Origin of the sequence: Candidatus Nitrospira nitrosa (genome assembly GCF_001458735.1) — a bacterium.
In the GTDB taxonomy this organism is placed as follows: domain Bacteria; phylum Nitrospirota; class Nitrospiria; order Nitrospirales; family Nitrospiraceae; genus Nitrospira_D; species Nitrospira_D nitrosa.
This window is the reverse complement of sequence record NZ_CZQA01000010.1, coordinates 1-56,937: the sequence shown is the minus strand read 5'-3', so window position 1 is coordinate 56,937 and position 56,937 is coordinate 1. Positions and strand designations below refer to the sequence as shown.

Sequence of the window (56,937 nt, the reverse complement as noted above, 5' to 3'; positions counted from 1 at the left end):
AAAGAGTACATCAGCCGAAAATTGCGAGAACACCATTGGAATATCTCCCGCACGGCTGATGATCTCAAGATCGAACGGAGCCATCTTCACCGAAAGATCAAGCTATTGGATGTGGAGATGCGGCCGGAAGGGTAAGGAAGATCATTGTAGCTCCGTGGCGAATCGTGTGACCGATCGGTGGTTGTCCTCGTGAAAGAACCGTGGACGCTCATGTCCTGCGCATGCGTTGACCTCTGGTGTACCCTCCGATAAGATGCGGCTCCTAGTCGCTGCTGCCGTTCGAATTTCTGTAAACCTTGTGACGGTTTCATTATGACTACCTATCGCGATGCTGGTGTGGATATCGATGCGGGTGATGAATTCGTCGATCGTATCAAGCCGCTTGTTCGTTCGACGTTTCGCCCAGAAGTACTGACCGATTTAGGAGGTTTCGGTGGGCTTTTTGGCCTTCAAGCAAGCAAATACAAAGAGCCTGTCCTCGTCTCCGGAACGGATGGAGTTGGGACCAAACTCAAGATCGCTTTCATGATGGATAAGCACGATACCGTGGGCATCGATTTGGTTGCGATGTGTGTGAACGATATCGCTGTGAGTGGAGCGGAACCACTGTTCTTTTTGGACTACTTTGCGACCGGGAAGTTGTCTGTCTCGAAGGCTCAAGAAGTGGTCGCTGGTATCGCCGAAGGCTGCCGTCAGGCCGGTTGTGCATTGATCGGGGGAGAAACCGCCGAGATGCCGTCCTTTTACCCCGATGGGGAGTACGACCTGGCCGGATTCGCCGTAGGTGTCGTCGAAAAGTCAAAAATCGTCGATGGCAAAACGATCAGGCCTGGGGATATTGTTATTGGGTTGGCATCTTCGGGGTTACATAGCAACGGCTATTCGTTGGCGCGCCGGGTGTTGTTCGATCAGGGGAAATTGTCGATGGCCGATCGAGTGCCTGAACTTGATCGCCCTCTGGGCGACGTGCTGCTTGCACCGACGAGAATCTACGCGAAGCAGATTCTGTCTCTCATCCAGGACTTTCCGGTCAAAGGGATCGCACATATTACCGGAGGAGGGATTACCGAGAATCTTCCACGCGTATTTCCAAAGGGGGTACGGGCGAGGATTACGCGTACGACCTGGTCGGTGCCACCGATTTTTGACGTGATCAGCCGTTTGGGACAGATTGAACGTGAGGAGATGTACCGTGTGTTCAATATGGGCATCGGGTTGATTCTCGTCGTTCCACCTGAAGCCGTCTCCGGCGTGTTGGCTCGTGCCGCCGTACTGGGAGACCAAGGCTGGCAGATTGGCGAAATTCTGTCTTCCGCTGAGGAGGAAGCGGAGGTCGAGTATGTCGAATAGCCGAACGACCCCGTTGCGTGTGGCGGTTCTGGCATCCGGTCGGGGCTCCAATCTGCAAGCCATTATCGATGCAATCGAGGCGGGGCAAGTTCAGGCTCAAATCGTTGCCGTCCTTAGTAATAAAAGAGAGGCCGTTGCACTGGAGCGGGCTCGGAAACACGGACTCACTGATATTTTCGTCGACCCCAAACCATTTGCCGGACGGCCGGACAGTCGAGAAGCGTATGATCGTGCACTTCTAGAAATCCTTCAGCAACACGATGTTGAACTTGTCCTCCTCGCTGGTTATATGAAAATTGTGACAGCGGTTTTGGTCAATGCCTATGCCAACCGGATGATGAATATTCACCCCTCGCTGTTGCCGTCTTTCCCCGGATTGGATGTGCAGAAGAAGGCCATCGATTGGGGTTGCAAGTTGGCGGGTTGTACGGTGCATTTTGTCACAGAAGGGGTGGACGAAGGACCGATTATTATCCAAGCAGCGGTCCCGATCCTTGATGCTGATACCTCCGAAACTCTGGCCGCGAGAATCCTCCTACAGGAACACAAAATCTATCCTCGCGCCGTGCAACTCTTCGCCGAAGGTCGTCTCCAAGTCGACAGCCGTCGAGTGGTGATCGATGCAGCCAAGCCAGACGGCGAGGCGATCATCAGCGCGGTATAGTGCCCCCACAGAACGTCAGCACATATCATACTCACTTAGAGTCCAGTGATCGCCAAGTGTGCAGTCAGCACGGGCCTACCCTCTAACGGGGGGGGCTGGTTCCCAGGCCTTGCGCCTTGAACAAGCGCCTCTCTACAATAAGTCGCTCCTGTGTTGTTGAGGGTCTTTTCCCATGCCTTTTGCTCTCCGGTATCACTACCGCTTTCCGGTCTTCAGCCTCGTAAAGTATGAACGAGGGAATGGGATTGGCTACGGGTCCGTCACCAACCTGTCCTCACTTGGGTGGCGTATCTCAGGGTCCTTGCCGGTAGAGCAGGGGGATATGTGCACGCTTACGGTTAAACTGCCGACAAACCAGTGGGTGTCGGTTGCTCAGGGAATGGTGCGATGGGTGCGTGGGGAAGAATGTGGTATTGAAACCTTGGCGATGGACACCAGATCTCAAGCGAGACTCAATGACTATATCCAAGCCCGCCTCAAAGCTTTGTAGGATGTGAGGCTTCCAATCGAGGAATCATGGTTGTACAAGCTACAACCATCTCCAGGCCGTGGAAGGTTCTCAAGAGAGGAAGTCGTTGAGCGGGAATACCGGACGACTTTGGCCGGCTTAGACGTGGTCAATGAACCGACTGGCTGATTTGGTGGAGGGCAGGGGAGTTGAACATTATTTTGCCCCGACGATTCAGGTGCCCCTCCGGCCTACTAAGTCGAAGACTAAGGGGGCTACTCCATATAGACCTTCGTGTTTTTGACTCAAACCTTACTACAGTTTGCCAGATGGAATTTCCTATCAGTGGCTGTTCTAGAACCAAATAAAGAGGTGTGGGCCATAACTGAACCAATTTACTGTTTTCGCAACTCCAGCAAGATGAATTTTGAAGGACAAGCTTGACCGGGCCGTGCTGGCGAGCCTACTCTATCACGGACTGCAGCATAGCGAACTGTGTAAGCTCCGCGTGAAAAATGGCCTGACAGTTGGGGGCAGGTCATCAATTTTTGTACCCTGCTGATAATACTGAAAGCACCTTTCAGGTGATCTCTGATGAGTGTCAGATTGCGTGGTTGGAGAGGAGGTCTCATTGTTATGTATCATTGCTTTAGAAGCTTTTTTAAGTCAGTCTCTATAATTTTAGTTGATGCACTTTCAAATCCTTCCTTAAGAGACCCAGCCTCGGACAGTTTAATAGACACACCAAAGTTGCGGAAATCATAAGTGTGTATGGGGGTCGATCTGGCAAGCGATTTTCCAAGCGCTCGCTCATCTTTATTCACCCACTCAGATGGTTTGTTATCGCTACTTAATTTTCTATTCCATTGAACCTCGAAGTCCGCCTTTCCCTCATACTGATTGCCAATGAGACGCATGTCGGCCTTAGGGCCCTGGAGAGATACTGTCAAAACACTTTTCGTTTCTTCCCAATTAGTGAACGGAACTCGAATCCATGACAAATTCTTTGATTTGAGAGAGGAATACCGATAGTCTAGAAGCTCTATGCGATAGTTGGAATAACCATCTTTCTTACCTATCATAGGTGGAGCTGCTGTAATCTGAAGTACCGCAACAAAACCGACGAACGAGTTCTCAGGTATTTTATCTAGTCCAAAAGCGCTCTGGATTGTTTCCCATTTTCTTTGATACATCGCACCAGCATTGTAACCTCTTACTCGTCGAACGACGTCCTCAATAAAATCATGATTCAGAGATTCCAATTGCGTCGGTCGTTCAAACCATAAGAGTGTTCTCCACATGGATTCAAGAATTCCAGAATCTCTCTTAGGTGTTATGTACCGAAGAACGGTAATATAAGCAACTGGAATGATAGGGCCTCCCACCTCATTTAAGAGCACGTAGCCTTCTGGACCTTCACGGCGTATGCGCTTACCAAGACTAGCTTCTTCGAGTCTACCTGTACTGTCTTGAACATACTTACTTGCTTCCCATTTCAATGCGGCCCCGGCAGCTTTCACTGCCAATGAGGCGGCCGTGGAAAATGCAAAGTCGGGAAACTCCTCGTAAAGAGCATCTGAAAAGGGAGGCACTTCTAGAAGTCCAACATGGACCTTTTCATCAAGCCATGCAGTGTTGGAGCGATGTGTTGCAATGCAACCTGTCGCGAGCGCGCAGCAAACAATTAGAATCAATGCTTGTCGCATAATCTAATCCTAAAATTATAGGGTTAATGCATCGATGCTCGTTGGGATAGTGGATTGATTGAAGACCTTCAGGATGAAACCCAAGCTTCGATCTACATATCGAAATTTTCAGGTCTCACTGATTGCTCTCTGAGATGAAGCGACATCACACCTCTAATAATGATCCCGGTAGCTGTTTTCCTCGGTTCTGACGTGCGAGACGATCTATGCCCATTTGCCTTTCCGCTCCTGCTCAAACTGGTGCGTCTAAACAAATTGAGGAGTCAATTGTGATTCCCATCATTCACTACCTTTGAAGTGGGCGCATTTTAGGTGGTGTACCTGATCTGTGTCCAGCCCGTCATAAAGCCAGCCAATCATCGTTTTCGCCTTAAAAGGATCCGTGAAGCCGAAACAGACATCACGCGACCACGCAAATATAGTACTGGTTTCACACCGACCTGCCAACCAATACTAGGAGCAATCAGGTATGTCATACTTCTTAGAAAAAATACTATATTATGAATGCGGGCTAGGGGTTGGGTCGCATGTGAATGCCCACACCGGAAGACGCCCCAAATATCTACTCAGCGGACTCCTAACCTGCGGGATATGCGGGCGAAAATTTATCGTAATCACCCCTGATGGAGTATGGTTGTTCTGAGTGGAAGTACCGGGGATTGTCGGTCTGTCAAAACACAATCAAGGTTTCGCGTCTGCTGGTCGAGAAGGTACTGCTGGAAGCCATTCAACAAGACCTGTTCACCGAGGAAGGGTTCGCCGTCGTCAGACAATAAGTCGCCAGGCTCCTGGCCGAACGTCGCCGCCGCCAGGCACCAGAGCTCATCAACTCGAACGCACGCTTGCTACAAATCGAGCAGGAAATTGCTCACCTGATGGAAGCCATTAAGCAGGGGGTTATCACCACAAGCACCAAGGCGGAGCTCATGAAGCTTGAAGGAGAGCAGCAGCGACTTGAGACCGCTATGCGGCGTTCGCGATCAAAGGCTGACCGTGTGACGGACTTTCTGCCGGATACCATTGGGCGGTTTAAGACTGCCTTGAAGAATTTGATCACTGTGACTCAACACAGCGTGGATAAAGCGCGGGGCATTTTGTGGGACTTAATGGGTGCGCAGATAGTCTTGCACCCGACATCAGACGGAGCAAGCCGCTATCCGACCGCTCAGGTCTCTGGCGACTACGCAGGGTTATACCGGATGGTGACCGGTAAAATAATGTTGGTGGAGGGCAGGGGAGTTGAACCCCCGACCCCTACGTTGCGAACGTAGTGCTCTCCCAACTGAGCTAGCCCCCCACGCTTGGGATGTTGGGTTCACGACTCGTGGATCCCGCAGGGTTTGCCGCACACGATCGTACAGACTTGTTGCTGCGGTCGAAGAACGGGGAGGAATAGTGAGTCGCGCTTCCCGTGGGCGATATTATACACAACCTGTGGCCGAGACTCTAGCAGTACCTTTCAGAGTTGTTTTAAGAGATTTCTTGTTTCGAGGTACGCATCTCCATCATACCTGTGACTACACTCAAGATACCGATGCGCGGGATATGGTGATCTGCAGAGGTTGGGACTTGCAGTGACGGTCAGCAAGGATAGGATCGGTCTGTCATCGATAGAATACAGTGACTCGATTCAGAAAATCTTCTAGCTCAGCGATACAGTGTTCAATGGCGGAGAGGTCTTGCCGTTTTGCCGCGCTCTCCAACTTTGCTCCGGTTTGTGAAATTGCATCAAACCCATAGCCTCCGCCGTCGCCTTTCATGCGGTGGCCCAGTGTTTGAAGTGTGGCAAAATCTTGGGCTCCCACCGCGACGCGAAGCGTCTGCAGATCCTTTCTTCTATTTTCGAGGAAGATCGGCACAATATCTTCAAGGTCACGACTGATTCCCACATGTATGGGCGTGCGAGCGTTCTGGGATCCAGGAGGTGTCATGAGATGGCGTGCTCCTTATAGACATGAAGGATCTCTAGCAACGTCGATTTCTTGACGGGCTTGGTGACGTGGGTGTTGCACCCGGCCTCCAGAATGCGAATTCCTTCTTCTCGTAAGGCCAGTGCCGTCAGGGCAATAATTGGTGTTGAGGGGAGGTCGTGGTCTCGTTCCCATGTTCGGATCGCCATGGTTGCCGTATAGCCATCCATCACGGGCATCTGGATGTCCATCAAGATGAGATCGTAATGGGTGGTCTTGAATTTCTCGACGGCAATGCCACCATGGTCTGCGACATCCAGAAGATAGTCGGTCTTCTTCAGATAAGCCCGAATCAAGAGTTGGTTGTCAGGTGAATCCTCGACGAGAAGGACCTGAAAGGGTCTGGTTGAAGCACTCGACGATGTCTTCATCGTTTCAGGGGGTGTCGTTGGCGGAGAGATCCCCTTTTTCCGACTAAGCGCGATACTGATTGATTGAAGCAGGTCTGTACGTCGAATCGGTTTGACAAGGTAGCCGCCGAGGCCAAGGTCGTAGGTGCGGGCGATATCGTCAGCCCAATGGTTTGAGGTCATCATGACCACAGTGAGGTCTTTTCTATCGGAAGATTGATTGAGCTGTTCTACGACTTGAAACCCGTTCATCTCGGGCATTCGGCAATCAAGCAGCATAAGGTCATACTCCTGCCGATGCTCTCGTGTCCCGAGGAGTCTGGCTAAGGCAGCCTTCCCGCTTGAGGCATCCGTCACCTGAGCTCCCCAGGTGCGTAATGTTTCACGAAGGATCTGGCGATTTGTAGGATGGTCGTCCACGACGAAGATCTTCACTCCGGTAAGATCGATTCGCGGAGCGGTGTTCTGAATGAGGGGTTGTGGTTGAACCTGAAGCCGGAGGGAGCAGTGAAAGGTACTGCCTTCTCCTAGGGTGCTCTCCGCCCAGATCCGACCCTGCATTTGTTCTACGAGACGTTTGGTAATCGCAAGGCCAAGTCCTGTTCCGCCATACTGCCTGGTCGTTGATGCCTGGGCCTGTGTGAAACTTTCAAAAATGGCAGTGAGTTTATCGGCAGGGATTCCAATGCCTGTGTCAGTGACAGAAATTCGTATCGCACCGGCGGTAGTCCGATCTGGGTCGTTGATGATGCGAACTTCAACGTTCCCTGTCTCGGTAAATTTGATGGCATTGCCAATGAGATTCATCACGATTTGTGTCAGACGTGTTGGGTCGCCGAGTAAGTAACACGGAACCTGTCGGTCGATATGCGCCGTCAGCTCGAGGCCCTTTTCATTGGCTCGCAGGGCCAATATATCGATGGCTTTATCAAGTACCTCATTGAGGTCGAAGTCAATGGTCTCCAATTCGAGATGCCCCGCCTCAACTTTCGAGAGATCGAGGATATCGTTGATCAGGTTGAGCAGCGTCCCCCCCGCCCGTCTGAAAATACGCAGATACTTTCGTTGATCAGGGGTGAGAGGCGTCTCCCAGAGGAGGTCCGCCATCCCGATGATGGCATTCATTGGAGTTCGAATCTCATGACTCATGCTGGCGAGAAACTCGCTCTTGGCGCGATTGGCCACCTCGGCGACTTCTTTGGCGACACGAAGCACCTGCTCCGCGTGGTGTCGTTCGGTTGCTTCGAGGGCGAGCGTTGCCAGAGTCGCGAGCATGCAGCAGAGGTAGACGTCTTGTTGACTCCACTGTCGAGGTTTCCCTACAGATTCAGCGCAGAGTACTCCGACCAGCTTCCCCTTCCGCCTGATTGGTGCACTGAGTGTGGATTGAATCTTAAATCGAGCGAAGTAGACCTGAGCCAGGTCGCGGGTTCGTGGATCCTGCGAGGCCAGCTCTATCGCGATGGCGCGACGTTCACGGCGTAGTGAGCGAAGATAAGCAGGACAGTCGCTGTATTTGAGGATCAGTCCTGGATTAGAGTGTCCTTGTTTCGGGTCAGACAGGTCCAGAAATATGAGTTCACTCTGGTCTTCAGAAAGCAGCCAGGTACTCGTGCGCTTGACTCGAAGCAGCTTAGAACAGGTGTAAGAAATCGCCCGGAACGCTTGGACCAGGTCACCACTGCTCAAGGCCTCACTTTGTGCCAGTTTTTGGAACGTGTCCTGGTACTGTTTTAGAACAGCCGTTGTATTGCGTTTCGGTATCGGCTGCGACGAGCTGGGATTTGTAGATCTCCGTGAGGCGATGGCGTGTTTGGAAGTGGTCTGAGTAGGGCGAGGGGGCTTGGTCGATCTCAAAACCCGTTTAGAAGATGCTACCCGTGGATGTCGTGACATGAGCCCATAAATACTTCAGGGAATAGGGAGGCCCCGCTGGTCGCCGTATTCGTCTGTTCGAGAGACACGATCAATTCGACCGCCGCTGTCAGGTAATCCTGATCGCAGTGGGGCGACACATTACGAGCCAATCGTCGGCTACGTGCTCGGTGAATCTTGGACCAACGACAAAATGCTGGCCGACCTGGCTCTATTTCGTCCTTCCTGTTTGGCTTGATAGAGCGCCTGGTCTGCAGCCTTCACAAGATCGGTAGGCGAAGAGTGTCTGCTTGGGACCACACAGGCGTACCCGACGCTGATGGTCACGGGCTCCCCATCGGTTTGTTGAATGCCGAGGGCCTCAACGCGGCGGCGAAGGCTCTCCGCAACCTGTGCCGCACCGTCAATCCCGGTGCCGGGGAGTACCGTGACGAACTCATCTCCGCCGTAGCGAGCGACCAAATCGCCGGGACGATTCACGGCACTGGAAATAGCCGCGCAGACTTGCTTCAGACATTCGTCCCCAGCGGTATGTCCTTTGGAATCGTTGTAGGCTTTGAATCGATCGATATCGAACATGATCAGAGAAAGTGGGGTTGATTCACGCAACGCTCTTCGCCACTCCTGATCCAGGAAATCATCGAATTGGCGTCGGTTGGTGATGCCAGTCAACCCGTCCAAGCAGGAGAGCCGAAGCAACATTTGATTCGCTTCCTGAAGTTGGCGCATGACCTCAAGGAGCTCGTGCTCTCGTGCGCGGCGGCGGTCGATCTCGTGAACGAGTCGGAGTACCGAACGGACTCGCGTGAGGAGCTCGATTTTATTGATCGGTTTGGCGACATAGTCCATCGCCCCTGCGGCAAATGCTAGTTGAAGATCAACCGGATCCGTCTTCACGGTCACCATGATGACCGGAGTGTCGCGGAAACGGTCGACCGCCTTGATCTGGCGGCAGGCTTCAATGCCGTTCATTTGCGGCATCAGCATATCCATGAGAATAAGATCAACACGTGCGAGGCCTTGCTTCCCCCCATCCAGCCCGAGCTGTTTGAAGGCGGCAGCGGCGCAGTCAGTGGCAATGATATGCTCATAGCCTGCCGCAGATAAGATGGCCTGAAGCAGGAGACGATCATCCGGCGAATCATCAATGAGGAGGATGCTCATAGGTGCTCTGGTACTGAGAAAAATGCGAACTGAAAGAATCCTAACAGCTAGTCTTGGTAAACACCAGGATAAAGCTTTTTGAGGCAAGGTTGACAGATGCCATGGCTGAACTCGGCTTCTGAGTGTTCACCGATATACTCTTCAATTTGCTGCCAGAACCCTCCATCGTTACGAATTTTTTTGCATGAGGCACAGATGGGAATCAAGCCGCGTAGCACTTTGACTTCCCGTAAGGCCTGCTGCAGCTCTTCGTTCGTGCGGCGGAGCTCCGATTCACGCAACTTGCGGCAGTCCATTTCCTTCTTCAGTGTGATAGCGGAGGCCACTCGGGCGAGGAGCTCGACGCTTTTGACGGGCTTGTTGATATAGTCCATGGCTCCTGCAGCAAAGGCTTCATGCAGGTTCTCAAGGTCGTTCTTGGCCGTGACCATGATGATTGGAATGTCGTGAAGATGAGCCTGTTGTTTGATTCGTCGGCAAGCCTGCACCCCGTCGATTTCCGGCATGAGCACATCCATCAAGATCAAGTCGACGTCGGTTGCCGACTGTGTCCCATCCAGATTCAACATTGAAAAGGCTGTCTGGGCTGACTCTGCGCCGAGGATTTGATCGTGGCCTGCCTTGGTCAGGATGGATCGGAGGAGTGTATAGTGATCCGTTGAGTCATCGACGATGAGAATGGCCATAGCTCTTACTCTACGGCTGAAACCTGATGAAACTGAAGTTGAGATAGGATGTGATCAGTATATCAAACCACTTGCGTGATGGGTCAGGAGAGCTTGCGCTTCACGAGTTCGCTGACAAGTTTGCCGTCGACAGTCTGTCCCCCAAGGCGTGCCATGACGGCCTTCATCGCCGCTCCCAGGTCTTTTATCGAGCGAGATCCTGTATCGGCAATGACTGATGTGACGATGGTCTCAAGCTCTTCCGGTGAAAGCGGTTTTGGAAGGTAGGATTCAATGATCTCGATTTCTTGGCGCTCCTTGGCAGCCAATTCCTGACGCTGCGCCTTCTCAAACTGTTCAATCGACTCTCTACGTTGCTTGACGAGCGTGGTCATGACTCGACTCATCTCTGCGTCATCAAGATCGCGTTTCAGTTCGACCTCCTTATTCAACACCGCAGCTTTGATCATCCGGATCACATCCATGCGGAGCTGATCGCGCGATTTCATGGCGAACTTCAGGTCTTCGGTTAGGCGGTCATAGAGCGACATGAGGAGCCTCTTTGTGGTGAAATCGTATGTGGTGCGGAGCATACCTGCCTTGGTCGAGTGAGTCAACGAGCCGGATTCTCAACAGTATTCAGTGAAGAGAGGTGGTATGATGATGGGTAGATCGTAGATCATGGTCAAGGAGGATGAGGATGCTCCCAACAATCATGAAGAGGGTAAAAGGCAGGTATTGGGTAGTAGCGGTTGCAATTGGGATTGGAGTCGCAAGCGCGACCGGCTGCGCGACGGAGTCACTCAAGCCAGCACCGACAATGACACCGGAACAGGTCAAGAGTAACGCCGATAAATCGTTTGAACGCCTCAAACAAGAAGAGAAGAATCGCGCTGTTGGTTCCGAGGCTGTTTCTTACTGATTGAGACCGCTCGGACGACGCGAGAATTGTCGGAACGGTTTCAAGAACGGTAGTTCCCACAGCAGTCGGCTGTGGGCACGTTGTTCTACTTGGCGAGGCTCGTGAAACGTCCGGAGGAGCGTTGCTGAAACGATCAGGCGGAGCAGACCGGAGAGAAAGAAGATAAACGGAATATTGGAGACGGGTTCTAGCGTGAAGGTTCCAAGATAAAGCCTATTCGGTACTGTCTTGATCAAGAGGCTTCCCACTACGGTTCCCATGGCCCACCCGATGGCGTTGACGATACTTGAGATGGCGACTGCCTTGGCACGGTCCGCTTGATGTACCGCATCATAGACGTAGTTGTTCAATCCAAGTCCTAATCCTGCCCAGACCACCCCTCCGAAGAAATTGACGGTGACAAGAAAGAACCAGGCATTGCTGAATAGATAAAGCATTGGAAGGAAGGCAACGAGGAGTCCGGTAAAAGTGAGCAACGCTTTATTGCCGAAACGATCACCGAACTGTCCCCAACCTGGCAAAGTCAGAAATTGCCCCAGAATGCCTGCCGCGAGCCAGGTCCCATATTGCCAATGGGCTAGATGGAGATCCTGAATGAGGTAGAGGACGAAGAACGGACCGGCGATCAGCACTGCGGCGTGCATGCACCCTGAAAAGAGTAAAAAATGGAGAAAGTCATTGGAGACACCGGTGCGAAGAAAACTCAGAAAACCTGTTGGCGTACTACTGGGGGTATGTTGAGGGAACACGGTGATTGTTCGGAGCAGCAGGGCCGAGGCGCTCCGACAGAGTCCTGCCGTCAGAAAGATGATTGTGAAGCCTATCCATAGTAGGTCGTGTTTTTCAAAGAGGCTTAGCAAGGCCCCTGCTGAACAGAGCACCAGAAGGCTGGTGATGGCAACCACTCGAGATCGTTTGGCGAAGTACGCTCCCCGCTCATTGGGGTCCAGTAATTCGGTAATGAGACTGTTCCAGGCAGGGGAGGTGAAATGAGTGCAAGTGAAATACACGGCAACGCCTGTAATAAGAAGCCATGGCCCATGTTCCGGCCAGAGTAAGGGTAATACGAGGATGGGAATCCAGGCCACGGATTGGCCGATAATGCCCCAGTAGACTTGGGAGGCCTGGCTTGGGAACCAGTGCAAGACTTTGACGGAAATCAGCTGCGCCCAGGTGCCGAGAAGCTGAGGAATTGCCGAGAGGATACTTAATTGAAATGCTGTTGCGGAAAAGAGAAGGGCGAAGGCTGAAAGATAGTGTTCACCGCCTCCTTGGGCGACGGCTTGGAACATTCCGTCACGGATGCCGAAGCGTCGTCCGGATTCATGTGGGTCTAAGGCTGTAGGATGCGGTCGTTCGGAGGAATGCGAGGAGGGCACGGGCTGTTCAGTCATGCGATACTACTGTAGGCACTCTACCATACCTCGGACCTAGTACAAGGTTTCATCGCGGATTGCCGTATGGAATTGACCCCTAGGGTCGAGGTCAGTACGATAATCTCTATGATTTCTGATGCCGTTGTCAGGCGATTGCCGAAGGGCTCTATGATGGCACTTATGCTGTCCATCACGCTTTGCTGTACTCAGGCAGGCGAGGCGAAGGACCTCCTCCCACCGAAGGAACAGGAATTGACCGAGGTTGGATCAACTCAGAGTCCATCATTTGACTATCAGGAGATCGGGATCCCGCAGTCGCTTTTTACCTGGATTAAAATGGCCAGAGCATTTGATGTTGAATGGGATACATTTGGGAGAAAAGGATGGTATACGCAAGATCCACGAATCAAGCCTGTCGAACCTCGATCTGTCTTCACGCCGGAGATCCCTGCCATTTATATCGTGTTTGAAGTGGCCCCCCTGGAAGACCCGACCCAATTCGGAGTGCAATGGTATCGAGAGGAACCAAACAGTCAAATGGGTGAGAGGCTGTTGGGCAAGGATGTCTTGGAAGTACCTGGCCATGAACGGTATGGATATCTGGAGATCACACGATCAGGCGATCGGTGGATGGTGGGCAACTACCTTGCCAAGATTTATATCGCGCCGATTGGGCAACAACCGTTTCATGCTGTGAATCAGGTCGGTATGATGCGCTTTACGATCAAGGATAGTACGTCCACCCTGTCGCAGGATGAGAAGTCGGCGAGGTAACTTCAAGAAGAAAGGAGACTCATGGGGGATCGTGTCAGGATTACCGACCCTGAAAAGTTGAGCTTGCTGTATGAGCGGTTTCGAGAGGTGTGCTTGGTTGAAAAAGAAGTCTGGAAGGAAATCTTTATGCCTCGCGATATATCGCAGGGGCCGGTTCGTACGAATATCCAAGATCGTTATGAAGTCGAGATTGATGAACCCCAGATTGAAGCCGCGCTTGATGACAATATCGTACTGGGATCGATTGCCTTGGGGGCGGCGATCCAGGAGTACCGTGAACACATCCTGTTCTATCGGAATAGGTGACGCCCGCCAGGTTTGGCGGGCGTCAGGGGCGAACCGCGTCCGGGTTGCTTCCTTTACAACTCCTACAACTGCTCGAGTGCCGCAATACGCGCATCGATAGGTGGATGCGTTGCGAACAGATGCATGAAGCCTGAAGAGTTTCCTGCGATCTTCATGGTGGCCAAGGCGTCTTGATTCGAGTATTCAAATTGTGCACGGTTGACCCAGCGGTCGATGCCACGGAGGGCATTGATCATCGCATCTTTTCCGTAGACCTTCGCTGAGAAGGCATCCGCGGCAAACTCGCGACGGCGGGAGTGCCAACCAATGACAATTGATGCAAGAATCGTCAGCACCACCTGTAGGAAGAAATACACGATCATCGCCAAGAACGGATTACCTGCAGATCCCTCCTCACGATCTTGATTGGGTTGTGCAATCAGGTGGGAGATAAAGTTACTGATGTAATACACGAAGGTATTCATTAGGCCGGCGAGAACCGTTGTCGCAAACATATCACCGTTATAGACATGCCCCATTTCGTGGGCGAGCACGGCCTTGACTTCCTCTTCCTTCAAGTTTTGTAGAAGGCCGGTGGATACAGCGACCATTGAATTGTTCTTGCTTGGACCGGTCGCAAACGCATTGGGGTCAGGCGAGTCATACACCCAGACTTCCGGCATCGTAATATGAAGCCGCTGGGCAATCTCTTGCACCGATCCATAGATGACGTGCTCAGCGTGTGATCGGGGTTGGGTGATCTGCTGACAATCCAGCATGGCACGGGCCATTTGCTTGGAGAACGCCAAGCTGATGAATGCCCCGCCGAATCCAATGACCAAGGAGAATACCAACAGTTGCTGGTTGAATACTCCACGGACATCAATTCCAAATGCCGGTAGTACGGCGTTGATCAATAGATTGGCCGTGAATGACAGTGTGATGAAGATGAGAAAGTTTGTAATCAGGAACAGGCCAATACCTTTAAGCCACTTCATGGATATCCTCCTTCGCGATAAGCTTTCGCCTATGCAGTCATTTCAAAACCTGAACATGGAACAGCCAACATTATACACAAACCATTTTATAGAGTCGCAGTATTCAAAGGCCGTTACTTTTAACAAATAAGAATGTCGTGATGAAAGTCAAGGTGCTGGAAGTCAATGAAAGTACAATGGAAAGTTGACCCTTTCCGGTGGTTCCTGTTAGAAATCTCTCATGATGTTCACTCAAAGGTCTTTTGGGCTCACCGGCATGGAAGGCATACTAGGAATCACGTGATGGCTCACCCCTTGGCGATCGACTCGTCCAGCAAGGAAACGTTGCTCAGTGACCTTCTGAAACAGGTCTCACGCTTGTTTTACACGACGTTAGTAGTGGTGCCCGCGAATGTACGTGATCAGGTGGGGCTCGCGTATCTCTTTGCCCGGGCAGCCGATACGATTGCAGATACCGAACTCATCGATCGACCGCGTCGGCTCGGGTTTCTTCACCGCCTCAGGGAGCAGTTTGTCGGCGAACAGATTGACTGGGGACAGATCCGGTCTATCCAACAGGCCGTTGGCTCTGTGCAACAAGATTCAGCGGAACGAATTCTGTTGGAACGGCTGGATGAGTGTTTCGAAATATTTCAGGTCTGTTCATTGGACGATCAACATCGGATTCGGCGCGTGATGGTCACCCTGACGCAGGGCATGGAAATGGACCTGAATACCTTTCCAGGTGCCGGCCCTGGCGACCTGACTGCGCTCAAGACCGTTGATGACCTCGATCGCTACACCTACTCCGTGGCCGGTTGTGTCGGTGAATTTTGGACGGTGTTGATGTGCGCCCATCGCAAAGCCCTTGCCGACTGGGATGTGCAACAGATGTCTGAGCAAGGGGTGCGATTTGGGAAGGGGCTGCAGTTGACGAACATCGTCAAAGATATCGCCCATGATCTTCAGAAGGGTCGATGTTACATTCCCGAAACGATGCTGACCGAAGTTGGACTCAAGCCGCAGGACTTACTCGCTCAGAAGTGTTTGCCTCAATTGCGGTCCGTCCTGAACAAATTGATTCGCATGGCGGTAGAGCATCTCGATCAGGGCTGGGCCTATACGATGATGATACCACGCCATGAAACACGGTTACGGCTGGCCTGTATGTGGCCGATCCTATCCGCCGGAGAATCGCTTAAGCTCGTTATGAACTCTCCCGATCTCTTGAATCCCGGTGTGAAAGTCAAAATTCCCCGCAGTAAGGTTTATCAAATCATGGCTATGACAACCGGCACCATCGCCTGTGGGTATGCTGGAACAGCTTACTGGGGACATTTGCGGAAACAGCTTGTGTGATTCCGTCTACTTCTTTTGCGGCTCCAGCAGCTTGTCACCTTTTTTAAAAACGGCGTAGATGGCCTGGGATGGGCACGCATCAAGGCACAATCGGCAGCTTTCGAGGCAACGTGAGGGATCAAACTTGTAGGGCGGTGTCGAAAGCCAGGCGCTGGTCGGGCAAATCGGGACACAGACGGCCTGGTGAGTGCAGCGGTCCGGATGCCTGACGAGATGATCACGAATAACCAACATGGGCTTCACTCCTTCAAAGAGACCTTGCGAGAAGATCTCAAACATATTTTTGTTTGGCAGACTGCTCACTTCCATTCCTTGACAAGTTCTTTAAGTCGATCTTTCAGCTCAGGAATCTGTTCCGCATTATTGTGAATCGCGCCTAAAATCTTTTCCATTCTTGCGGACTTCAATGCATCTTTGTCTTTCTTCACCAGCCGATCATACTCCGCATAGGCGGCGGGATGCGACGGCTCCAGCTGCGCCCGCGCGTCAACAAGAGCTTGTCCGAGTGCCCAAGGTTCCGGCGCAAGTGGGGGAGCGATGGTGTAGGTTGCGTCGGTAAAGACGACGACCGCCGCGCCGGGTTTACCAGTCAGCGGAACCACTGACCGGACTGTCTTGCCTTCACAGGATTGCCAATCGAGCAGGAGTCCAGGAAACCGTTGCGTGAAGGCCACCTTCTCCATGTTGGCCTTCCATTTGTCTTCAGTGGACATGTGGTGGGTTATTTGATTACAGCGCTAACTCGTCTTGAGCGGCGGCAGCGAGTTCGGAGCTGGGTGATCTGGCATGAGCAATCGCGTGACGATCTCGCCCTTTAGGATATGCCGTTCCATGATCTCGGTGACGTCGGCTTCTGTTCCGACCCAATACCAGACCCCTTCGGGGTAGACCACCAGGCTGGGACCCAGTTCACAATGGTCAAGACAGCCGGCCTTGTTGGCCCGAACAAGACCTTTGAGATTGAGTCGCTTGGTTTCGCTTTTGAAATGGGCGTGAAGCTTTTCAGATCCTAAGTTGGCGCAGCAACCTCGGGGGTCATCCTTAGGACGCTGGTTGGTGCATACGAAAATATGTCTCTGAAATGGTGGCATAGACGTGATCGCTAGACGGGCATTGTCAAGGTATTGAGCCGCTCCATCAAGAACGTGACGTCGCGGTTGTTGAGCAATGTGGATGTCTGCTGGGGCGCGTTCAGAATCGTCATGATTTCATGTAATCGCAGCGAGGCGCGTCGAAATTCGTCAGCCTTAGAGAGCTCAGAGGCGAACCCAGAGCGCAATTTATCGAATTCAGCAAGGATGTCGCGAAAATCTCGCTGGAAGTGTTTGTGCAAGGAGCAGAATGTACAGTACCACCTTGGGTTTTGATCCGACGATGGCGATAAACGATCATAGGGGCGTCCAAAAAAATCTTTTCCCAGCGACAACTTTGTCAGTGCGTTGCTTGGGGATCCGCAGGCCTGACAGGCGTGATTCCAAGAGTCCATCGCTATCTCCTCATAATGCAAGGTGTGCATCTTACAACAGGACTTTCCGGACTGTCCATGGTCGGGAGGGACTCCAAACACAGCGCCTATTCCAGACTGCACTGGAGAAGTCCGAGGTATAATAGTGATGGATGTAGCATTGTGTACCCGAAGGGAGGGGAAGCACATATGGTGATCGGCGTTCCTAAAGAAATCAAAGATCATGAGTATCGCGTCAGCTTAACGCCGGATGGTGCTGCGACCTTATGCCAGAGAGGACACGATGTCTTGGTCGAAGCTTCGGCTGGCATGGGCAGTGGGTTTGGCGATGATGAATACCGCAAGGCCGGTGCCACGATTGCCGATTCAAAAGTTGAGTTATTCGAACAGGCAGAGTTGATTCTGAAGGTCAAGGAGCCGCTGGTTCAGGAATGTATGCTGTTTCGTCCCGGTCACCTCTTGTTTACCTATTTGCATCTTGCTGCTGTCCCGGATGTGACGAAAGAACTTCTTAGCCGCAAGATTACGGCAATTGCCTACGAGACGACAGAGGCCAAGGGTGGGAGTCTTCCCATGCTCAAGCCGATGAGTGAGATCGCAGGTCGGATGTCGATCCAGATTGGCGCCCGATACCTTGAGAAAATCCATGGGGGACGCGGCGTACTGTTGGGAGGGGTTCCAGGGGTAGAACCGGGTCGGGTGGTCGTGTTAGGAGCTGGAGTTGTCGGAGCAGCAGCTGTTCGTATGGCTGTGGGGTTAGGAGCACAGGTCACGGTCATCAATCTGGATGTTGAACAGTTACGTGGCCTTGATGATCAGTATCACGGGCGCATTGTCACTCGTGCAGCAAGTTCTGCGGTCATTGAAGAAGCGGTCTGTTCTGCGGATCTGGTGATTGGGGCGGTGCTTGTTCCAGGAGCCAAGGCACCCAAGTTGGTGTCGCGTGCAATGGTCTCCCGGATGAGGCCTGGTTCCGTAATCATTGATGTCTCCGTCGATCAGGGCGGCTGTATTGAGACAACCAGACCAACGAGCCATTCTGATCCCGTGTACCTGGTGGATGGAGTGACCCATTATTGTGTGGCCAATATGCCTGGAATTGTTCCTCGCACATCCACCTATGCGCTGACCAATGCGACCATGCCGTACTTGGTCCGTCTTGCTTCCGAGGGCGTAGAGCGAGCGATTCGGTCTGATCCTGGTTTGGCGAAGGGCGTCAACTTAAAAGACGGGAAGGTAACGCATTCAGGTGTGGCAGAATCACATGGGTTGCCTTTTACCCCTCTCTTGTAAGACAATCACGCCGTCGGTTGATCGCTTGGTCTTGTCGGGGCGTAGCGCAGCCCGGTAGCGCACTGCGTTCGGGACGCAGGGGTCGGAGGTTCAAATCCTCTCGCCCCGACCAAACCAAGTAGGCTTGATCAGGGGCATCTTCCTCAACCTTTCCAGATGCTCGGTGGTACGGTGGTTCTTCTTTCCTCGTTCACTCACAACCAGCGCTAGGGTCATATCGCGTCAGTGGTCTGTTAATGATCCTATTTGAGCCACAGTCGGCTGGGCATCTCTCTTTTTGATCGTTCGGCGATTGAGAGGAGACTCCATGCGACGTGCATCAGTGTCTCTGTCAGTGGGGTGCCGGATGGTCATCGTCTGTCATAGTGATCCTACATTCAAATCAAAGGGTTACTTCTCTACAAGCCATCTGGCACTGGTTTGTTTGGTGGAGTAATCGCGAGAACCTCTTTAGGCCGTTCGTTCCAGTCCTTGGTCCGTTCTGTTAGAAATTAAAACCTCAAGAAATCTTTGCATTATGACGACATAGTCAGGGAGTACATTTTGTAAAACGCGTGACGCGTCTGGAGAGGTGTGAGAATATCCGCAGAACGGAGCCGCAGGGCCTTGTGGGACGTAAGGGGTTAGCCGGAGGCAGATGACTCAACCCGCCAAGGAGTTGTCGGTGCGGGCTTGTATCCTTGTGTATGGTCGTGTGCAAGGGGTGGGGTTTCGTGCCTTTGCAGCCAGAGTAGCTGCGGATCTTCGGCTGGTCGGCGGTGTTCGTAATCTTCCCGATGGTCGAGTCGAGCTCGAAGTTGAGGGCCAAAAGGCTGTGATCGAAGCGCTTGAGCATCGACTGCGGATCGGTCCTTCTGCTGCTCATGTTACGAAAGTGGAGACGGTGTGGGGAGCAGCGACGGGGCAGTATTCTGTGTTTGAAATTTGGTATTAGGGCTTACTGAGGAAATATGAGCCTGCAACATCACGAGGAATCCGAGACGAGTGAGGCGCGAAGGCATCTTGAAGATGAGCCAAGTGCTTCCGAGTCAGGTGGATTTTCCGAGGAGAGTGAGCGTGAAACAGGTCGAGCCGAAGGCCTTGATACCCTCAAGAGCTATCTGCGCGAGGTCCGGCGATCCACATTGCTGACATTCAAAGAAGAGCAGCAACTTGGGAAACGTGTCATGGCCGGCGACGAACACGCTCGTCAACATATGATCGAATCAAATCTGCGCCTGGTGATCAGCATTGGGAAACGGTATATGCATCGGGGATTTCCCTTTTCCGATATCGTCGAAGAAGGAAATCTCGGGCTGATCAAGGCAGTGGAAAAATTCAACTATAAGCGGGGCTTTCGGTTTAGCACCTATGCGTCCTGGTGGATCAGGCAGTACATCGAACGTGCGATAATCAATCAAGGGAAACTGGTTCGACTCCCTGTCCATGTGGTGGAACGGCTGAATCGCTATTTGAACCGCACTGAGCAATTGGTCCAAGCACTCGGACGTGAACCGAGAGCGGCGGAAGTTGCGCTCAAGATGAAGACATCGGAAGAGGAAGTCTTGGATCTGAAACAGTTGGTCCGCACGACCTGTTCACTCGATAGCCCGCTCAATGATCGCACGGATACGTTTCTCCGTGATGTGATCGAGGATCCGACGGGATTGTCACCCGACGAAACCGCCGATGGGGTTCGGCGCCGAGCGGAATTGATGGCCTGGGTGAGGGAGTTGCCAGAAAAAGAGCAAACTGTTATTGTGTCGAGGTTCGGGCTTGATGGAGGGGAAGCGAAGACGTTGGAAGAGATTGGGCGGACCATGGGGTTGACTCGAGAACGTGTCCGTCAGATCGAAATGGCCGCGCTTGCCCGTCTTCGTCATACCATTGAGCGAAAAACCATGACACAGGCAGATCTGCTCTAGATCCCGTGACCACTGTCAACTATCAAGCGCTTATCCGCGAAGTGCCGGACTTTCCAAAGCCCGGCATTCTCTTTTATGACATCACGACCTTGTTGAAACATCCCGCAGCTATTCGAAGTCTGTCCGATCAATTGACGGCTCGGTATCAAGATCGAGGGATCCGGAAGGTCGTCGGAATTGAGTCTCGGGGGTTTATCTTTGGCGGGATTCTTGCGGCAAGGCTGGGAGCCGGATTCGTTCCGGCTCGTAAACCTGGCAAACTTCCTGCCGATTGTTATGAAGTCAAATATAACCTTGAGTATGGTAACAGCAGTCTTGCAGTACACCGTGATGCGATCGAGCTTGGAGAGCATGTGCTGATCGTCGACGATCTCCTGGCAACCGGAGGGACTGCGGAAGCGACGGTGAATCTCGTCCGACAGCTTGGAGGAACCATTGTCGGACTTGATTTCTTGATTGAACTAAAGAGCCTGAATGGACGTGAGAAACTCGGTGGGTATGACGTTCATTCGACCATCATCTATCCGTGAGCGGGATGATGGGGTATATCTTCCAATCCCCTCTTGTAACGGGAACGTGGGCCATGATTGAGAAGCAGGGATTAGCCTTCCAAACGACCTAATTGCGGAGCACATATTACTATGGTGACGAAGGGGCAGTTGAAGAAGAAGGGCGAGCTGAAAGCGAAGTCGGTTGAGCCGATCATCAAGAAACTGCAATCGGCGGCTAGCGTAGCGGCTACAGCGAAGCCATCGGTCGAAGTCGATGAAGTGCCCGTGCGACCGAAAGAGACCGCAAAAGAGCGAGAAGCACGGGAACAGCGACAGGAAGTGCTTCATAAAATGCTCCTTGGGAAGCGTCAGGAAATTATCAAGGAGATCGAAGGAAGTCTGGGGCAATCACTGACCGAAGATCAGCAGCGACGCCTGGAATCAGCACGCGATGTTGGAGACCAGGCATTGATGGATCTAGAGCGTGAACTGGGTATTTCCTTGATGGAAATGCGCAATCGGCGTCGGCAGTCAATTGATGAAGCCCTCACGCGTCTGCACGAGGGAACCTATGGAATTTGTGCGGAGTGTGGAATCGAGATCAGCGAGAGGCGGCTCCAAGCGGTCCCCTTCGCCAAACTGTGCGTCGAGTGCCAATCACGTGCCGAGCTGCTGGAGAAAATCGAACGAGAAGAAGATCGCGACTAGGTTTTTAATTCTGCCTCCTACAGCATCCTCCCGCAACGTGTTCTGCCTATGACTGGGCAGTTTCTAAAACGAGCTGTTGTACTCGCCAGCGGTGGCTTGGACTCTACCGTCACGGCCGCTGTTGCTCGACAGGCCGGCTATGAGCTGTATCTGTTGACTCTTGCCTACCAACAACGTCATGCCGTAGAGATTGAGCGGGCGAAGCAGGTGGCCGGTGCGCTGGAAGCAGAGCATCACCTCGTGGTGCCCGTTGATTTGCAGTCAATCGGCGGGTCGGCTCTCACTGGGGACATCCCAGTTCCCAAAGGCCGGCGTGACTCCGACCGTGGCCGTGACGTGCCGGTGACCTATGTGCCAGGCCGAAACTTGATTTTTCTCTCCATTGCAGCCGCACAGGCAGAGGTGGTGGGTGCCTCAGTGATTTATTTCGGGGCGAATGTGGTGGACTACTCTGGTTACCCTGACTGCCGTCCCGAGTTCATCAAGGCCGTGGAAACAACGTTACAGCTCGGAACCAAACTGGGGATGATGGGGGGGCGTATTGAAATTCGAGCACCTCTGATGCAAATGACCAAGGCAGAGATCATACGGCTGGGGCTGGATCTCGGTGCCCCAATCCACCTCACACACAGTTGCTATGATCCCACGGACACAGTGGCCTGCGGACGGTGTGACAGCTGTCTCATTCGACGGCGAGGGTTTGCAGAGGTGGGAGTTGTAGATCCAATTCCCTATGCGGTATCTTGAGGGAGTCATTTTCTGGGAACAGGTGGAGAATCTTTATGAGGTTGTCACAAGTTGCGCTACTCAGTTCGGTACTCTTGATGCTCGGCGTTGCTCCGGCGTGCAGTCAGAGCGGGGGGGAACCGAAGGCAAGTGGAACGGTAGCCTCTGCTCCGGCAGAGTTTCGTGACGGAGAGCAGAAGTTTAATACAAATTGTTCACGATGCCACGGCATCGGCGGCGTCGGAACCAACCAAGGCCCAACGTTTCTTCATAAAGTGTATGAACCGAACCATCACGGCGATGTAGCCTTCCAACGGGCGGCAGCGAACGGGGTTAAGGCCCATCATTGGCAATTTGGCGATATGCCGAAGATCGATGCCGTCAAGTCGGAAGACGTGGACGAGATCGTGAAATATGTCCGTTGGCTGCAAAAACAAGCTGGGATTTTCTAATCCCACGCATTCGTTTCTGTATGTCACCTCACCGAAGTTCAGACCCCCATGGCACAGCGCTTGAGTGCTTGTTCAATACTTTTGACCGTGCCATCGATGGTTCTATCTGGCCGTGACTCCCCACGGATGGATTGAACGCTGCTCCGCTGATAGGCGTCTTGACAGTTCCACGGATATCCTTAATGATGTCGGCTAACGGTAAGTGCCTTAGAGATGGCTCAACAAGGAGGAACTGATGACACTCACACGCTCGATATGCACATTTGCGATTCCGGCATTTCTGCTCGGGTTCGGTCTGGGAGGGGTATCGTTGCATATTGCATCGGCGGAGGGGCTCTTTGGAATCAAGGATTCGGTCACACAGATAGGAAGTTCGTTGGTTGAAATGCAGAAGAATGTTGATGAACTGCAAAAAAATATGAATGCGCTCAAACAGACCAAAGACAAGTTGTCTACTTTACCATCGGCTAGTGGTGCGATGGATTCTTTTATGAAGAAGTGAGGACGATAGGGCCAGTGGGTGCCTACTGTGCAGAGCCCCACGACCGTCAAGCCTCGCGGGGCTCTACCGGATCAGAAAGCTGAGTTTGTCGATCGCCGTGGGTCATTCCAGCCAGACGTGCGTTCAAAAGGAATGGGGCGCACTATTGAGAAGATGTCGACTCGGTAAGGATCGGGGGACGTCATGAGTGCAACGACTGGAAGGCCTCCACGCATCGCGTTACCGCCGATTTGGAGCCCACTTCTTGGCTCGTGTTTCGGCTTCAGTGACTTGCTCGGTCGTCATCTGTTTGGCCAAGGCATTGCGGGACTCAGCGGCTCGTTTCTCACCGTAGGCCGCAGAGAGGTTGTACCACATGTGAGCTTCCACAAGATTTTGTGAGACACCGCGTCCTCGTTCGTACATCATGCCAAGTTTAGCAAAGGCCAGCGCATTGCGCTGGTCCGCTGCTTTCTGAAACCAAAATAATGCCATGGGGTCGCTGAACGGAGCCCCTTGTCCTAATGAGTAAAGTGTGCCCAGATTGACCTGTGCCCCGGCATGACCCTGGTCTGCCGCTTTCTTAAACCAATACTTCGCTTCCAGATAGTTTTGCGGAAGTCCTTGGCCCTCACTGTAGTGGACGCCCAACTGGTTTTGGGCTTCTGCCTCGCCTCCTTGCGCCCGTGTGAGTAACTCACTCACTGCCGGGCCACTCGTGAGTGGCTGAGACGGGGGTTGGGGAGGGGAGAGACAACTTGATGAAAATGTACATAGCGTGAGTAGACCAATCAGCGGAAGTAATATGCTGATCGAGAATGAGCTTCTGTGATACTGAGACTGTGCTGACATCGTTGGTGCAGTGAATCCTACGAGCTGTATCCTACTCAGCTCACGCCTGGGAGTTCAAGGATGGAATGAGTGGGAGGCCAATTGTGAAAAGGATCGGGAACTGCACCATGAGAGGAAACCTGAGGCATGTTGACCGTGAGTCTGATCATCGGATGGATGGACGGAGTATTTGATCTATAGGTCAAGCAGGAGCTTGATGGAACGGGTTTCTGCATGATTATTCTTGAGGCGGTTCTTGCCCTTTCGGTTTCCAATTCCGTGTCAACAATTGTGCTTGAGCAATCTGAGCCGCCGTCATGTCGTGCCCTAGTCGATTCCGCCATTTTGCGCCGGCTTCATGACCATTGGCGGCTGCGAGGTTATACCAGAGATAGGCCTGGACGAGATCCTTCGGAACGCCTCGTGCTTGTTCATAGTGAGTGGCGATGAGAAACATCGCGGCGCCATGGCTCTGGTCTGCAGCCAGGCGGCACCACCGGAGAGCCTCCTGATAATCCTGGGGCATCCCGCGTCCGATATCCGACAGTACGCAAAGCCGATAAAACGCTCCAGGGTGGCGCTGAGTGGCCGCCATGCGATACCACCGTACGGCTTCTCGATGGTCCGCTGGACGAGCATTCTCATATCGTAGGCCAAGATTATATTGTTCTTCGGCGCTCCCTTGTTCTGCGACCGACCTGGACTCATCGATTCGCGATACGGTATCTCGCACATCAACATAAGGGGATTTGGGTGGATCGATGCATCCCTGTAGACTTCCCATGATGGTGACGGCGAGGAGATAGCGCAAGCCGGTGGTCATAAGTAAAGTTCCTTTTATGTAATCCAAATAGTGGCCCATCAACGTCCAAGCAATGTGATGACAGCTCGTTATCCCGACTCAACTCTAGCATACGCGAATGACACGTTGGTGATCTAGGGGCTATGCTCGATTGAGCCATTTTTTTACAGGATGACCGGTTCGATGTTGTCTGGCCGTAGCCCCTCGCACAGATCATTGGAGTCAGGTCGCCGTCTCTCGTTCAAGGTCGCTCGTAACCCAGCCCAATGGAATCGGTGGGCGATTGTTCGTGACGGACGTTTTCCAGGAAAAATCAGATAGGATATCAAGCCCCTGTTATTTGTCTGCTTCGGTGACTGTCCCGTGCATTCTCACTGCTCCTCACTCACGATTGACACAGGGAATCGTGAGTCGTAGCCTTTTCATGATGTGATAGCGCTGTCTCCTTTGCAATGATGTAATTCGACTTTGTGTAACGGTATGAGCGCTGGGATGAAACATGTTGTGTGGGCTATTCTGTTTCTGGGGACCATGATGGCGATGCCAGCATCCTCGGCCTCGGCTCAGCAGCAGTTTGTGCCCTCGCCAGTTCAAAAAGGCTCACTCTTGGTCGCAAGCCCCTCATTGAGCGATCCCAACTTTACCCGCACCGTTCTCTTCATTGTTGAACATGGGCAAGGTGGGACCATTGGTCTCGTGTTGAATCGTCCTACGGATGTACTATTAGCGGAAGTTTTACAGGATCTTCCGGTATTGAAACAGACCAACCACCGGTTATTTGCTGGAGGACCGGTTGGGCGTACGCAACTGGTGTTGCTGTTCCGACTCAAGCAACTCTTGCCCGATGCACGGCATATTGCGAATGGAATTTATGTGGGCACACCGATGGTTCTGGAGCGCGTCATTGCCGGTCTCAAGCCGAACGAAGCGTTCCGTGCCTTTGCCGGGTTTGCCGGATGGGCACCGGGGCAACTCGAATCTGAGATGCGTGAAGGCTCATGGGGCGTGTTGTCGTCCGGCACCTTCGATATCTTCAATATAGATCCTGAGACATTCTGGTCAGACAGCCTTGCTGTTCTCCAAGCTCCGAGAACGATTTCCTACGAATGATCGTTGGAGTAGCTGGTAGTTGTGTTACCTTCGGTAAGGAGGGCCCGTTGGATTCGCCAGTGTGAAACAAGGCGCTCTCCTGCCACGTGGTGATGACCGTATCTTTCCTTCACATACTTTCAGACTACGCTATGGTATAAGACCATCACGGCGCTGTTCCCTGTTGTGATGTCACGTGTCGGGTAACTGGCATGTGCTGGTGAGCGATTCGATCCTCAGCAAGGACGTGTTACGTGGCTGACTCTCAAACGGTTGTTCGACATTTCCGACAAATCCTGCTGTGGCCAATGCAGCTTACTCCCATCCGGGAGGACGCGCCGATCCAAAAGCATTGGGAACTTCTCCAGGCGACCAATCCGGACAACCCGTGGCGAGAGGTGCTGGACGAGTTTACGGGTGATCCTCGGCAGTTCCAGGAACGACATTACAGTGAGTTTGTGACATTTTTGCCCTACGTTCAGCGGTTTCTCTACGGCGAGGGGAAGCGAACGAGCGCTGAAGTTCGCGAGGGGGCCGCGATCCGCGTTTTTCGTCGCAATGATATTGCGAAAGTGCGGATGGTCTTCCCTGGCCCTCACGGGACTCCTGCGACCTTTACAGTGGCCCATGTGGATTTGTACTTTTTCTACGACATCGATGTGGCGATTTTGGTCGTCGAGATCTATGACAATGATGTACCGCTTGAGCAGGTGCAGAATTCACTCTTTCGCTTCGGCCGATGCTATCCCACCTACTGGGAGCGTGACGGGCACGGTGGCCATTGTCCCAAGCAGGTAGAGTGGTTGTCCTCAGATGGTACGGTGCTGGCGGTCTCAGATTATGATCACCGTGAGAAATATCTCTCGTTTGTCTGCCAGCATCGGTCGTTGAGTCTTGCCTCCCACTGGGAGTTTCTGCTGGAACCATTGGTGTTGCACCATTCAGAGAAAGCCGGTCTGATTCGGTATCGCCAGCTTGAATACCACTTGATGCCGGTCATGGCGTATCTGAGTCTGGACGATCCTGGCGCACTGACGCGGGGGGAGTTCGCACGAATAGGTTTGGCGGCGGCACCGGGTAGCTCTGATACGTTGCCGTTTTCGGAACGCTATCTCCGTAACTTTGAAGAACACCATTGCTATGACCGGTATTGGAACGGCCAAGGGCCAGGTTCACCAGGCGCCCGTTTTATGTGTACAGGCCGGGTGTTTACGATGGTGGGGGAAGCAGGAGAACCGGCGTTCGAAGATCGTAAAACAAATTTAGAACAATTCCGGCATGAATATTTTTTATTGTTTCTGGTCCCGCATTTTCATAAGGCGGCCCTGTTGATGCTGACGAATCGTCTTGTTGAGGCGATGCATCAGCTTGATCTCACCAAGTTGGACTCCGTCCGGCAGTTTCGTCGAGTGATTCGCCAAACACTCGGTATCTTTCTGCGGTTTACCCATCGCTACTGGTCCCATCAGGTGTCCGATCATGGGCAGGTGAAGGAACTCTATCGGATGGTCAGCGAACAATTAGGCACCGGTCGACTCTACGACGAGCTCCGTTCGGAGTTGGAAGATATGAGCCAATACCTCGATAGCGATGCGCTCCGTCGCCAAGGAGAAACGATGGTTCGCCTGACGGTGGTGGCGACTGTCGGCTTGATCGGTGTTGCAACAACCGGGGTATTGGGTATGAACCTCTTCGACTTGGGTGCGGAACCGTCGACCAAGCGCATCGGATATTTTCTCGTAGTGCTGATACCCGTCATCATTGTCACGCTCTATACGGTCTTGAAGGCAAGGCGACTTTCAGATTTTTTGGAAACCTTAGCTGAGGAGCATCGTTCGTCCAAAGACAAACTCGCGGCGTTGCTGACGGTATGGCGGAGCAAACAGGGACGGGATTCGTAGTCGACCGACAACCCTCATCTCTTCAGTGGACAGTCTTCCCGGCCAGACCTCAGCACGTTGCCTGTCGCATGGGGCAACGTACGTCCTGACCGTCTTTTCATAGAGCGCAGAGCGAGTTTGAGTGCCGTTGCGACGAATCTTGACAGGGCATCGTTGACTCAGTAGGATAGCGAAACCTTTAATGCTCATCCAGTGAGGTGAGCAAGGAGTTGATCATGTGTGATGTTCCGGCGCACGTTCGTTCCAGTCGACCTTCTCACTCTTGTGGTGGGGAGGTTTTTTTATGCCTGAAATGTGATCACGTGCAGGTGTCTCATTCTTGGTGCCTCAGATGAATCAGCCTTCTGATCGAAAAGAGGAAAAGCTCATCATGGACGCCGGGGATATCGCCCGCGCGTTGACGCGTATTGCGCACGAGATTCTGGAGCGGAATAAAGGTGTGAAGGATCTCGCCCTGGTTGGGATTCGGACCGGCGGGGTCTATCTTGCGCATCGGCTCGCCAAGCGCGTTCATGGGATCGAAGGCGTTCAGATTCCCATCGGGGAATTGGATATTACGTTGTATCGAGATGACTTAGCGTTGCGGAAAAACCAGCCGATTCTGAGGAAAACGTCGGTGCCGTTCGATATGGCGAACAAGATCGTCGTGCTCGTTGACGACGTCCTGTTTACGGGAAGAACGATACGAGCTGCGATGGATGGACTGATGGATTTAGGTCGTCCGGAGGAGATTCAGTTGGCGGTGTTGGTTGATCGTGGCCATCGGCAGTTACCGATCAAGGCCAATTATATCGGGAAAAATCTGCCGACGTCCCGTGATGAGCAGATTCAGGTGTTGTTGGAAGAAGATGGTGAGAATGACCGGGTGGTCATTCTGCGAGCAGGATAATGGTCATGGAATGGAGGGTTCCATGAGCGTGAAGCGCAAAGATCTGTTGAGTCTCGCCCCCTTGGCGGTCGATGAGATCACCCTCATCCTCGATACCGCCGATTCTTTTAAAGAAGTGACGGGGCGCGAAATCAAGAAAGTGCCGGCCCTGAGAGGGAAGACGGTCGTCAATCTCTTCTTCGAGCCAAGTACGAGGACGCGGACATCCTTCGAATTGGCAGCCAAGCGGCTGAGCGCCGACGTGATCAACTTTGCACCCTCTTCCAGTAGTGTCGTGAAGGGGGAAACGTTGCTCGATACGGCGAGAAATATCGAAGCGATGCAAGCCGACATTATCGTATTGCGGCATTCCTCGGCCGGAGCCGCCGAGGCGTTGGCGCAGGGAGTGAAGTCGTCTGTCATCAATGCAGGCGATGGATGGCACGAACATCCCACGCAAGCATTGCTTGATCTCTATACGATTCGGCAACGAGGAATGAACTTTCGAGGCTTGCGGGTGGCGATTGTCGGCGACGTGTCGCATAGTCGGGTTGCTCGTTCGAATATCTTTGCGCTCGTCAAACTCGGGGCTGAGGTCAGACTCGTGGGGCCTCCGACGATGATGCCTTGGGGCGTCGAAAAGCTGGGGGCGAAAGTATATTCCAATATGGATGAAGGTCTGCGCGACGTGAATGTCATCATGATGCTGCGGCTTCAATTGGAGCGGCAAGGGCGCGCACAGTTTCCTTCAATCAGAGAATACTCGCGGCTCTACGGACTCACCGCTGAGCGTGTACGGCTGGCTGACTCGGATGCCATCGTCATGCATCCTGGCCCCATCAATCGAGGTGTGGAGATCGCCCCGGATGTGGCTGATAGTTTGTCGTCGGTGATTTTGGACCAAGTTGCGAATGGGGTGGCGGTACGGATGGGAATTTTGTACCTCATGTCCGGGACCAATTCATGAATCCATTGATCTGACGGTCTGTCGAGTGCGTAACCAATGATCAGCGCTTGAAATGGAGTGGGTTCCGTGACAGATCATCGGATCAACAGAGACTGCCAACGTATAGAAAGGGCGTATCGTGTCGATTTTAATTAAAGGTGGTCGGGTCATCGATCCAGGTCGGTTTGTCGGAATAGCCGATGTGCTCATCGATGACGGAAAAATCACGGCGGTCGCTCCCCAGCTGACGGCTCCCGTCGGCAGCCGGACGATTCGGGCGGAAGGAAAGTTGGTTCTGCCTGGATTTGTCGACCTGCACGTGCATTTTCGAGAGCCAGGATTCGAATATAAAGAAACCATTCAAAGCGGCAGCGCAGCAGCAGTCGCAGGAGGATTTACGACTGTCTGCTGTATGCCCAATACAAGCCCGGTGAACGACAATCAAGCCGTGACCGAGTTTATTCTGGAACGGTCTCGGCTGGCCGGTCTCGCGAATGTGTTGCCGATCGGTGCGATCACCAAAGGATCCGAAGGGAAGGAACTGGCCGAAATCGGTGACTTGCGCCGTTCCGGTTGCGTGGCGATCTCGGATGATGGAAAGCCCGTGATGAACAGTTTGGTGATGCGGCGTGCGATGGAATATGCGTCGGCGTTTGACCTACCCGTGGTTGATCACTGCGAGGATCTCCATCTCGCCGAAGGCGGTTGCATGAACGAGGGGTTGATTTCCACCGAGCTTGGATTGCCCGGTATCCCTGCGGCAGCCGAAGATGTGATGGTGGCGCGCAATCTGTCGCTGTCTGAGTTGACGGGGGCTCGTTTGCATCTGGCCCATATCAGCACCGCCGGGTCGGCGCGAATGGTTCGGGAGGCAAAGGCCCGTGGGATTCGTGTGACAGCGGAGGCCTGTCCGCACCATTTCACGTTGACCGAGGACCTAGTGCGCGGTTACAACACCCATGCCAAAATGAATCCGCCCTTGCGGACCTGGACCGATGTCCAGGCGATCAAGGAAGGGTTGCGTGATGGGACAATTGATGTGATCGCCACGGATCATGCTCCCCATGCGACTCAGGAAAAACAGCAGGATTTTACCGAGGCTCCATTCGGAATTGTCGGACTTGAGACCGCGCTTTCGCTGACGTTGGGATTGGTGGAGGAAGGGGTCTTATCGCTCGAGCAAGCCGTTCAGAAGCTGACTTCTGCTCCGGCCGCCGCGTTCGGCCTCAAAAAAGGTACATTGGGGGTGGGCGCGGACGCTGATGTCGTGATCGTGGATCAGCATGAACAGTGGGAGGTCGATCCGACAAAATTCCGATCCAAGAGCCGAAACACGCCGTTTGTCGGATGGAAAGTGAAAGGGCTAGTACAGACCACGATCGTAGGCGGCCGTGTGGTATTCGAGGCCAGCCCTGTGGAGCGGTAGTGCCGTGCGGCGGATGCCCTGGTGGGGGATGGTCTGTTGCCTCACGCTCGAGGGAGTTGCCCTCGCAGTGTGGGTCGGGGGGATGATAGTACTGAGCGGTGCAGTGATCCCAGCGGTATTCAATACGTTCGGAGGACAAGACTCCGGGGGGATGTTTTTGACACGTGCGTTTGAGGGCTATCATCGGTTCGTCATCGGAGCCGGTGGCGTTCTCGCTGTGGCCTTGTTAGGCCGATGGTGGAGCGGTGAGCCTCGTGTGATGGTGAGTGCGAGCGAGATTCTGGTGGTGATCATGATGGTGGTGATCGCAGGGGTTATCATTCTGGTATTGCATCCTGAGGCAGCAGCACTTCAAACGCAGGCCTTTGCGACGAAGGATGAGGGAGCCAAGAAAGCAGCGTTTGAGGCATTTTTCCACGTGCTGTTGCCGATTCGATCGCTGTATATGATCAACCTGGTATTGGGTCTCCTGCTTATGGGGATCAGAGCAAAACGTGTAATGGACGACGGCGGAAGACAATCGTGAAAAAGGCAGTATTGGCATTGGCAGACGGGACGGTGTTTGAAGGTCGTGCGCTTGGTTACGAGGGTGAAACGGTCGGTGAAGTCGTGTTTAACACGGCCATGACCGGCTATCAGGAAATTTTGAGTGATCCGTCCTACAAGGGACAGATCATTACCATGACCTGTCCACAGATCGGGAACTATGGCGTGACGCCGGAAGATGTAGAGTCTCGTCGGGCTTGGGCTGAAGGGTTTATCGTACATGAAGCGAGCCGATTGCTCAGTAACTGGCGCGGCAAACAGACGCTTCACGAGTCCTTGGTAGAGACTCAGGTTGTTGCCATTGAGGGGATCGATACAAGGGCGTTGACAAGACATTTGCGCGAGCATGGGTCGCAACAAGGTTGTATCACGCACCTTGATCTCGACCATGAACGAGCGATTGGGCGAGCTAGACAAGCACCCGGTATCGTCGGACGAGATCTTGCTGCCGAAGTCACCTGTGCGCGTCCATTTGAATGGACGACAGGGACCGGTGACTGGGCACCATGGCCGAACAGTGACGCAATAGGAAGCGGTGCACGCTGGCGGGTTGTCGCCTATGATTTTGGCATCAAATACAACATTCTGAGACGACTGGTTGATGTCGGGTGTGATGTGACCGTGGTCCCTGCCGCCACGCCGGCCGAAGCCGTTGAGGCGCTTAAGCCTCACGGAATTTTTCTTTCAAACGGTCCGGGAGACCCGGAGGGTGTTCCGTATGCGGCGAAGGCGGTTGAACAGCTGATTGGTCGCTATCCCATCTTCGGGATCTGTTTGGGGCATCAGATTCTTGGCCTCGCATTCGGACTCAAGACCTATAAGTTGAAGTTCGGCCACCATGGAGCGAATCACCCTGTGATGGATCTTCGAACCAGAAAAGTTGAAATCACTTCGCAGAACCATAATTTTGCCGTGCAGGCGCAGCCGATGCTGGTTGACGTACCAACGGTCTCGCCTGTGATCCAGACGCGATATGGACGGCTTGCCATCACCCATGTCAGTTTGAATGATTGCTCGGTTGAAGGTATGGCTTCACTTGAACATCCGGTCTTTTCGGTCCAATACCATCCGGAGGCAGCACCGGGACCGCACGATGCTGCCTACTTGTTCGGTGAATTTGTGCGGCGTATGGAGAACCATTATGCGTAATCCTATTGTGGTGGGGGTGATCGGACTTCTGCTGTCCGGCTGTACCTTCAATTTCCCGTTGTTCCCCGGCCCTGGACCGTTACAGGAAATGCAGGTCGACGGAAGCGGAAAGGCCAAGGTGCTGTTGGTTGAGATATCGGGAATGATCAGCTCGCAGGAAAAAGATGGATTCAGATCGACGCCCAGTATGATTGCAAACGTGAAGGAGCAACTGACTAGGGCCGCGAAGGATGAACAGATCAAGGCCGTCGTGTTGCGCATCAACACGCCTGGAGGAACGGTCACGGCCTCGGATATCATTTATCACGAGTTGAAGACATTCAAAGCCAATCGTAAAGTGCCCGTTGTTGCCTCCATCATGGATCTTGGGACCTCGGGGGGCTACTACATTGCAGCCGCTGCCGACCGGGTATTGGCGCATCCGTCATCCGTCACCGGGAGTATCGGTGTCATCATGCTCACGGTGAATGCCAAAGGGTTGCTCGAGAAAATAGGAGTCGATGCGACGGCGGTCACGTCAGGCCCTCGGAAGGACATGGGATCGCCGTTTCGGACCATGACGACCGAAGAGCGTGCCATCTTCCAAGGGCTGATCGATTCGTTTTATCAACGGTTCTTGACCATCGTGCAGGAGGGCCGTTCGAATTTACAGATGGACCAGATCAAGCGGCTGGCTGATGGTCGCATCTATACAGGGGAGCAAGCGAAGGAGGCCGGTTTGGTCGATGAGATCGGCTACCTGGAAGACGCCGTTGAGGTTGCGAAGAAACGAGCCGGCCTGACGGAAGCCCGTGTCGTGACGTACCAACGTCCAGGCGAGTATTCGAACAACGTCTATTCTAAACTTGCCGTTCCGAGCGGACTTGCCGGCCTTGCAGATTTCGACCTTGCCACATTGGTGCGTGGGGGAACTCCTCAGTTTATGTACCTGTGGATGCCGTAGTAGAAAGAAGAATACCGATGGTGTGGCTGGTGTTAGAATGAAGCCGGAGGGTGGGGTAGAGGTGACAGATGGTGCAGCCGTCGGACCACGAGATCGACCGATTGCTCTCAACGCCCATTGCTCGTCGGACGTTGTTGCTTGGGGGTGTTCGCAGAGCGATGGGGCTCTCGTGTCTTCTGACCGCTGGGTCGATGGCAATCTTGGCTGCGGCGGTCAGCGGGTGTGTCAGAGCCCCAGGGACCGCGCGCGATCAGTTTATTTACATTTCCGAGGAAAAGGAAATGGCGATGGGGGTCGGTGCTTATCGGGAATTACTTCGAAAAGCACCGGTAAGCGACGATCCTGAGTTGAATGAGTTGGTCAACAGGGTGGGGAATCGAATCGCTGCCGTCGCGAATAAACCGGAATATCAATGGGAATTCGCGATCATTCGAGATGATCGCACGATCAACGCCTTCGCCCTTCCCGGCGGAAAAGTTGCGGTCTTCACGGGAATTTTGAAGATTACCAAGAATGAAAATGGCTTGGCCACCGTGATCGGCCATGAAGTGGCGCATGCCCTCCAACGACATGGCGCAGAACGGTATAGTCGGAGTATTCTGGAGACCATCGGTCAGGTCGGTGCTCTGGCTGCCGGAGCGGCAGCCGGTCGACCGGATGCAGCCATTGCGGCGATGAGTGCCTATGGTGTCGGGGTGTCGTTACCATTCGGCCGGAAACAAGAATCAGAAGCCGACTATATCGGGCTCAAGCTGATGGCACAGGCGGGGTATGATCCTCGAGAAGCGGTTCCGTTTTGGGAGCGAATGAGTGGTTGTCCCAGACAAATGATTGACAAAGTCTGTTTTCGATCTCAACACACGATTCCAGAATTTTTGTCGACGCATCCCTCCGATCTGGCGCGGATCAATCAGATCGAAGCGTGGCTCCCTGAGGCCATGAAGTACTATCATGATACTCAGGAGAATCAGGGCCCAATGCCGGCTCCCTATCACCCCCTCATTGGTCCAGAACTTCCTCTAGTCAATCACGGTTAGCAGACTATCATGCCAAAACGGACGGATATCCAATCAATTCTGATGATCGGATCAGGCCCAATCGTCATCGGGCAAGCCTGTGAGTTCGATTACTCCGGTACACAGGCCTGTAAAGCCCTCAAGGCCGAGGGCTATAAGGTCATTCTCATCAACAGTAATCCCGCTACGATCATGACCGACCCAGAGCTGGCCGATCGGACCTATGTGGAACCGATTACGTTGGACGTGGTCGAAAAAGTCATCGACCGGGAACGTCCCGATGCCTTGCTGCCGACCATGGGAGGGCAAACGGCTCTCAACACCACGATGGGCTTGGTCAAACGAGGCGTGCTCGAGAAGTATGGAGTGACCCTTGTGGGGGCGTCGGCGGATGCGATCCATAAGGCGGAGGATCGAGAAGCGTTTAAGCTGGCCATGCAGCGGATCGGGCTCCGGGTGCCGAAGAGCGGGACGGCCCATAATCGCCAGGAAGCCGTCGCGATCGTGGAGACCGTCGGGTTTCCGGCGATCATTCGCCCTTCCTTCACGATGGGAGGGACCGGTGGAAATATTGCCTACAATCGTGAAGAATTTGAGCGATTGATCGAGTGGGCACTGGCGATGAGTCCCGTGAGCCAGGTCTTGATCGAGGAATCGGTCATCGGTTGGAAAGAGTATGAATTGGAGGTCATGCGTGACCTGAAAGACAATGTCGTCATCGTGTGCTCCATTGAAAATTTCGATCCGATGGGGGTCCACACCGGAGACAGCATTACCGTGGCGCCGGCCATGACCTTGACCGATAAAGAATACCAACAGATGCGGGATGCGGCTCTGCGCATTATTCGTGAGATCGGGGTCGACACGGGCGGATCGAATATCCAGTTCGGGATCAACCCGGCCAATGGTGAGATGGTCGTCATTGAGATGAATCCGCGAGTATCCCGAAGTTCGGCGTTGGCCTCGAAAGCGACCGGATTCCCCATCGCGAAGATCGCCGCCAAACTTGCCGTTGGATACACGCTGGATGAGATTGCGAACGATATTACCGGAGTGACAAAGGCATCGTTTGAGCCGGCCATTGATTACGTCGTGGTGAAAATTCCTCGATTTGCCTTTCAGAAGTTCAAAGGTGCCGATCCGACCTTGACGACCCAAATGAAGTCGGTCGGTGAGGTGATGGCGATCGGACGTACCTTTAAAGAGTCATTGCAGAAAGCGATTCGCTCGTTGGAATTGGATCTAAACGGGCTGGTGTCTCGGTTCGGCCTGGACCGCGGAATGCCGACCGGCTTCAATCGTTCGGAGGCCGTCGAGAAGCTTGAGGGATTACTACGCACGCCATTGCCGGAGCGACTGTGGTATCTGGCCGACGCCATGCGCCTGGGATTGACCGATAAGGAATTGGGCGCGACGACGAAAGTCGATCCCTGGTTCTTAGACCAGGTGAGACAGCTGGTGGATTTTGAACGATCTCTTGCCAGCCATGCGACCAACCCGGCGGAGTGTCTGAGCGGAGGACTCCTTTGGGAAGCCAAGGAGCTCGGTTTTTCTGATGATCGTATCGCGTACTTGCTGGGCTGTGAGGCTGGGGTCGTCGCAAAAGCACGGATGGAGCATCGGGAACGGCGCGTGACGTATAAACGAGTCGATACCTGTGCCGCAGAATTTGAGGCCCAGACTCCGTATCTCTATTCCACCTATGGACACGAGTGCGAAGCAAGGCCGTCCGATCGAAAAAAGGTCGTTATTCTTGGTGGAGGCCCCAATCGTATCGGGCAGGGGATCGAGTTCGACTACTGTTGTGTCCATGCGGCCATGGCGCTTCGGGAAGAAGCGATCGATACGATCATGGTGAACTGCAATCCGGAAACCGTCAGCACGGATTACGATACCTCGGATCGCCTCTACTTTGAGCCGCTCACCCATGAGGATGTGCTGAATATCGTGCATCGGGAACAGCCGCTCGGTGTGGTATTGCAATTCGGGGGGCAGACTCCCTTGAAGCTCGCGCTCCCGCTTTCAAAGGCCGGTGTCAAGATTCTCGGCACCAGTCCTGATGCCATCGATCTGGCTGAGGATCGTGAACGGTTCCGTGAACTGTTGAATAAGCTCGGCCTGCGTCAGGCGGAGAGTGGCACCGCTCGATCCGTTGAGGAAGCGGTACACATTGCCGAGCAAATCAGTTACCCGGTTATGGTGCGTCCGTCGTACGTCTTAGGCGGACGGTCCATGCAGATCGTCTATGACGAAGCCGGTTTATTGGAATACACGCGGTCGGCGGTCAAGGCGTCGCCCAATCATCCGGTGTTGATCGACAAGTACCTCGCCGATGCGATCGAAGTCGATGCCGATGCGATATCAGATGGGGATACCGTGGTGGTCGCAGGCATTATGGAGCATATTGAAGAGGCCGGGGTCCATTCTGGCGATTCAGCCTGCTCGCTTCCTCCCTACACCCTCGAGAAGCCTCTTGTCACCGAGATCGAGCGTCAGATGAGCATGTTGGCCAGAGAGTTAGGGGTGATTGGGTTGATGAACGCCCAATTTGCCGTCAAAGGGGAGACGATTTATGTGTTAGAGGTCAATCCACGAGGATCCCGGACCGTTCCGTTCGTGAGCAAAGCGATCGGGGTCCCGCTTGCAAAGCTGGCGATGAAGGTGATGATGGGGCGATCGCTCAAGGAGCTTGGATTTACACAGGCTCCGGTCCCTGAGCATTTCTCGGTCAAAGAGGCGGTGTTTCCCTTCAATAAGTTTCCAGGGGTCGATGTGTTGCTCGGCCCGGAGATGAAATCGACCGGGGAGGTGATGGGCCTCGATGAAGATTTTGGATGGGCCTTTGCCAAATCCCAGGCCGGGGCCGGGGCTGTGTTGCCCACGTCCGGCACGGCGTTCATCAGCGTGAAGCCATCGGATCGTCCGGCCGCGCTCGAAGTGGGCAGGGCCTTGAGCCAACTGGGGATGCGGATTCAAGGAACGAGCGGGACTGCGGGCTATCTACGAGAGCATGGACTTCCCGTGGAGGTCGTGAATAAAGTGGCTGAAGGTAGGCCTCACATCGTTGATCATATTAAGAACGGCTCGGTGGCCATTGTCGTCAATACGGTACGGACGGCCTCGGCGCATGTTGATTCGCTTGCCATCAGACGAGAGGCACTCCATCGGGGGATCCCCTATTACACGACCATGCGAGGGGCCCATGCGGCGGCGATGGCGATCGAGGCAATCCTGAAAAAAGATCTATCGATCCGGACATTGCAAGAGTATCATCAGGCCTAACAGGCTGCGGAAGAACTCGTGTAATACCCATACGATGGCCGAAATGTGCTGGGCGGTGGGAATGCGACCATTATGTCAGGATGCTCAACAAGGCTGTCCAGCAAGGCCTCAGCAAGCGAAGAACCGAGGCATACGCCTCGGTTCGTTGAGTTTCTGAGCGATGTGAGCACATCGTTGAAGCCATTTTTCAGTATCCTGCTAACCAGTTGAGGAGCAACCGGAGCATGCCGACACCAATCACCAAGAAAGGCTACGAAGCGTTACAGGCTGAACTGGTTCGTTTGCGCAAGATCGAGCGCCCGAAGGTGATCGAGGCGATTGCGGAGGCGAGAGCACACGGCGATCTCAGTGAAAATGCCGAATACGATGCCGCCAAAGAGCGTCAGGGTTTCATTGAGTCTCGAATCTCCGAACTGGAGGGGAAGATCGCCGACGCGCGCATCGTGGAAATCAATGGACGAACCAGCGAGACCATTGTCTTTGGGGCGACGGTCTTGGTGGTTGAGCAGGAATCGCAATCCAAGAAACAGTATACGTTGGTCGGGCAAGATGAAGCGGATATGAAGTTCAATAAAATTTCCGTGCAGTCCCCCGTCGGGCGTGCCTTGATCGGCAAACGGGTCGGCGATTTTGTCGAGGTGAAGACGCCGGTCAAGATGGTTGAATACGAAGTCGTGGAGATCAAATTCGAGGAATGTTGACGTGCCGGAGGCACGACCCCTCATCGCCTTGCTGACGGATTTTGGAGAACGCGACAGTTTCGTCGCCAGCATGAAAGGGGTGATCCTCTCGATCAATCCGTCCGCGCTGCTGGTCGATCTCTCTCATCAGATCACGTCGCATCAGATTCAGGAAGCCGGGTATTTCCTGAAATCCTGTTACCGGTATTTCCCCGCAGGAACGATCTTCGTCGCTGTCGTCGATCCCGGAGTCGGGACCGAGCGTCGGGCGTTGCTCGTGTCAGCCGCAGGATGCCTGTTTGTTGGGCCAGATAACGGGCTCTTTACGGAAATCTTGGAGCAGGAAGTCGGCGCCAAGGTCTGGCAGATCAATAACCCACAGTATCGCTTGGAAACGGCCGGATCGACCTTTGATGGTCGAGATGTGTTCGCACCGGCTGCCGCCTGGTTGAGTAAGGGTGTCCCGCCGTCGTTTTTTGGGCCGACCGTCGATGACCCCATTCAGCGTTCGGTCGCGATCCCGGTCTGGCACGAGGATGTGTTGATCGGAAAGATCGCGTCTGTCGATCGATTCGGCAATCTCATTTCCAACATCACCGCGAGACAGATCCGGGAATTTCGAGCTGTGACGGGCCAACCTGTGGAGATTCAAATCGGAACGTATATCATCAATGATTTGGTCGGCAGTTACAGCCAAGGCCATCGCCAGAGTCCGTCCGCGCTGATCAATAGCGGCGGGAACTTGGAGATTTTTCTGCAGGAGGATAGCGCGGCACGGGGTCTTCAGTTTGGCGTGGGGGAAGAAGTTCGTCTCTGCTGACTCAGTCTTGGCGCAACGCACCGCTAATGCAGCAAGAAGTACTTCCCGACCAATGTGCTGTCGCTTCGAGCTTCAGAATCGGCAGGAGGTGGGCTTGTTGAAGTTTATCATCCTGAAGCTGCACTGCGTATAGGTACCGGTGGCGAGGAGCGTCATTCTGGCGAGATTGCCGTTGTCATCGGATTGATAGCTGTGCGTGGCATCCGCCGTGAGTTGATTGTCCACGTTGGTCATATTGCCGGCTGTGGTGCGATTGCCCACCGCGTCATAGGCGATTGTCTGCGGCGTGCCCAGCAAGGGATGGGATGCGCTGGTCAACCGATCCAACGCATCGTAGTCAAACGCTTGTGCCCCTCTTCTGTCGGTCAGACTCGTCCGCACAAACGCCCAAAAATCTGGCAGAAGGGTAAGAATTCAGATCGCAAAGCGGGGATGAGGCGAGATTGGTGAGACAATCCACTCCTGAATCTTATAACAACCTCAGCCGGACAGGACAATCCGCTGATTGCCGTTCACCAACAGGACGATCTGGAGAGCATGGGTCGTCCCACGGCCGCAGGGAACTGTGTCCGTGCCGTTGGTCTGATAGGTCAAGGTGTTGGAACCCAACATGCGGCGGTGAGGCAGGATTCGTCCGGAAATCAGGCAGTGACTCCCCACTGAAACCTGCACTGTCTGCGCGGAAGGGACAGTGTGTGGTGGATGTGCCACGGCACCATCCGTGCCCGCCGTCCTCACGGACAGAGGCTAGATTAGAAGTAGTATTGCTCGCATGAGTGAGTTACGGCAAATGACGTGGGACATCCACCCGTTCATGAAAGAACCGTGCAACGCGTACTTCGTGTCCGATAACCGCGTACACCACGAGGTGATGTTCTACAGGGAAACAGCGGCAGCCCGGATACCAATCCTCGCGCGGTTTCCCCAGTTGTGGATTGACGGCAAGTTGCCGCAAGCCACGGTTGAGCTGGGCGGCATACAGGTTCATCTGCCGTCCGCCCCATTGTTCAAAGGTATATTGAAGAATGTCGGCGAGATCGAGCGCGGCCAGTTCTGAAAGAACTACTGTAAAATCAGCCCGTGACAAGCGGATTCACCACGCGGCCTTTCTTCGCGTTTGCCTTGGCCATGCGTTTGGCTGCCGCCATATTCAGTGGCACAGTTTTGCCCGCGTGGAGCTGGGCAAACCCATTGGTGACCTCGTCGCGCACCGCCATGAGGCGCAGGGCTTCGCGCACGACTTCGCTGGCATTGTTATAAAGCCCAGCCGTCACCTTTTGTTTGACCAGCCGCTCTAGTTGCGGCGTAAGATTGACGTTCATAGTTCCCCCCTTGTTCAAGTCGTAAGTAAGCTAACTATAACATAGATTGTCAATCTTTGATAATTCACAACTTACCCATTGTGAAATAATGTGTGGAAGGTGAGGTGGCCAGGATTTGACAGACACCGAGAAACGGGGACAGGATTTCCCAAGGAGGGGTCCGATGGGTGTACGCAAGCAGTTCACGCCAGAATTTAAGCGTGAAGCAGGGCAGCTCTAAACCTGATAGGGGCAGGTCTGTCTTTCACAGATGAGAGAAGAGAAAAGGTTTAAATCAAAAATAATCGGTCAGACAGCAGTGAATTCAGGTTTTGAGACGGCGCTGAGGCGGGATTCGTCAGGAAATGAGGTCGTGACTCACACTGAAACCCTCACTGTCCGCGCGGACGGGACACCACAACGAGCGAAGGAGCGAAGCGTACTTTTTGTCGTACGTTGAGCTGTTGAGCGATGCGAGAGCGCTGCTTGAAGGCTTTTTCGATAACCGGTGGTGTCAGGTGAGTGCCTTGTCGATATGGTCGCAGACGTAGCCGGCGAAGGGGAGTGAACAGGTAAAAGCGGGAGAGACGGCGTTCAGGACGTGCATGGAACGATTGTCGCCTTCTAACACAAAATCCATTTCGAGTTTCTTCTTGGTGATGTCGAGGAGCTGCGCTCGAATGCCGGGGCGACCCCATTTCTGATAGTTACGTTCGTCCACTCCTTCCGCGAGGACAGAGGCGAGCGACACCATCTTGCTCCGGGAATACTTGGTAATTTCTTCCATCGCCAACCGTCTGAAGTCGAATCCCGCGCCGGTCAACAGGCCGAGTCCTCGGCTCGCGACTTCCATCAGTTCACCGAGATCAAAATTTCCGAACCCTTCGTAGTTTTCACGCCACATGGCCGGGATGGCGGTCGGGCCGATCTTGGCCTTCCCGTCAGCCGTGATCGTGAAGTGGACACCAAGGAATGGGTTTCTGAGGTCAGGAACAGGATAAATATTCGTGCGAATCGAACCTGGGGGTTCATCGGAGTACAGGTAGAGCCCCTTGAAGGGTAGAATGCGATATTTTTCGGAAAACCCATAGTCCATGGCAATCTTATCAGCGTAGAGGCCTGCGGCATTCACCACATACCCGGCGGCAATGCTGTCCTGGTTGGTTCGAACGGTTCCATTGTCCCGGCCTCGATAGGCCGTGGCACACTGAATGTGGATCCCCTCACGGACTGCATCCTGTTGCATCGCATTGACGACATGGAGCGGGTTGACGGTCGAGGTGCGCGGGGAGAACAGGGCTCGTTGATAGGTTTTGACTCGAGGTTCGATCGATTTGGCTTCTGCTTCTGTGAGGGGTTGGAGCTCAATGCCGTTGATCTGGCCGCGACGGACTAATTCGTCAAGCGACGGCAAATCCGCAGCATCTTTGGCCACGACAAGCTTTCCACATGTATTGAGGGGGATCTGTTTCTCCTGACAGTACGCCGTGAGTCGCTCATTCCCGAGGCGTGTGAATTTGGCTTTCAGGCTGTCGGGTGAATAGTAGAAGCCGGCGTGGAGGACTCCACTGTTGCGACCGCTGGCATGGGCTCCGCAGGAGGGTTCCTTTTCTATCAAGAGGATGCTGGCGTCGCTGCGCCGAGCTCGAAGCTCGCGCGCGATGCTGAGGCCGATGACTCCGCCGCCGATGATGAGAAAATCATAGGTCTTCATAGAAGGCATATCGTGCTACCGGTTGTTGGACGTACCGTGGATTGGCAATGCATCTCTCTGCAGAGTCTCTATGGATTGTTTGAGAATTTCCACCGTTTTCTTCAATTCATCTTTGGAGATCGCGAGCGGTGGGATAAGGACAAGGACATTCCCGATCGGTCTCAAGATCAATCCTTTTGATCGGGCGATGGCTGCCACGCGATGGCCGGCCTTGACGCTGAGTGGGTAGGGGGTTTTGCTCCGTTTGTCCATAACCAATTCAACGCCTGCCATGAGTCCCCGCTGTCGAATGTCGCCGACCTGAGGGATTGCCGCGAGCGGTGCCAGTAACCGGCGGAAGAGTTTAATTTTTGAAGCGAGTCGAGCAAGCGTCTTTTCCTGACGAAAAATCTTGAGATTGGCGAGCGCTACGGAGCAGCCCAGTGGGTTGCCGGTAAAACTGTGGCCATGGAAGAAGGTTTTGAACTCGTCGTAGCTGCCGAGAAAGCCTTGATAGATCTCATCCGTGGCCAGGGTTGCCGCCAGCGGCATGTACCCACCGGTGAGCCCTTTGCTGATGGCCATGAGATCCGGCGTGACGCCTTCGTGCTCACAGGCGAACATCTTGCCGGTACGTCCAAAGCCTGTCGCGACTTCGTCGACGATCAGAAGGACCTTGAATTCAGTACAGAGCTCACGGATTCGCTTCAGATAGCCGGGTGGCTGGGGAATCATACCGGCGGCAGCTTGCATGAGTGGTTCAATAATCACACCGGCCAACTCCCGGTGACGACGTTTGATGATCGCCTCAATGGGATCAATGCAGGCCATATCACAAGACGGATATGTGAGCTTGAGCGGGCAGCGGTAGCAATGGGGTGGTTCCGCCTCCACTGTCGGGAATAAGAGCGGTTTAAACCGAGCATGGAACAGGTCGATATTGCCGACGCTCACGGCCCCGATGGTATCTCCATGATAGGCGAGTTTCAGATGGAGGAATGTATTTTTCGGGCCGGCTTCGGGATGGCGCTGTTGCCAGTACTGAACGGCCATCTTCAGGGCAATCTCCACCGCCGTTGAACCGTTGTCCGAATAGAAGACGCGGGCAAGTCCATCAGGCGCGATGCGGATCAACTCACGGGCGAGCTCAATCGCCGGTGGGTTCGAGAGCCCCAGAAATGTTGAGTGGGCGATTTTGTCGAGCTGCTTCTTGATGGCTCGATCAAGGGCCGGGTGGCGATGGCCATGGACATTGACCCAAATTGATGAGGTGCCATCGAGATATTTCTTGCCCTCGGTATCGATGAGATACGAGCCTTTCCCACGCTCGATGATGAGCGGCTCCTCTTGCTCCCACTCCTGCATCTGGGTAAACGGGTGCCACAGATAGCGGCGGTCCCAGTCTCTGAGTTGCTGCGTCGAAGGTGGTCGAGTCATGCTGATGATATGGACGTCATTCGTCAATCGCACGAGGCAAGAAGGTTGGGCAACGATTGACGGAATGACTCATGCCGATCAACGAGGCAAGGGCCTCGGGGCTGCGCGTGATTATAAGTGGGGGTGATCTCTTTGACAACCCAGAAGGCAGTTACTATAATGAAGCGATTTTCACCAAATGAGTTAGGATTTGCAAAGTCTTATACGCAACTTTTCCATAATCGCTCATATCGATCACGGCAAATCAACCCTCGCTGACCGGTTCCTCGAAGCTACTGGCGCAGTTACTGCCCGAGAGGCCAAAGATCAGATCCTTGATGCCATGGACCTCGAACGGGAACGTGGCATTACGATCAAGGCGCACGCAGTGGCGATCCGGTACAAGGCTAAGGACGGGAAGACTTATGCGTTGCATTTGATCGATACGCCGGGGCATGTCGACTTTACCTATGAGGTCTCGCGCAGCCTGGCGGCTTGCGAGGGGGCGCTCTTGCTCGTTGACGCGACACAAGGCGTGCAGGCCCAGACGATTGCCAACGTGAATTTAGCGATGGCGAACAACCTGACCATTATTCCGGTGATCAATAAGATTGATCTCGCGAGCGCGGATGTCGATGGGACCAAACAGTCGATTGCAGATGTGTTGCAACTCGAGGCCGATAATGCTCTGCCTATTAGTGCGAAGGAAGGCAAGGGTGTGCCGGAGGTCTTGGAGGCAGTCATCGCGCGGGTACCGCCTCCGTCAGGCGATCCACAGGCGCCGCTCAAGGCGCTGATCTTCGACTCATGGTTCGATAACTATCAGGGTGTGATTGTGCTGACGCGGGTGGTGGATGGGGCGATTAGACCCGGTATGAAAATTAAAGTCATGTCGAACGATCGCACGTTCGAGGTGATGGAGGTCGGGAACTTTTCCCCCAAGCGTACGAAGAAGACGGAGCTGCTGACCGGCGAGGTGGGATATCTCTGTGCCAATATGCGGGAAGTGGCGGACGTCAAAATTGGAGATACGCTCACGGATGCGGTGTCGCCGACGCGTGAGCCGTTTCCAGGGTATAAAGACGTCAAACCGTTGGTGTTCTGCGGGCTGTATCCAACCGACACGGCTCGGTATGAGGATTTGCGGGATGCGTTGGTCAAGCTCCGGCTGAATGATTCGTCGTTCGTCTACGAACCAGAAACGTCCTTGGCCTTGGGGTTTGGGTTTCGCTGCGGGTTCTTGGGTCTGCTCCATATGGAGATCATTCAAGAACGCCTTGAGCGTGAGTATAACTTGACGCTGCTCACCACGGCTCCTACCGTCGTGTATCGTGTGATGACGACCAAAGGCGAGGTGTCGGAGGTCATGAATCCCTCACAGCTCCCGCCTCCCAGCAGCATCGAGTCGTTCGAAGAGCCGTTCATTCTCGCGTCGGTCATTACGCCGGAACGGTATATGGGGGCTATTCTTCAGCTGTGTCAGGAGCGTCGAGGCATTCAGCGAAGCATCCACTTCCTGGATCCGACGCGGGTGATGATCAGTTATGAATTGCCGCTCAATGAGGTCATTCTTGATTTTTACGATAAACTCAAGTCCCGCACACAGGGCTATGCGTCGCTGGATTACGAGTTGCTCGGCTATCGCGAATCCGATCTGGTGCGACTCGACATCTTACTGAACGGCGAGGCGGTCGATGCCTTGTCCTTTATTACGCACAAGGATCGTTCGGTGCAGCGAGGGCGTCAGCTCGCTGAAAAAATGAAGGAATTGATTCCGAGGCAGATGTATGAGATCGCCATTCAGGCGGCCATCGGGAGCAAGATCGTGGCGCGCGAGACCATCGGGGCGATGAAGAAAAATGTGTTGGCGAAATGCTATGGCGGTGATATCACACGGAAACGGAAGTTGCTGGAGAAACAAAAGGAAGGAAAGAAACGCATGAAAGCGGTCGGTAGTGTCGAAGTTCCGCAGGAAGCCTTCCTGGCGATTCTCAAGGTCGGAGACGAATGAGCTCCGATTCCAATCAGCGCAATGTGGACAAGTTGTCCGGCGGGTCAAGGTCCGGTGAACCGGCCTCACTGACGGGCGCCAAGGTTGCCGACAACGCCGACCAGGCTGGACGCAAGTCCATCGTTCGAGAGTATGCGGAAGCGATCATCGTCGCCATGTTGTTGGCGTTCGCCATTCGCGTGTTTGTCGTACAGGCCTTCAAGATTCCGTCGGGATCCATGATTCCTACCTTGCTGATCGGAGATCATATTTTGGTCAGCAAGCTGTCCTATGGTCTGCAGTGGCCGACGGACTGTAAATTGCAATGGAGTTTTCCACCGGTCAATTGTTATACGTCCACCACCGTCGTCACGTTCGGCAAGCCGCAACGTGGCGATATCATCGTCTTTCGGTTTCCCGAGGATGAAGAGAAGGATTTTATCAAGCGCATTGTGGGGCTGCCTGGGGACACGGTTCAGTTACGGAACAAGGTTGTCCTGGTGAACGGTCAGCCGCTTGATGACAAAACCTTTACCCAACGCATTGATCCCGGCATCATCGACGGGACGGTCAACCCTCGCGATAATTTTGGCCCAGTGACGATTCCGGAGGAGTCCTATTTCGTCATGGGCGACAATCGCGACCAAAGCCTGGACAGTCGGTTTTGGGGGTACGTCCGTGAGGAGAAAATCCGAGGCAAAGCGTTCCGTATCTATTGGTCCTGGAACGGACAGGGAAATTGGACGGAGTGGGTTCGGTGGGAACGATTCGCCAAAGCCATTCAGTAAAAAAACGCGGGGGCATCATTCTTCCCAAGAAGGAGTCACAGGGGAAGAGTGAATCTCCTTCATCCACGGTACTCCGCGAGTATCTGCATCGGTTTCCGCAGGCCTCCGTCCTCGTGATCGGGGATTTGATTCTTGATCATTATGTGATGGGACGGGTGAGTCGGATCTCTCCTGAGGCGCCGGTCCCGGTCGTGCATGTCGAATCGGAGTCGATCCGACTCGGTGGGGCAGCCAACGTCTACAGCAATATTATGGCGCTCGGAGGAAAGGCCTATCTCTGCGGGGTGATCGGATCGGATGAGAGTGGGAGGCGGTTGCTCAAGGAACTCGGAAACACCAAGGCGAGCCTCGGTGGCGTCGTGACCGATCGTGAGCGACCGACGACCAGGAAGAGTCGGGTCATCGCCCACAACCAGCAGATCGTTCGCTATGACATCGAAGGCCGAACGGAGTTAAAGGTTCCGCTGCGACGGAAGATCGTCCGGTTTGTTGAGTCCAAACTCCGTGAGTTGTCTTGTATTGTGATCTCGGACTATGCCAAAGGCGTCGTGTCGGCGACCCTGATGACGGAGATCACACGTTTGGCGGCCTTGCGCAGGGTTCCGGTCATCGTCGATCCGAAGGTCGAACACTTTAATTTTTATAAAGGCGTGACGGTCATTACGCCGAATCACCTAGAGGCGACGCAAGCGTCGGGCATGCATGGGGATGACAATCAAACGATCAACGAAGCTGGGGCCATGATCCGCCAGCGGCTCGGTTGTCAGTCCGTTCTCATCACGCGGGGTGAGAAGGGCATGAGTCTCTATGAAAAGGATGGTCGAGCATGGCATCTTCCGACAAAGGCTCGGCAAGTCTATGATGTCACCGGCGCGGGTGATACGGTCATCGGGACGCTGGCATTGGCCCTTGCGGCGGGAGCTGACATCAAGACCGGAGCAACGATGGCCAATTATGCGGCCGGGATCGTGGTCGGAATGGTAGGAACGGCGACGGTGTCACCGACGCAGTTGTCTGAGGCCTTTGGCGATGACTAAAACTTCGCGAACCGTGACCGTGGTGATTCCTGCTCGATACGGCTCATCCCGTTTTCCTGGGAAACCGCTGGTCGAGCTGAACGGTAAGCCGATGATTCAGCATGTGTACGAGCAGGCGGCGGCCTGTCGTGCCGTGTCGGAGGTGCTCGTCGCAACCGACGATGAACGTATCAAAACGACGGTCGAGCGCTTTGGAGGGCGTGTTCTCATCGTTCCTGGCGAGTATCGGACGGGAACGGATCGGGTGGCTGCCGTGGCTCGCATGTTTGCAGGGGATTGTTTCGTAGACTTGCAAGGGGATGAGATTCCCTTGACGCCTGACCTGTTGACCGATCTGGTCGAGCCGTTTTTGGTTGGTGGTGTGGGGATGGGAACGTTGAAGCGAGTGATCGATTCGACGGAAGATCTCCTCAATCCTGCCGTAGTGAAAGTCGTGACCGATACGAAAGGCGATGCGCTCTATTTTTCACGCGCGCCGATCCCGTTGGTTCGCGACGACCTCAAGCCGCAAGTGGTCGGAGGGCTCCACTATATTCATCTCGGACTCTACATCTATACGAAAGAGACGTTGCTTCGATTAGCCTCCCTCCCGACCAGTCGCATCGAGGATGCTGAAAAGCTTGAACAACTTCGTGCGCTCGACCATGGCATTCGCATCCGGGTCTGGGAAACCAAGCATGCCTCACTGAGGGTGGATCGTCCGGAAGACGTGCCTGATGTTGCGGAACGACTGCAGGAATATCTGGCGGTCAAACGTGAGCTGAAGAGCAGCGGGATGTTTTTTAAAGGATGAGGTGTCTAGCGGGGATCGGTCGACCTGACGTCCAGGAGAGAGGGGAACCATGAATAAATTTATTTTTGTGACCGGTGGAGTGGTTTCATCGCTTGGAAAGGGACTGGCATCGGCTTCCATTGGAAACCTCCTCGAAAGCCGTGGGTTGAAGATCACCTTTCTGAAGCTGGATCCCTACATCAATGTCGATCCCGGGACGATGAACCCCTATCAGCACGGCGAGGTCTTCGTCACGGACGATGGCGCCGAGACCGATCTCGATCTGGGACATTATGAGCGATTCACCTCGCTCTCACTGACGAAGGAAAGTAATTACACGACGGGTCGGATCTATCATTCGGTCATCACCAAAGAGCGGCGGGGGGACTATCTTGGAGGGACGGTTCAGGTCGTGCCGCATGTGACGGATGAGATTAAACAGGCGATCATGCGGATCTCCAAGGGCGTGGATGTCGCCATCATCGAAATCGGTGGGACGGTCGGAGATATTGAAAGTCTCCCGTTTCTTGAAGCCATTCGACAGATGCCGTACGACGTCGGGCGCGATAATGTGCTGTATGTTCACCTGACCTTGGTGCCGTACATCGGCGCGGCCGGTGAACTGAAGACCAAGCCGACGCAACACTCGGTCAACAAGCTTCGGGAAATCGGCATTCAACCCAATATCCTTTTGTGCCGAACCGACCGGTATATTCCCCCGGAGCTCAAGGGCAAGATTGCGATGTTTTGCAACGTGGATAAGGATGCGGTCATTACGGCCAAAGACGTCGAGACGATCTACGAAGTGCCGATCGTCTTCCGTAAAGAAGGGTTGGACGAATTGATCGTCCGTCAGCTGCATCTCGAGACCGGTCAGCCGAATCTTCGCGAGTGGGACGCGATGGTGCAGAAAATCAAGCGGCCGAAACATGAAATCTCCGTTGCGTTGGTCGGCAAGTATGTGGGGCTGAAGGAGTGTTACAAGAGCTTGGGAGAAGCGCTGATTCACGGCGGAATCGACCATGAAACGAAGGTCAATATCAACTGGATCGAGTCCGAAGATATTGAGCGGCAAGGGACGGAGCGCATTCTTCGTGAAGCGGATGGGATTTTGATTCCCGGCGGATTTGGGACGAGAGGGATTGAGGGAAAAGTCACCACCATCAGATATGCACGGGAGCGTCAGGTGCCGTTCCTTGGGCTGTGTTTAGGGATGCAATGTGCCGCGATTGAGTTTGCGCGCAATGTGGCAGGATTGACAGGGGCCAACAGTGCGGAGTTCGACGAGCAGTCGCCTCATCCGGTGATTCATCTCATGCCGGATCAGCAGGGCGTCAGCGACAAAGGCGGCACGATGCGGCTCGGCTCCTATCTCTGTAAGTTAGGAGAGGGGACGTTGGCCCAGAAAATGTACGGCGTAAACGAAGTTCGTGAACGCCATCGCCATCGGTACGAGTTCAATAATGCGTATCGTGAGCGATTGAGTGCCAAGGGACTGGTCTTGAGCGGCCTCTCGCCGGATGGGCGGCTGGTCGAAATTCTTGAGCTGAAGGATCATCCTTGGTTCTTGGGAACCCAGTTTCATCCTGAATATAGTTCTCGCCCGCATCGGCCACATCCGTTATTCAGCGGGTTTGTCGGTGCGGCTCTCCGCAAGAAGCTGGGACACTGAGTGAGATGCTGAAACCGACTTCCAACCGTGTTCTCGGCCCATCAAAATCCTCAACGTACCCCGGAGGGTACACCTCCGGTTTCGACTCGCCTGCGGCCTTCCTGTGGAAAAGATGGCGTCTCGGCGCCATCGGGGTTGGGCGGATGAGAATGGTAAATCGGTTTGAGCATCTCACGTAATGTAAGTTCGAAATTTATGGCACATCTTGTCGACATCGGTTCCTTCAAAGTCGGGCAAGGGCAGCGGCCGTTCCTGATTGCCGGTCCTTGCGTCATCGAGAGCGAGCAGCTCGTCCTGGATACGGCAGGGCGAGTTGCTGAGATAACAAAGGCCCTGGGAATTCCCTACATCTTCAAGTCGTCCTTCGATAAGGCGAACAGAACATCCATCCATTCATTCCGAGGTCCGGGCTTAGAAAAAGGGTTGGTGGTGTTGAAGCAGGTGAGAGAGAAGCTGGGACTGCCCCTGTTGACCGACGTCCATACCGAAGAGCAGGCGACGGAGGCCGGGAAGGTCGTGGATGTTCTGCAGATTCCGGCGTTTCTCTGTCGGCAGACGGATCTCTTGATTGCGGCGGCCAAGACGGGAAAGGTCGTCAACGTAAAGAAGGGCCAATTTCTCTCGCCGACCGAAATGGGAAACGCCATCAAAAAGATCGAAGAGTGCGGGAGTCAACGGATCGTGCTGACCGAACGAGGATCATCCTTCGGCTATAACAATCTCGTCGTAGATATGCGGTCCTTCCCTATCATGAGGAAGTTCGGGTATCCTGTCGTCTTCGACGCCACCCACAGCGTGCAATTGCCGGGTGGGGGCGGGACGAAGTCCAGCGGCCAGCGGGAGTTTGTCGAACCGTTGGCCTGTGCCGCAGCCGGGGCAGGGGTCGACGGATTCTTTATGGAAGTCCATCCGAATCCCGATGAAGCGCTGTCCGATGGACCCAATATGGTGCCATTGCATCAATTGAAAGCGTTATTGGAACGGGTGGTGCGGGTTTGGGATGCCGCACAACCGACAAGCTGAAGAATGATCGTACAGGGTGCAGAGCAATGACAATGGGTGCGAGACGAGGACTTGCTGCACGATGACGGGAAAGCCGGCTGCTCGAGAATCAAAATCCGCCAAACTGGAAGAGAGTCTTTCCGAAGGACGACGTGTACTCAAGGTCGAGGCTCGGGCGGTTGAGGCGTTGATCAGTCGGCTGGATGACCGATTCGTCAAGGCCGTAGATGTGCTCGTGCGATGCAAGGGGAAGGTCGTGGTCTCAGGGATGGGGAAATCAGGGTTGATCGGGCAAAAGATAGCCGCCACCTTGGCAAGTACCGGAACCTCCTCATTCTTTTTGCATCCGGCAGAGGGGGTCCATGGCGATCTCGGCATGTTGGCTCGTCGGGATGTCTTGGTTGCGATCTCCAATAGCGGAGAAACCCAAGAGTTGTTGCAGTTGCTTCCGTTTGTGAAGCGCCTCGGGATTCCGGTCATCTCAATGACGGGACGGATGAACTCGACCTTGGCGAAAAATTCTGATGTCGCACTGGATGTGTCGGTCGCCGAAGAGGCTTGTCCGATGGGGTTGGCTCCGACCGCGAGCACGACGGCGACGCTGGCCTTGGGTGATGCCCTGGCCGTGGCCTTGCTGCAAAAACGAGAATTCAAAGCAGAAGACTTTGCCCGGTTCCATCCGGGAGGCAGTCTGGGGCGGCGCTTGCTGGTCAAAGTGAAAGACCTCATGCATGCTGATCCGGAAATCCCGATCGTTCAAGGCACCGTCGGAGGCATGGCGGCGATGCTGGAAATGACGGCGAAAAAACTCGGGATGACGACGGTCGTTGATCAAGATGGCGCGTTGCTCGGCGTCATTACCGACGGCGACGTGCGACGGTTTATTCAACGCGGGACGGATTTGGTGAATGTGACGGCCAAAGAGTTAGCGACACCCAATCCTAAATCTATCGGGCCTGATGAATTGGCGGCGAAGGCCGTGGAGATGATGGAGCGGTTTTCCATCACCACCCTGGTCGTGACGGAAGACGGGCGCACCATTCAAGGTGTCGTGCACTTGCATGATCTCTTAAAGAATGGGATCGTCTAACAGGATGTTGAAAACGTCTGCCAGCGTCGTTCTCGCGTCGCTCAGAGGCTCAACGTACCGAAGTGTACGCCTCGCCACGTCGCTTGCTGCGGCCTTGCTGGACAGCCTTTTTGACCATCCTGTGGGTGTCTATCGGTCGAGTTGGTGTTTTGAGGATGTGGTAGGAGCAGAATAGAGCAATGAACCGAGTTTTGGAAATATGGCGTGACATCGGGCAGGATTCGCTCAATCTGCCGAATTTCCTGACGCTATTCCGCATTCTCTTGATCCCGGTTTTCATCATTCTCTTCGTCAATCCGACCCCCGATCAATCGTTGGCAGCGGCTATTGTCTTCACGGTCGCAGCGGTGACGGATATGCTGGACGGCTATATCGCGCGGCGAACAGGCCAAGTGACCAAGCTCGGCAAGTTGCTGGATCCGGTCGCGGACAAGCTTTTGGTGCTCTCGGCGCTTATATTATTGATGAATGTGGATCGTGTCAGCGCGTTGGTTGCCTTGTTGATCATTGGTCGAGAGGTCGCGGTGACGGGAATCCGTGCGATCGCTGCGGGAGAAGGAATGATCATTCCCGCGGAGACGACCGGTAAGTACAAGATGGCGCTCCAAGTTGTCGCGATCATTCTCCTGATCCTCGAAGGGACCGGGTTTGCAGAACTCGGCAACATGCACTTAGCCGGCACGGTCACCTTGTATTTGTCCCTGGTCCTCGGGTACATCTCCGGTGGTCAGTATGTGTGGAGTTTTTGGAAGCAGGTTGTGGCTAAAGGGCTGTAATCAGGATGTTGAAACTAGCCTCCAGCTTTGTTCTCGCATCGTTCAGGCCCTCAACATACCCCTCGGGACAGAGCTGCTTTAGCTGCTCGGGGTGGGGTGGGTGAGAGGGTTTATGCCTCGGCTCTTCACTCGCTGCGGCCTCGCTGGATGTCTAGTTTAAGCATCCTGTAGTAGCTTGGATTGGACTCAACCATCAACGTTCTTCGGTATTCTCTGTTCCTCGATCAGATCTGAGATGGGTTTCAAATGCCCAGTGGTTGTTCCGTCGCGACTTCACCAACAGGTTGTTGTCTGTGCCAGTCTCTTCTTGCTGATCACAGCCTGTAGCGAGAACACGACGCCTCCCCAGCTCGAAGCGTTCGCCTATCCCACGACAACAGGGCATTGCCTTGCCGGTTCACGTTCTGGCGCTGCTGGGGCAACGGATGGACGGGTCTCAGCTGAGGGCATCAAGTATATGGTGCGGACGCCTTTGAACTATGATGGTACGTTTGCTCACTCCTTGTTGATGGTCTATGCTCCGGCGGGAACGAGCCGGTGGGCGTCGGAACGGCTCACAGGTCTCACGACTGAGGCGACCAGAGCTGGATTTGTGGTGGTCTACGTTGATCACAAGCAGTTGAATATTCAGACCGTTGAACAGCTTGGGAAGATTCCCGAGCTGGTAGCCAAGGAATGGTGTATCGACGAGAAGCGAATCTATGCGACCGGCCATTCAGATGGCGGTACGGCTTCATTGGCACTGGCTGTGCTCGACAAGACGAAAAAGATTCCAGCAGCCATTGCGCCAAGCGCAGCGGGATGGACAGGAAAAGATCTCGAAGAGTTTCAATGCCGTGATCCTATACCGGTCATGGTCATGCATGGCAGGAACGACAGTCTGTTTCCAGGTTGGGGCGCGCAAACCTCGGCCTGGTGGGCGAAGTGCAATAACTGTGATGTGATTAAGACGAAGGCAGTTGACGCTGGCTGTCTGGTGTATCAAGGCTGCGCAGCAGGTGGGGCTACACTCTACTGCGAAGGAGCCGGCAGCCATCGTGACTGGCCGAATTTGAATAGGGTGATGCTGGATTTTTTTACGCATCCGGAGAAGTTTTTATGATGGTCGGAAGCGATCGAGAAAGCGAATAGCATGGAACAACTGGGGCTCATTGTTGGACTTGCGGTCGTCGGATATCTGCTGGGCGGAGTGCCGTTTGGCGTGGTCATTTCTAAGGCCATGGGTCTGCCCGATCCTCGCACGGTCGGCAGCAAGAACGTCGGGTTTACGAACGTCCTGCGTGTCTCCGGCAAGCCGGCTGGTATCCTGACGTTAATCGGCGATATGGGCAAAGGCTGGGTCATGGGGTTTACGGCGATGCATCTACTGCAGGATGAATGGGCAATTCTTGTTGTCGCGCTGGCTCCCTTCCTCGGGCATGTGTTCTCACCGTTTCTGGGATTCAAAGGCGGGAAGGGCGTGGCAACGGCGCTCGGTTCTGTCCTCGGTGTGTCGCCGTTGGTTGGGCTCTTACTGCTGCTGGCTTGGATTGCGGCTGTGGCTATCTGGCGATATTCTTCCGGCGGAGCACTGACGGCCTTCGGCCTCTTTCCTGTCATTGCCGCGCTGATCCATCCATCAATAGCATTCATGCTTTTCTCTCTCGCCGTGAGCGGGCTGATTGCGATCAAACATAAAGGGAATATTGAACGGCTGCGAAATGGGACGGAAAGCAAGATAGGGCGGAAGAAGGGCTAGGTATAGCTGTGGGGGATGCATTTCGATTTTCTCCGATTAAAGCGGTCTCACTCCATGGAATCACTCCGTTGACCTTAAGGGGACTAATCGTTGTTGTTGGCCCAAACTCTTCCGGCAAAACAACTCTTCTTCGAGAGATCCACAGCGCTGTGTCTGGAGTTGAGAAAAAACTCCTCGTTGCTCAGGAGTTGTCCTATCGCGGTCTTCCTCCAGTAAGAGAATTTATCGAACATTTTACATCTACCAATGATATTGAAGAGGTGGTCAGTTCAGGCAATGTTTACCACTATAAGAAGCTAGGGCACCAGTATGGAACTCATGTAGGAATTGGTGGGGGTTGGGACAAGAACGAGTTAGAGAAGCTATATGAGCAACATGAAAATTTTGTACAAGCTCCCATCAGGGAAGGAACAAAGTCAACCGCATATTTGCAACAGATGGGGTTACTGGAGTGTTCAGCGCTATTTATCGAAAACCGGCTGATGATCACGCAAGGAACGGGAAGTTTTGATACTGCGCAAGGAGTCCCGAGCAACACGCTTCAAGCTCTTCGGTTAAATGACGAGGCGCAGGAACGTCTGACTAAAGAGGTGCTGAAGGTATTCCGTCGTGGAGCCTGGCTCGATATTTCTGGCGGAGCAAGTTTGGGGATTAAGATATCTGATGATGGATATAAGAGAGGGCTTCGGAAATTCGGACAGTGTGATAAGTGGGAGCCTGGCTTCACCAACGCCACCGGAAGGTGGCGACACAAAGGAGCGAGGCAATGAAACGCACGAGACGGAATCACGGAGCCACCTTTAAAGCACAGGTGGCGTTGGCCGCGGTCAAAGGGGATAAGACCCTGGCCGAATTGGCCGAGCAATTCAGCGTCCACCCCACCCAGATCACAGAATGGAAACAGCAGTTGCTGGCGCGAGCCTCGGACGTATTTGGTGGGACGAAACCATCAGCGGAGGCTCCGGATCTCAAGACCCTGCACGCGAAGATCGGGCAACTGACCTTGGAGAATGATTTTTTAGAAGGCGCGCTCACCAAGGCCGGCTTGCTGAGCGCAAAGCGATGATCGATCGCACGCATCCCTTGCCGGTTGTGCGGCAATGCCAACTCCTGCAGCTGGCCCGCTCGACCGCCTATTACCAGCTGACGCCGACCTCCGAGACGACGCTGGCGTTGATGCGGCGGATTGACGAGCTGCATCTGAACTATCCCTTTGCCGGGGCTCGGATGCTGCGCGATCTGTTACAGCAGGAGGGCCATGCCATTGGGCGACGCCAGGTGGTCACCCTCATGCGCAGGATGGGGATTGAGGCGCTGTATCGGAAACCGCATCTGAGTCGGCGGCATCCGGCCCACACCATCTACCCGTATCTCCTCCGTGATCTCACGATCTGTCGTCCCAATCATGTCTGGGCGGCCGATATCACCTATATTCCGATGCGACGCGGCTTCGTGTATCTCTTCGCTATCTTGGACTGGGCCAGTCGCCGAGTGTTGGCTTGGCGGCTCTCCAATACGTTGACCACGGACTTCTGTCTCGACGCCGTGCGAGAGGCGATCACGCAGCATGGCTGCCCCGAGATCTTCAACACGGATCAAGGGTGCCAGTTCACCAGCCAGGAGTTCACGGGACTCTTGAAAGACCACGGCATTCAGATCAGCATGGACGGCAAAGGCTGCTGGCGGGATAACGTCTTCGTGGAACGGTTGTGGAGAAGCCTGAAATATGAGGAGGTCTATTTGCACGCGTATGACACGGTCAGCACTGCCTATCAGGGGCTGGAGCGCTATCTGCTGTTCTACAACCAGACCCGACCGCATCAGGCGCTTGATGGCCAGACGCCCGACCAGGTCTATTATGACAATCTGACCACACGACGGACTGCCGCGTAGTCAGCAATCCGCCAGGCGCCACTTATGAACTGGTAAAAACTGTCCAACCAACCGGAGCCACCTCT

At 54.0% G+C, this 56,937-nt stretch carries 61 protein-coding genes and 2 tRNA genes (1 of these 63 only partly in view); 42 read left to right on the top strand and 21 right to left on the bottom strand.

Annotated features, from left to right (window positions below; all coding sequences use genetic code 11):
- The 4 genes from COMA1_RS14850 to COMA1_RS14835 form a co-directional block, all read left to right on the top strand.
- On the top strand, window positions 1-135 hold the 3' portion of the coding sequence (locus COMA1_RS14850; protein ID WP_090749922.1) for a sigma-54-dependent transcriptional regulator. 1,257 nt of this gene lie to the left of the window's left edge; the window shows 135 of its 1,392 coding nt (coding positions 1,258-1,392); its start codon lies off the left edge, out of view; it ends in the stop codon at window positions 133-135.
- A 177-nt stretch (window positions 136-312) separates the two neighbouring features.
- Entirely contained in the window at window positions 313-1,350 is a 1,038-nt protein-coding gene (gene purM / locus COMA1_RS14845; protein ID WP_090749920.1) for a phosphoribosylformylglycinamidine cyclo-ligase, read from the top strand.
- On the top strand, window positions 1,340-2,014 hold the full coding sequence (gene purN / locus COMA1_RS14840; protein WP_090749918.1) for a phosphoribosylglycinamide formyltransferase: 675 nt from the start codon (window positions 1,340-1,342) through the stop codon (window positions 2,012-2,014). The genes purM and purN overlap by 11 nt, the downstream gene beginning before the upstream one ends.
- Window positions 2,015-2,186: 172 nt before the next feature.
- Window positions 2,187-2,504: a PilZ domain-containing protein gene (locus tag COMA1_RS14835; RefSeq protein ID WP_090749916.1), complete on the top strand. Its 318-nt coding sequence runs from the start codon at window positions 2,187-2,189 to the stop codon at window positions 2,502-2,504.
- A gap of 599 nt (window positions 2,505-3,103) precedes the next feature.
- Here COMA1_RS14835 and COMA1_RS14830 read toward each other — a convergent pair.
- The 7 genes from COMA1_RS14830 to COMA1_RS14800 form a co-directional block, all read right to left on the bottom strand.
- Window positions 3,104-4,168 (bottom strand): hypothetical protein, encoded by a 1,065-nt coding sequence (locus COMA1_RS14830; RefSeq protein WP_090749913.1) that lies wholly within the window; start codon window positions 4,166-4,168, stop codon window positions 3,104-3,106.
- Window positions 4,169-5,389: 1,221 nt separating this feature from the next.
- A tRNA-Ala gene (locus COMA1_RS14825) sits at window positions 5,390-5,465 on the bottom strand.
- A 307-nt stretch (window positions 5,466-5,772) separates the two neighbouring features.
- A complete protein-coding gene (locus COMA1_RS14820; RefSeq protein ID WP_090749911.1) occupies window positions 5,773-6,099 on the bottom strand; it encodes an Hpt domain-containing protein in 327 nt (108 codons plus the stop codon).
- Entirely contained in the window at window positions 6,096-8,177 is a 2,082-nt protein-coding gene (locus tag COMA1_RS14815) for a response regulator (RefSeq protein WP_176698090.1), read from the bottom strand. The genes COMA1_RS14820 and COMA1_RS14815 overlap by 4 nt, the downstream gene beginning before the upstream one ends.
- A 345-nt stretch (window positions 8,178-8,522) precedes the next feature.
- Window positions 8,523-9,527, bottom strand: coding sequence for a GGDEF domain-containing response regulator (locus tag COMA1_RS14810; protein ID WP_090749907.1), 1,005 nt, complete (start codon window positions 9,525-9,527; stop codon window positions 8,523-8,525).
- Window positions 9,528-9,574: 47 nt separating this feature from the next.
- On the bottom strand, window positions 9,575-10,213 hold the full coding sequence (locus COMA1_RS14805; protein ID WP_090749905.1) for a response regulator: 639 nt from the start codon (window positions 10,211-10,213) through the stop codon (window positions 9,575-9,577).
- An 83-nt stretch (window positions 10,214-10,296) separates the two neighbouring features.
- Window positions 10,297-10,743: a GatB/YqeY domain-containing protein gene (locus COMA1_RS14800; RefSeq protein WP_090749903.1), complete on the bottom strand. Its 447-nt coding sequence runs from the start codon at window positions 10,741-10,743 to the stop codon at window positions 10,297-10,299.
- A gap of 149 nt (window positions 10,744-10,892) precedes the next feature.
- On the opposite strand from COMA1_RS14800, the gene COMA1_RS14795 reads away from it, so the two are divergent.
- Complete coding sequence (locus COMA1_RS14795; protein ID WP_090749902.1) at window positions 10,893-11,114, top strand: hypothetical protein; 222 nt, start codon at window positions 10,893-10,895, stop codon at window positions 11,112-11,114.
- Here the strand turns inward: COMA1_RS14795 and COMA1_RS14790 are convergent.
- A complete protein-coding gene (locus COMA1_RS14790) occupies window positions 11,108-12,508 on the bottom strand; it encodes an MFS transporter (RefSeq protein ID WP_090749900.1) in 1,401 nt (466 codons plus the stop codon). The two genes, COMA1_RS14795 and COMA1_RS14790, sit on opposite strands and share 7 nt — an antisense overlap.
- A gap of 108 nt (window positions 12,509-12,616) precedes the next feature.
- Between COMA1_RS14790 and COMA1_RS14785 the strand changes: the two genes are divergently transcribed.
- Window positions 12,617-13,264 (top strand): hypothetical protein, encoded by a 648-nt coding sequence (locus COMA1_RS14785; protein WP_090749898.1) that lies wholly within the window; start codon window positions 12,617-12,619, stop codon window positions 13,262-13,264.
- A 21-nt stretch (window positions 13,265-13,285) separates the two neighbouring features.
- Window positions 13,286-13,570, top strand: a complete 285-nt coding sequence (locus COMA1_RS14780) for a hypothetical protein (protein WP_090749895.1) — start codon at window positions 13,286-13,288, stop codon at window positions 13,568-13,570.
- 62 nt (window positions 13,571-13,632) lie between these two features.
- On the opposite strand, the gene htpX is transcribed toward COMA1_RS14780, so the two are convergent.
- Entirely contained in the window at window positions 13,633-14,547 is a 915-nt protein-coding gene (gene htpX / locus COMA1_RS14775; protein ID WP_090749893.1) for a protease HtpX, read from the bottom strand.
- Window positions 14,548-14,829: 282 nt separating this feature from the next.
- Between htpX and COMA1_RS14770 the strand changes: the two genes are divergently transcribed.
- The gene (locus COMA1_RS14770) at window positions 14,830-15,885 is read left to right on the top strand and encodes a phytoene/squalene synthase family protein (protein ID WP_218055401.1); all 1,056 of its coding nucleotides are present in this window, start codon (window positions 14,830-14,832) and stop codon (window positions 15,883-15,885) included.
- Between the two features lie 6 nt (window positions 15,886-15,891).
- Here the strand turns inward: COMA1_RS14770 and COMA1_RS14765 are convergent, their stop codons facing one another.
- The 4 genes from COMA1_RS14765 to COMA1_RS14750 all read right to left on the bottom strand — a co-directional run bounded on the left by COMA1_RS14765 (window position 15,892) and on the right by COMA1_RS14750 (window position 17,371).
- Entirely contained in the window at window positions 15,892-16,119 is a 228-nt protein-coding gene (locus COMA1_RS14765) for a hypothetical protein (RefSeq protein ID WP_176698089.1), read from the bottom strand.
- 65 nt (window positions 16,120-16,184) lie between these two features.
- On the bottom strand, window positions 16,185-16,598 hold the full coding sequence (locus COMA1_RS14760) for a hypothetical protein (protein WP_090749889.1): 414 nt from the start codon (window positions 16,596-16,598) through the stop codon (window positions 16,185-16,187).
- A 24-nt stretch (window positions 16,599-16,622) separates the two neighbouring features.
- Entirely contained in the window at window positions 16,623-16,976 is a 354-nt protein-coding gene (locus COMA1_RS14755; protein ID WP_090749887.1) for a (2Fe-2S) ferredoxin domain-containing protein, read from the bottom strand.
- 11 nt (window positions 16,977-16,987) lie between these two features.
- Window positions 16,988-17,371, bottom strand: coding sequence for a hypothetical protein (locus COMA1_RS14750; protein ID WP_090749885.1), 384 nt, complete (start codon window positions 17,369-17,371; stop codon window positions 16,988-16,990).
- A 141-nt stretch (window positions 17,372-17,512) separates the two neighbouring features.
- Here COMA1_RS14750 and ald point away from each other — a divergent pair, with 141 nt between their 5' ends.
- The 9 genes from ald (at window position 17,513) to COMA1_RS14705 (ending at window position 23,426) form a co-directional block, all read left to right on the top strand.
- Window positions 17,513-18,643 carry an alanine dehydrogenase gene (gene ald, locus COMA1_RS14745; RefSeq protein WP_245631115.1) on the top strand — a complete coding sequence of 377 codons (1,131 nt, stop codon included), beginning with the start codon at window positions 17,513-17,515 and terminating at the stop codon, window positions 18,641-18,643.
- A gap of 35 nt (window positions 18,644-18,678) precedes the next feature.
- A tRNA-Pro gene (locus tag COMA1_RS14740) sits at window positions 18,679-18,755 on the top strand.
- A gap of 525 nt (window positions 18,756-19,280) precedes the next feature.
- Entirely contained in the window at window positions 19,281-19,577 is a 297-nt protein-coding gene (locus tag COMA1_RS14735; RefSeq protein WP_090749881.1) for an acylphosphatase, read from the top strand.
- Between the two features lie 16 nt (window positions 19,578-19,593).
- A complete protein-coding gene (locus tag COMA1_RS14730; protein ID WP_090749880.1) occupies window positions 19,594-20,547 on the top strand; it encodes a sigma-70 family RNA polymerase sigma factor in 954 nt (317 codons plus the stop codon).
- A 5-nt stretch (window positions 20,548-20,552) separates the two neighbouring features.
- Window positions 20,553-21,077, top strand: coding sequence for an adenine phosphoribosyltransferase (locus COMA1_RS14725; protein ID WP_090749878.1), 525 nt, complete (start codon window positions 20,553-20,555; stop codon window positions 21,075-21,077).
- Between the two features lie 111 nt (window positions 21,078-21,188).
- The gene (locus COMA1_RS14720) at window positions 21,189-21,746 is read left to right on the top strand and encodes a TraR/DksA family transcriptional regulator (RefSeq protein ID WP_090749876.1); all 558 of its coding nucleotides are present in this window, start codon (window positions 21,189-21,191) and stop codon (window positions 21,744-21,746) included.
- Window positions 21,747-21,794: 48 nt separating this feature from the next.
- On the top strand, window positions 21,795-22,493 hold the full coding sequence (queC, locus tag COMA1_RS14715) for a 7-cyano-7-deazaguanine synthase QueC (protein WP_090749874.1): 699 nt from the start codon (window positions 21,795-21,797) through the stop codon (window positions 22,491-22,493).
- 35 nt (window positions 22,494-22,528) lie between these two features.
- Entirely contained in the window at window positions 22,529-22,924 is a 396-nt protein-coding gene (locus tag COMA1_RS14710) for a c-type cytochrome (protein ID WP_090749872.1), read from the top strand.
- Between the two features lie 235 nt (window positions 22,925-23,159).
- Window positions 23,160-23,426, top strand: coding sequence for a hypothetical protein (locus tag COMA1_RS14705; protein WP_090749871.1), 267 nt, complete (start codon window positions 23,160-23,162; stop codon window positions 23,424-23,426).
- 219 nt (window positions 23,427-23,645) lie between these two features.
- On the opposite strand, the gene COMA1_RS14700 is transcribed toward COMA1_RS14705, so the two are convergent.
- The gene (locus COMA1_RS14700) at window positions 23,646-24,110 is read right to left on the bottom strand and encodes a tetratricopeptide repeat protein (protein WP_176698088.1); all 465 of its coding nucleotides are present in this window, start codon (window positions 24,108-24,110) and stop codon (window positions 23,646-23,648) included.
- Between the two features lie 364 nt (window positions 24,111-24,474).
- Complete coding sequence (locus tag COMA1_RS14695) at window positions 24,475-25,059, bottom strand: tetratricopeptide repeat protein (RefSeq protein ID WP_176698087.1); 585 nt, start codon at window positions 25,057-25,059, stop codon at window positions 24,475-24,477.
- A gap of 471 nt (window positions 25,060-25,530) precedes the next feature.
- On the opposite strand from COMA1_RS14695, the gene COMA1_RS14690 reads away from it, so the two are divergent.
- The 12 genes from COMA1_RS14690 to COMA1_RS14635 all read left to right on the top strand — a co-directional run bounded on the left by COMA1_RS14690 (window position 25,531) and on the right by COMA1_RS14635 (window position 39,704).
- A complete protein-coding gene (locus tag COMA1_RS14690) occupies window positions 25,531-26,148 on the top strand; it encodes a YqgE/AlgH family protein (RefSeq protein WP_176698086.1) in 618 nt (205 codons plus the stop codon).
- A 233-nt stretch (window positions 26,149-26,381) separates the two neighbouring features.
- Entirely contained in the window at window positions 26,382-28,028 is a 1,647-nt protein-coding gene (locus COMA1_RS14685; RefSeq protein ID WP_090749865.1) for a magnesium transporter CorA family protein, read from the top strand.
- Between the two features lie 331 nt (window positions 28,029-28,359).
- A complete protein-coding gene (gene pyrR / locus COMA1_RS14680) occupies window positions 28,360-28,917 on the top strand; it encodes a bifunctional pyr operon transcriptional regulator/uracil phosphoribosyltransferase PyrR (RefSeq protein ID WP_090749864.1) in 558 nt (185 codons plus the stop codon).
- A 22-nt stretch (window positions 28,918-28,939) separates the two neighbouring features.
- Window positions 28,940-29,863, top strand: a complete 924-nt coding sequence (locus COMA1_RS14675; RefSeq protein ID WP_090749862.1) for an aspartate carbamoyltransferase catalytic subunit — start codon at window positions 28,940-28,942, stop codon at window positions 29,861-29,863.
- 118 nt (window positions 29,864-29,981) lie between these two features.
- A complete protein-coding gene (locus tag COMA1_RS14670) occupies window positions 29,982-31,268 on the top strand; it encodes a dihydroorotase (RefSeq protein WP_090749860.1) in 1,287 nt (428 codons plus the stop codon).
- Window positions 31,269-31,281: 13 nt separating this feature from the next.
- Window positions 31,282-31,794 (top strand): DUF4149 domain-containing protein, encoded by a 513-nt coding sequence (locus COMA1_RS14665; RefSeq protein WP_342672707.1) that lies wholly within the window; start codon window positions 31,282-31,284, stop codon window positions 31,792-31,794.
- Window positions 31,791-32,963: a glutamine-hydrolyzing carbamoyl-phosphate synthase small subunit gene (carA, locus tag COMA1_RS14660; protein ID WP_090749858.1), complete on the top strand. Its 1,173-nt coding sequence runs from the start codon at window positions 31,791-31,793 to the stop codon at window positions 32,961-32,963. The genes COMA1_RS14665 and carA overlap by 4 nt, the downstream gene beginning before the upstream one ends.
- Window positions 32,956-33,906, top strand: a complete 951-nt coding sequence (sppA, locus tag COMA1_RS14655) for a signal peptide peptidase SppA (RefSeq protein ID WP_090749857.1) — start codon at window positions 32,956-32,958, stop codon at window positions 33,904-33,906. Before carA ends, sppA begins: the two co-directional genes overlap by 8 nt.
- Before the next feature lie 68 nt (window positions 33,907-33,974).
- Window positions 33,975-34,943 carry a M48 family metalloprotease gene (locus COMA1_RS14650; RefSeq protein WP_090749856.1) on the top strand — a complete coding sequence of 323 codons (969 nt, stop codon included), beginning with the start codon at window positions 33,975-33,977 and terminating at the stop codon, window positions 34,941-34,943.
- A gap of 9 nt (window positions 34,944-34,952) precedes the next feature.
- The gene (gene carB / locus COMA1_RS14645) at window positions 34,953-38,204 is read left to right on the top strand and encodes a carbamoyl-phosphate synthase large subunit (protein WP_090749855.1); all 3,252 of its coding nucleotides are present in this window, start codon (window positions 34,953-34,955) and stop codon (window positions 38,202-38,204) included.
- A 224-nt stretch (window positions 38,205-38,428) separates the two neighbouring features.
- Window positions 38,429-38,905, top strand: coding sequence for a transcription elongation factor GreA (gene greA, locus COMA1_RS14640; protein WP_090749854.1), 477 nt, complete (start codon window positions 38,429-38,431; stop codon window positions 38,903-38,905).
- A 1-nt stretch (window position 38,906) separates the two neighbouring features.
- Complete coding sequence (locus tag COMA1_RS14635) at window positions 38,907-39,704, top strand: SAM hydrolase/SAM-dependent halogenase family protein (RefSeq protein WP_090749849.1); 798 nt, start codon at window positions 38,907-38,909, stop codon at window positions 39,702-39,704.
- Window positions 39,705-39,776: 72 nt separating this feature from the next.
- Here COMA1_RS14635 and COMA1_RS14630 read toward each other — a convergent pair whose 3' ends face one another.
- The 6 genes from COMA1_RS14630 to bioA all read right to left on the bottom strand — a co-directional run bounded on the left by COMA1_RS14630 (window position 39,777) and on the right by bioA (window position 44,135).
- Window positions 39,777-40,085 carry a hypothetical protein gene (locus COMA1_RS14630; RefSeq protein ID WP_090749848.1) on the bottom strand — a complete coding sequence of 103 codons (309 nt, stop codon included), beginning with the start codon at window positions 40,083-40,085 and terminating at the stop codon, window positions 39,777-39,779.
- 99 nt (window positions 40,086-40,184) lie between these two features.
- Window positions 40,185-40,415, bottom strand: a complete 231-nt coding sequence (locus tag COMA1_RS20665; RefSeq protein ID WP_141654357.1) for a hypothetical protein — start codon at window positions 40,413-40,415, stop codon at window positions 40,185-40,187.
- Window positions 40,416-40,485: 70 nt separating this feature from the next.
- Window positions 40,486-40,791, bottom strand: coding sequence for a type II toxin-antitoxin system RelE/ParE family toxin (locus tag COMA1_RS14625; protein WP_176698085.1), 306 nt, complete (start codon window positions 40,789-40,791; stop codon window positions 40,486-40,488).
- Entirely contained in the window at window positions 40,778-41,026 is a 249-nt protein-coding gene (locus COMA1_RS14620) for a type II toxin-antitoxin system ParD family antitoxin (protein WP_090749846.1), read from the bottom strand. Before COMA1_RS14620 ends, COMA1_RS14625 begins: the two co-directional genes overlap by 14 nt.
- 493 nt (window positions 41,027-41,519) lie before the next feature.
- Window positions 41,520-42,719, bottom strand: coding sequence for an L-2-hydroxyglutarate oxidase (gene lhgO / locus COMA1_RS14615; protein ID WP_090749845.1), 1,200 nt, complete (start codon window positions 42,717-42,719; stop codon window positions 41,520-41,522).
- Window positions 42,720-42,734: 15 nt separating this feature from the next.
- Window positions 42,735-44,135 (bottom strand): adenosylmethionine--8-amino-7-oxononanoate transaminase, encoded by a 1,401-nt coding sequence (gene bioA / locus COMA1_RS14610; RefSeq protein ID WP_090749844.1) that lies wholly within the window; start codon window positions 44,133-44,135, stop codon window positions 42,735-42,737.
- Here bioA and COMA1_RS21870 point away from each other — a divergent pair.
- The 13 genes from COMA1_RS21870 to COMA1_RS14550 all read left to right on the top strand — a co-directional run bounded on the left by COMA1_RS21870 (window position 44,134) and on the right by COMA1_RS14550 (window position 56,872).
- Window positions 44,134-44,262, top strand: a complete 129-nt coding sequence (locus tag COMA1_RS21870) for a hypothetical protein (protein WP_281176263.1) — start codon at window positions 44,134-44,136, stop codon at window positions 44,260-44,262. The two genes, bioA and COMA1_RS21870, sit on opposite strands and share 2 nt — an antisense overlap.
- A gap of 63 nt (window positions 44,263-44,325) precedes the next feature.
- Window positions 44,326-46,125 carry a translation elongation factor 4 gene (lepA, locus tag COMA1_RS14605; protein ID WP_090749842.1) on the top strand — a complete coding sequence of 600 codons (1,800 nt, stop codon included), beginning with the start codon at window positions 44,326-44,328 and terminating at the stop codon, window positions 46,123-46,125.
- On the top strand, window positions 46,122-46,892 hold the full coding sequence (lepB, locus tag COMA1_RS14600; protein ID WP_090749840.1) for a signal peptidase I: 771 nt from the start codon (window positions 46,122-46,124) through the stop codon (window positions 46,890-46,892). The genes lepA and lepB overlap by 4 nt, the downstream gene beginning before the upstream one ends.
- Window positions 46,862-47,929: a D-glycero-beta-D-manno-heptose-7-phosphate kinase gene (gene rfaE1 / locus COMA1_RS14595; RefSeq protein ID WP_176698084.1), complete on the top strand. Its 1,068-nt coding sequence runs from the start codon at window positions 46,862-46,864 to the stop codon at window positions 47,927-47,929. Before lepB ends, rfaE1 begins: the two co-directional genes overlap by 31 nt.
- On the top strand, window positions 47,922-48,722 hold the full coding sequence (gene kdsB, locus COMA1_RS14590; protein WP_090749838.1) for a 3-deoxy-manno-octulosonate cytidylyltransferase: 801 nt from the start codon (window positions 47,922-47,924) through the stop codon (window positions 48,720-48,722). The genes rfaE1 and kdsB overlap by 8 nt, the downstream gene beginning before the upstream one ends.
- Before the next feature lie 49 nt (window positions 48,723-48,771).
- Entirely contained in the window at window positions 48,772-50,373 is a 1,602-nt protein-coding gene (locus COMA1_RS14585) for a CTP synthase (protein WP_090749835.1), read from the top strand.
- Window positions 50,374-50,568: 195 nt separating this feature from the next.
- Window positions 50,569-51,396, top strand: coding sequence for a 3-deoxy-8-phosphooctulonate synthase (gene kdsA / locus COMA1_RS14580; protein WP_090749833.1), 828 nt, complete (start codon window positions 50,569-50,571; stop codon window positions 51,394-51,396).
- 61 nt (window positions 51,397-51,457) lie between these two features.
- Complete coding sequence (locus COMA1_RS14575; protein WP_090749831.1) at window positions 51,458-52,465, top strand: KpsF/GutQ family sugar-phosphate isomerase; 1,008 nt, start codon at window positions 51,458-51,460, stop codon at window positions 52,463-52,465.
- A gap of 179 nt (window positions 52,466-52,644) precedes the next feature.
- A complete protein-coding gene (gene pgsA, locus COMA1_RS14570) occupies window positions 52,645-53,241 on the top strand; it encodes a CDP-diacylglycerol--glycerol-3-phosphate 3-phosphatidyltransferase (RefSeq protein ID WP_090749829.1) in 597 nt (198 codons plus the stop codon).
- Between the two features lie 235 nt (window positions 53,242-53,476).
- Window positions 53,477-54,343, top strand: coding sequence for an alpha/beta hydrolase family protein (locus COMA1_RS14565; protein WP_090749821.1), 867 nt, complete (start codon window positions 53,477-53,479; stop codon window positions 54,341-54,343).
- Window positions 54,344-54,382: 39 nt separating this feature from the next.
- Window positions 54,383-54,979 carry a glycerol-3-phosphate 1-O-acyltransferase PlsY gene (gene plsY / locus COMA1_RS14560; RefSeq protein ID WP_090750667.1) on the top strand — a complete coding sequence of 199 codons (597 nt, stop codon included), beginning with the start codon at window positions 54,383-54,385 and terminating at the stop codon, window positions 54,977-54,979.
- An 8-nt stretch (window positions 54,980-54,987) separates the two neighbouring features.
- Window positions 54,988-55,749 (top strand): hypothetical protein, encoded by a 762-nt coding sequence (locus COMA1_RS14555; protein WP_090749819.1) that lies wholly within the window; start codon window positions 54,988-54,990, stop codon window positions 55,747-55,749.
- Window positions 55,746-56,872, top strand: a protein-coding gene (locus COMA1_RS14550) for an IS3 family transposase (RefSeq protein WP_090744497.1) whose coding sequence is annotated in 2 segments (ribosomal slippage) — window positions 55,746-56,001 and window positions 56,001-56,872 — 1,128 coding nt in all. Because the reading frame shifts where the segments join, the coding sequence is not laid out codon by codon here. The genes COMA1_RS14555 and COMA1_RS14550 overlap by 4 nt, the downstream gene beginning before the upstream one ends.
- Window positions 56,873-56,937 lie beyond the last annotated feature (65 nt).

Coding starts and splice junctions, on each gene's coding strand:
- purM (WP_090749920.1), top strand. CDS start 313: ATGACTACCTATCGCGATGCTGGTGTGGATATCGATGCGGGTGATGAA.
- purN (WP_090749918.1), top strand. CDS start 1,340: ATGTCGAATAGCCGAACGACCCCGTTGCGTGTGGCGGTTCTGGCATCC.
- COMA1_RS14835 (WP_090749916.1), top strand. CDS start 2,187: ATGCCTTTTGCTCTCCGGTATCACTACCGCTTTCCGGTCTTCAGCCTC.
- COMA1_RS14830 (WP_090749913.1), bottom strand. CDS start 4,168: ATGCGACAAGCATTGATTCTAATTGTTTGCTGCGCGCTCGCGACAGGT.
- COMA1_RS14820 (WP_090749911.1), bottom strand. CDS start 6,099: ATGACACCTCCTGGATCCCAGAACGCTCGCACGCCCATACATGTGGGA.
- COMA1_RS14810 (WP_090749907.1), bottom strand. CDS start 9,527: ATGAGCATCCTCCTCATTGATGATTCGCCGGATGATCGTCTCCTGCTT.
- COMA1_RS14805 (WP_090749905.1), bottom strand. CDS start 10,213: ATGGCCATTCTCATCGTCGATGACTCAACGGATCACTATACACTCCTC.
- COMA1_RS14800 (WP_090749903.1), bottom strand. CDS start 10,743: ATGTCGCTCTATGACCGCCTAACCGAAGACCTGAAGTTCGCCATGAAA.
- COMA1_RS14795 (WP_090749902.1), top strand. CDS start 10,893: ATGCTCCCAACAATCATGAAGAGGGTAAAAGGCAGGTATTGGGTAGTA.
- COMA1_RS14790 (WP_090749900.1), bottom strand. CDS start 12,508: ATGACTGAACAGCCCGTGCCCTCCTCGCATTCCTCCGAACGACCGCAT.
- COMA1_RS14785 (WP_090749898.1), top strand. CDS start 12,617: ATGATTTCTGATGCCGTTGTCAGGCGATTGCCGAAGGGCTCTATGATG.
- COMA1_RS14780 (WP_090749895.1), top strand. CDS start 13,286: ATGGGGGATCGTGTCAGGATTACCGACCCTGAAAAGTTGAGCTTGCTG.
- htpX (WP_090749893.1), bottom strand. CDS start 14,547: ATGAAGTGGCTTAAAGGTATTGGCCTGTTCCTGATTACAAACTTTCTC.
- COMA1_RS14770 (WP_218055401.1), top strand. CDS start 14,830: ATGGCTCACCCCTTGGCGATCGACTCGTCCAGCAAGGAAACGTTGCTC.
- COMA1_RS14765 (WP_176698089.1), bottom strand. CDS start 16,119: ATGTTGGTTATTCGTGATCATCTCGTCAGGCATCCGGACCGCTGCACT.
- COMA1_RS14760 (WP_090749889.1), bottom strand. CDS start 16,598: ATGTCCACTGAAGACAAATGGAAGGCCAACATGGAGAAGGTGGCCTTC.
- COMA1_RS14755 (WP_090749887.1), bottom strand. CDS start 16,976: ATGCCACCATTTCAGAGACATATTTTCGTATGCACCAACCAGCGTCCT.
- COMA1_RS14750 (WP_090749885.1), bottom strand. CDS start 17,371: ATGGACTCTTGGAATCACGCCTGTCAGGCCTGCGGATCCCCAAGCAAC.
- COMA1_RS14735 (WP_090749881.1), top strand. CDS start 19,281: ATGACTCAACCCGCCAAGGAGTTGTCGGTGCGGGCTTGTATCCTTGTG.
- COMA1_RS14730 (WP_090749880.1), top strand. CDS start 19,594: ATGAGCCTGCAACATCACGAGGAATCCGAGACGAGTGAGGCGCGAAGG.
- COMA1_RS14720 (WP_090749876.1), top strand. CDS start 21,189: ATGGTGACGAAGGGGCAGTTGAAGAAGAAGGGCGAGCTGAAAGCGAAG.
- queC (WP_090749874.1), top strand. CDS start 21,795: ATGACTGGGCAGTTTCTAAAACGAGCTGTTGTACTCGCCAGCGGTGGC.
- COMA1_RS14710 (WP_090749872.1), top strand. CDS start 22,529: ATGAGGTTGTCACAAGTTGCGCTACTCAGTTCGGTACTCTTGATGCTC.
- COMA1_RS14705 (WP_090749871.1), top strand. CDS start 23,160: ATGACACTCACACGCTCGATATGCACATTTGCGATTCCGGCATTTCTG.
- COMA1_RS14695 (WP_176698087.1), bottom strand. CDS start 25,059: ATGACCACCGGCTTGCGCTATCTCCTCGCCGTCACCATCATGGGAAGT.
- COMA1_RS14690 (WP_176698086.1), top strand. CDS start 25,531: ATGAAACATGTTGTGTGGGCTATTCTGTTTCTGGGGACCATGATGGCG.
- pyrR (WP_090749864.1), top strand. CDS start 28,360: ATGAATCAGCCTTCTGATCGAAAAGAGGAAAAGCTCATCATGGACGCC.
- COMA1_RS14675 (WP_090749862.1), top strand. CDS start 28,940: ATGAGCGTGAAGCGCAAAGATCTGTTGAGTCTCGCCCCCTTGGCGGTC.
- COMA1_RS14665 (WP_342672707.1), top strand. CDS start 31,282: ATGCCCTGGTGGGGGATGGTCTGTTGCCTCACGCTCGAGGGAGTTGCC.
- sppA (WP_090749857.1), top strand. CDS start 32,956: ATGCGTAATCCTATTGTGGTGGGGGTGATCGGACTTCTGCTGTCCGGC.
- COMA1_RS14650 (WP_090749856.1), top strand. CDS start 33,975: ATGGTGCAGCCGTCGGACCACGAGATCGACCGATTGCTCTCAACGCCC.
- carB (WP_090749855.1), top strand. CDS start 34,953: ATGCCAAAACGGACGGATATCCAATCAATTCTGATGATCGGATCAGGC.
- greA (WP_090749854.1), top strand. CDS start 38,429: ATGCCGACACCAATCACCAAGAAAGGCTACGAAGCGTTACAGGCTGAA.
- COMA1_RS14620 (WP_090749846.1), bottom strand. CDS start 41,026: ATGAACGTCAATCTTACGCCGCAACTAGAGCGGCTGGTCAAACAAAAG.
- lhgO (WP_090749845.1), bottom strand. CDS start 42,719: ATGAAGACCTATGATTTTCTCATCATCGGCGGCGGAGTCATCGGCCTC.
- COMA1_RS21870 (WP_281176263.1), top strand. CDS start 44,134: ATGCTGATGATATGGACGTCATTCGTCAATCGCACGAGGCAAGAAGGT.
- bioA (WP_090749844.1), bottom strand. CDS start 44,135: ATGACTCGACCACCTTCGACGCAGCAACTCAGAGACTGGGACCGCCGC.
- lepB (WP_090749840.1), top strand. CDS start 46,122: ATGAGCTCCGATTCCAATCAGCGCAATGTGGACAAGTTGTCCGGCGGG.
- kdsB (WP_090749838.1), top strand. CDS start 47,922: ATGACTAAAACTTCGCGAACCGTGACCGTGGTGATTCCTGCTCGATAC.
- COMA1_RS14585 (WP_090749835.1), top strand. CDS start 48,772: ATGAATAAATTTATTTTTGTGACCGGTGGAGTGGTTTCATCGCTTGGA.
- kdsA (WP_090749833.1), top strand. CDS start 50,569: ATGGCACATCTTGTCGACATCGGTTCCTTCAAAGTCGGGCAAGGGCAG.
- COMA1_RS14575 (WP_090749831.1), top strand. CDS start 51,458: ATGACGGGAAAGCCGGCTGCTCGAGAATCAAAATCCGCCAAACTGGAA.
- pgsA (WP_090749829.1), top strand. CDS start 52,645: ATGAACCGAGTTTTGGAAATATGGCGTGACATCGGGCAGGATTCGCTC.
- COMA1_RS14565 (WP_090749821.1), top strand. CDS start 53,477: ATGGGTTTCAAATGCCCAGTGGTTGTTCCGTCGCGACTTCACCAACAG.